The organism is Sagittula marina, assembly GCF_014196795.1.
Lineage (GTDB): Bacteria > Pseudomonadota > Alphaproteobacteria > Rhodobacterales > Rhodobacteraceae > Sagittula > Sagittula marina.
This window is the reverse complement of record NZ_JACIEJ010000010.1, coordinates 55,550-111,308: the sequence shown is the minus strand read 5'-3', so window position 1 is coordinate 111,308 and position 55,759 is coordinate 55,550. Positions and strand designations below refer to the sequence as shown.

The 55,759-nt window shown below is 61.8% G+C and carries 58 protein-coding genes and 1 riboswitch (2 of these 59 cut by a window edge); of the genes, 19 read left to right on the top strand and 39 right to left on the bottom strand.

The features are described from left to right. Positions 1–707: the 3' portion of a LysR substrate-binding domain-containing protein gene (locus GGQ68_RS18290; protein WP_183968548.1), read on the top strand. Its footprint begins 181 nt before the window's first position; only the last 707 of its 888 coding nucleotides appear in the window; the start codon falls outside the window, past its left edge; the stop codon is at positions 705–707. A 56-nt stretch (positions 708–763) separates the two neighbouring features. On the opposite strand, the gene GGQ68_RS18285 is transcribed toward GGQ68_RS18290, so the two are convergent. Next, positions 764–1,936 carry a muconate/chloromuconate family cycloisomerase gene (locus GGQ68_RS18285; RefSeq protein ID WP_183968546.1) on the bottom strand — a complete coding sequence of 391 codons (1,173 nt, stop codon included), beginning with the start codon at positions 1,934–1,936 and terminating at the stop codon, positions 764–766. Between the two features lie 87 nt (positions 1,937–2,023). Then, the gene (locus GGQ68_RS18280; protein ID WP_183968544.1) at positions 2,024–2,893 is read right to left on the bottom strand and encodes an intradiol ring-cleavage dioxygenase; all 870 of its coding nucleotides are present in this window, start codon (positions 2,891–2,893) and stop codon (positions 2,024–2,026) included. 232 nt (positions 2,894–3,125) lie between these two features. On the opposite strand from GGQ68_RS18280, the gene GGQ68_RS18275 reads away from it, so the two are divergent. Beyond that, positions 3,126–3,500: a hypothetical protein gene (locus GGQ68_RS18275; protein ID WP_183968543.1), complete on the top strand. Its 375-nt coding sequence runs from the start codon at positions 3,126–3,128 to the stop codon at positions 3,498–3,500. Beyond that, on the top strand, positions 3,497–4,354 hold the full coding sequence (locus GGQ68_RS18270) for an alpha/beta fold hydrolase (RefSeq protein ID WP_183968541.1): 858 nt from the start codon (positions 3,497–3,499) through the stop codon (positions 4,352–4,354). The genes GGQ68_RS18275 and GGQ68_RS18270 overlap by 4 nt, the downstream gene beginning before the upstream one ends. A 153-nt stretch (positions 4,355–4,507) precedes the next feature. On the opposite strand, the gene GGQ68_RS18265 is transcribed toward GGQ68_RS18270, so the two are convergent. The 4 genes from GGQ68_RS18265 to GGQ68_RS18250 are packed head-to-tail and all read right to left on the bottom strand — an operon-like array spanning position 4,508 to position 7,275. Further along, on the bottom strand, positions 4,508–5,308 hold the full coding sequence (locus GGQ68_RS18265; RefSeq protein ID WP_183968539.1) for a quinoprotein dehydrogenase-associated SoxYZ-like carrier: 801 nt from the start codon (positions 5,306–5,308) through the stop codon (positions 4,508–4,510). Next, complete coding sequence (locus GGQ68_RS18260) at positions 5,305–6,240, bottom strand: YVTN family beta-propeller repeat protein (protein WP_183968537.1); 936 nt, start codon at positions 6,238–6,240, stop codon at positions 5,305–5,307. Before GGQ68_RS18260 ends, GGQ68_RS18265 begins: the two co-directional genes overlap by 4 nt. After that, the gene (locus GGQ68_RS18255; protein ID WP_183968535.1) at positions 6,227–6,775 is read right to left on the bottom strand and encodes an SRPBCC family protein; all 549 of its coding nucleotides are present in this window, start codon (positions 6,773–6,775) and stop codon (positions 6,227–6,229) included. Before GGQ68_RS18255 ends, GGQ68_RS18260 begins: the two co-directional genes overlap by 14 nt. Beyond that, positions 6,772–7,275: a DUF3280 domain-containing protein gene (locus tag GGQ68_RS18250; protein ID WP_183968533.1), complete on the bottom strand. Its 504-nt coding sequence runs from the start codon at positions 7,273–7,275 to the stop codon at positions 6,772–6,774. The genes GGQ68_RS18255 and GGQ68_RS18250 overlap by 4 nt, the downstream gene beginning before the upstream one ends. 211 nt (positions 7,276–7,486) lie before the next feature. Here GGQ68_RS18250 and GGQ68_RS18245 point away from each other — a divergent pair, with 211 nt between their 5' ends. From GGQ68_RS18245 to GGQ68_RS18215, 7 genes are all read left to right on the top strand, one after another. After that, entirely contained in the window at positions 7,487–8,629 is a 1,143-nt protein-coding gene (locus GGQ68_RS18245; RefSeq protein ID WP_246429424.1) for an ABC transporter substrate-binding protein, read from the top strand. A gap of 7 nt (positions 8,630–8,636) precedes the next feature. Then, positions 8,637–9,605 carry a YVTN family beta-propeller repeat protein gene (locus tag GGQ68_RS18240; RefSeq protein WP_183968531.1) on the top strand — a complete coding sequence of 323 codons (969 nt, stop codon included), beginning with the start codon at positions 8,637–8,639 and terminating at the stop codon, positions 9,603–9,605. 20 nt (positions 9,606–9,625) lie between these two features. Beyond that, positions 9,626–10,066 carry a cupredoxin domain-containing protein gene (locus GGQ68_RS18235; protein WP_183968529.1) on the top strand — a complete coding sequence of 147 codons (441 nt, stop codon included), beginning with the start codon at positions 9,626–9,628 and terminating at the stop codon, positions 10,064–10,066. A 20-nt stretch (positions 10,067–10,086) separates the two neighbouring features. Further along, positions 10,087–10,350 (top strand): PepSY domain-containing protein, encoded by a 264-nt coding sequence (locus GGQ68_RS18230; RefSeq protein WP_183968527.1) that lies wholly within the window; start codon positions 10,087–10,089, stop codon positions 10,348–10,350. Positions 10,351–10,453: 103 nt separating this feature from the next. After that, on the top strand, positions 10,454–11,419 hold the full coding sequence (locus GGQ68_RS18225) for an ABC transporter substrate-binding protein (protein WP_183968525.1): 966 nt from the start codon (positions 10,454–10,456) through the stop codon (positions 11,417–11,419). 6 nt (positions 11,420–11,425) lie between these two features. Then, complete coding sequence (locus GGQ68_RS18220; protein ID WP_183968523.1) at positions 11,426–12,202, top strand: ABC transporter permease; 777 nt, start codon at positions 11,426–11,428, stop codon at positions 12,200–12,202. Then, positions 12,199–12,792 carry an ABC transporter ATP-binding protein gene (locus tag GGQ68_RS18215; protein WP_183968521.1) on the top strand — a complete coding sequence of 198 codons (594 nt, stop codon included), beginning with the start codon at positions 12,199–12,201 and terminating at the stop codon, positions 12,790–12,792. The genes GGQ68_RS18220 and GGQ68_RS18215 overlap by 4 nt, the downstream gene beginning before the upstream one ends. Before the next feature lie 7 nt (positions 12,793–12,799). Here GGQ68_RS18215 and htpX read toward each other — a convergent pair whose 3' ends face one another. Next, positions 12,800–13,711, bottom strand: a complete 912-nt coding sequence (gene htpX, locus GGQ68_RS18210; protein ID WP_183968520.1) for a zinc metalloprotease HtpX — start codon at positions 13,709–13,711, stop codon at positions 12,800–12,802. Between the two features lie 190 nt (positions 13,712–13,901). On the opposite strand from htpX, the gene GGQ68_RS18205 reads away from it, so the two are divergent. After that, entirely contained in the window at positions 13,902–16,202 is a 2,301-nt protein-coding gene (locus GGQ68_RS18205) for an arginine/lysine/ornithine decarboxylase (RefSeq protein ID WP_183968518.1), read from the top strand. Here the strand turns inward: GGQ68_RS18205 and GGQ68_RS18200 are convergent. The 9 genes from GGQ68_RS18200 to queC form a co-directional block, all read right to left on the bottom strand. Further along, positions 16,166–16,837: an aminotransferase class IV family protein gene (locus GGQ68_RS18200; RefSeq protein ID WP_343055987.1), complete on the bottom strand. Its 672-nt coding sequence runs from the start codon at positions 16,835–16,837 to the stop codon at positions 16,166–16,168. The two genes, GGQ68_RS18205 and GGQ68_RS18200, sit on opposite strands and share 37 nt — an antisense overlap. Beyond that, entirely contained in the window at positions 16,795–17,916 is a 1,122-nt protein-coding gene (locus GGQ68_RS18195; protein ID WP_183968516.1) for an aminodeoxychorismate synthase component I, read from the bottom strand. Before GGQ68_RS18195 ends, GGQ68_RS18200 begins: the two co-directional genes overlap by 43 nt. 151 nt (positions 17,917–18,067) lie before the next feature. Then, positions 18,068–18,913 (bottom strand): carboxylating nicotinate-nucleotide diphosphorylase, encoded by an 846-nt coding sequence (gene nadC / locus GGQ68_RS18190; RefSeq protein ID WP_183968513.1) that lies wholly within the window; start codon positions 18,911–18,913, stop codon positions 18,068–18,070. Then, positions 18,910–20,478: an L-aspartate oxidase gene (locus GGQ68_RS18185; RefSeq protein WP_183968511.1), complete on the bottom strand. Its 1,569-nt coding sequence runs from the start codon at positions 20,476–20,478 to the stop codon at positions 18,910–18,912. Before GGQ68_RS18185 ends, nadC begins: the two co-directional genes overlap by 4 nt. Beyond that, positions 20,478–21,530, bottom strand: a complete 1,053-nt coding sequence (gene nadA / locus GGQ68_RS18180) for a quinolinate synthase NadA (RefSeq protein ID WP_183968509.1) — start codon at positions 21,528–21,530, stop codon at positions 20,478–20,480. The genes GGQ68_RS18185 and nadA overlap by 1 nt, the downstream gene beginning before the upstream one ends. 17 nt (positions 21,531–21,547) lie before the next feature. Next, complete coding sequence (gene queF / locus GGQ68_RS18175; protein WP_183968507.1) at positions 21,548–22,009, bottom strand: preQ(1) synthase; 462 nt, start codon at positions 22,007–22,009, stop codon at positions 21,548–21,550. A gap of 11 nt (positions 22,010–22,020) precedes the next feature. Then, a complete protein-coding gene (gene queE / locus GGQ68_RS18170) occupies positions 22,021–22,737 on the bottom strand; it encodes a 7-carboxy-7-deazaguanine synthase QueE (protein WP_246429423.1) in 717 nt (238 codons plus the stop codon). After that, positions 22,734–23,087 carry a 6-carboxytetrahydropterin synthase QueD gene (gene queD / locus GGQ68_RS18165; RefSeq protein ID WP_183968736.1) on the bottom strand — a complete coding sequence of 118 codons (354 nt, stop codon included), beginning with the start codon at positions 23,085–23,087 and terminating at the stop codon, positions 22,734–22,736. Before queD ends, queE begins: the two co-directional genes overlap by 4 nt. Beyond that, positions 23,087–23,788 carry a 7-cyano-7-deazaguanine synthase QueC gene (gene queC / locus GGQ68_RS18160; protein ID WP_183968503.1) on the bottom strand — a complete coding sequence of 234 codons (702 nt, stop codon included), beginning with the start codon at positions 23,786–23,788 and terminating at the stop codon, positions 23,087–23,089. Before queC ends, queD begins: the two co-directional genes overlap by 1 nt. 310 nt (positions 23,789–24,098) lie before the next feature. Here queC and GGQ68_RS18155 point away from each other — a divergent pair, with 310 nt between their 5' ends. Continuing rightward, a complete protein-coding gene (locus tag GGQ68_RS18155; RefSeq protein ID WP_183968501.1) occupies positions 24,099–24,827 on the top strand; it encodes a 4'-phosphopantetheinyl transferase family protein in 729 nt (242 codons plus the stop codon). Here GGQ68_RS18155 and GGQ68_RS18150 read toward each other — a convergent pair. From GGQ68_RS18150 to GGQ68_RS18090, 13 genes are all read right to left on the bottom strand, one after another. Further along, positions 24,817–25,290 (bottom strand): 6,7-dimethyl-8-ribityllumazine synthase, encoded by a 474-nt coding sequence (locus tag GGQ68_RS18150; protein WP_183968499.1) that lies wholly within the window; start codon positions 25,288–25,290, stop codon positions 24,817–24,819. The genes GGQ68_RS18155 and GGQ68_RS18150 overlap by 11 nt on opposite strands. Before the next feature lie 71 nt (positions 25,291–25,361). Then, positions 25,362–25,500, bottom strand: a riboswitch (FMN riboswitch). A gap of 42 nt (positions 25,501–25,542) precedes the next feature. Further along, positions 25,543–26,526: an ABC transporter ATP-binding protein gene (locus tag GGQ68_RS18145; protein ID WP_183968497.1), complete on the bottom strand. Its 984-nt coding sequence runs from the start codon at positions 26,524–26,526 to the stop codon at positions 25,543–25,545. Further along, positions 26,523–27,485, bottom strand: coding sequence for an ABC transporter ATP-binding protein (locus tag GGQ68_RS18140; RefSeq protein WP_183968495.1), 963 nt, complete (start codon positions 27,483–27,485; stop codon positions 26,523–26,525). Before GGQ68_RS18140 ends, GGQ68_RS18145 begins: the two co-directional genes overlap by 4 nt. Beyond that, positions 27,486–28,460 (bottom strand): ABC transporter permease, encoded by a 975-nt coding sequence (locus GGQ68_RS18135; protein WP_246429422.1) that lies wholly within the window; start codon positions 28,458–28,460, stop codon positions 27,486–27,488. It lies immediately after the preceding gene. Beyond that, positions 28,457–29,389 (bottom strand): ABC transporter permease subunit, encoded by a 933-nt coding sequence (locus GGQ68_RS18130; protein ID WP_183968493.1) that lies wholly within the window; start codon positions 29,387–29,389, stop codon positions 28,457–28,459. Before GGQ68_RS18130 ends, GGQ68_RS18135 begins: the two co-directional genes overlap by 4 nt. A 60-nt stretch (positions 29,390–29,449) precedes the next feature. Continuing rightward, positions 29,450–31,072, bottom strand: coding sequence for a peptide ABC transporter substrate-binding protein (locus GGQ68_RS18125; protein ID WP_183968491.1), 1,623 nt, complete (start codon positions 31,070–31,072; stop codon positions 29,450–29,452). 3 nt (positions 31,073–31,075) lie between these two features. Then, positions 31,076–32,053, bottom strand: a complete 978-nt coding sequence (locus GGQ68_RS18120; protein WP_183968489.1) for a LysR family transcriptional regulator — start codon at positions 32,051–32,053, stop codon at positions 31,076–31,078. Between the two features lies 1 nt (position 32,054). Continuing rightward, a complete protein-coding gene (locus GGQ68_RS18115; RefSeq protein WP_183968487.1) occupies positions 32,055–33,113 on the bottom strand; it encodes an ABC transporter ATP-binding protein in 1,059 nt (352 codons plus the stop codon). Further along, positions 33,110–34,102 carry an ABC transporter ATP-binding protein gene (locus GGQ68_RS18110; RefSeq protein WP_183968485.1) on the bottom strand — a complete coding sequence of 331 codons (993 nt, stop codon included), beginning with the start codon at positions 34,100–34,102 and terminating at the stop codon, positions 33,110–33,112. The genes GGQ68_RS18115 and GGQ68_RS18110 overlap by 4 nt, the downstream gene beginning before the upstream one ends. Before the next feature lie 4 nt (positions 34,103–34,106). Further along, positions 34,107–35,069 carry an ABC transporter permease gene (locus GGQ68_RS18105; RefSeq protein WP_183968483.1) on the bottom strand — a complete coding sequence of 321 codons (963 nt, stop codon included), beginning with the start codon at positions 35,067–35,069 and terminating at the stop codon, positions 34,107–34,109. Continuing rightward, on the bottom strand, positions 35,066–36,046 hold the full coding sequence (locus tag GGQ68_RS18100) for an ABC transporter permease (protein ID WP_183968482.1): 981 nt from the start codon (positions 36,044–36,046) through the stop codon (positions 35,066–35,068). The genes GGQ68_RS18105 and GGQ68_RS18100 overlap by 4 nt, the downstream gene beginning before the upstream one ends. 125 nt (positions 36,047–36,171) lie before the next feature. Then, on the bottom strand, positions 36,172–37,731 hold the full coding sequence (locus tag GGQ68_RS18095; protein ID WP_183968480.1) for an ABC transporter substrate-binding protein: 1,560 nt from the start codon (positions 37,729–37,731) through the stop codon (positions 36,172–36,174). Between the two features lie 246 nt (positions 37,732–37,977). Next, positions 37,978–38,616: an exonuclease domain-containing protein gene (locus GGQ68_RS18090; RefSeq protein ID WP_246429421.1), complete on the bottom strand. Its 639-nt coding sequence runs from the start codon at positions 38,614–38,616 to the stop codon at positions 37,978–37,980. A 114-nt stretch (positions 38,617–38,730) separates the two neighbouring features. Between GGQ68_RS18090 and GGQ68_RS18085 the strand changes: the two genes are divergently transcribed. Next, a complete protein-coding gene (locus GGQ68_RS18085) occupies positions 38,731–39,126 on the top strand; it encodes a response regulator (RefSeq protein ID WP_183968478.1) in 396 nt (131 codons plus the stop codon). Between the two features lie 2 nt (positions 39,127–39,128). Here the strand turns inward: GGQ68_RS18085 and GGQ68_RS18080 are convergent, their stop codons facing one another. From GGQ68_RS18080 to GGQ68_RS18050, 7 genes are all read right to left on the bottom strand, one after another. Continuing rightward, a complete protein-coding gene (locus tag GGQ68_RS18080) occupies positions 39,129–42,533 on the bottom strand; it encodes a CheR family methyltransferase (protein WP_183968476.1) in 3,405 nt (1,134 codons plus the stop codon). Between the two features lie 4 nt (positions 42,534–42,537). Then, complete coding sequence (locus GGQ68_RS18075; protein ID WP_183968474.1) at positions 42,538–42,996, bottom strand: PAS domain-containing protein; 459 nt, start codon at positions 42,994–42,996, stop codon at positions 42,538–42,540. 204 nt (positions 42,997–43,200) lie between these two features. Then, a complete protein-coding gene (locus GGQ68_RS18070) occupies positions 43,201–43,518 on the bottom strand; it encodes a 2Fe-2S iron-sulfur cluster-binding protein (protein ID WP_183968472.1) in 318 nt (105 codons plus the stop codon). Positions 43,519–43,521: 3 nt separating this feature from the next. After that, on the bottom strand, positions 43,522–44,304 hold the full coding sequence (locus GGQ68_RS18065) for an MBL fold metallo-hydrolase (RefSeq protein ID WP_183968470.1): 783 nt from the start codon (positions 44,302–44,304) through the stop codon (positions 43,522–43,524). Further along, a complete protein-coding gene (locus tag GGQ68_RS18060; RefSeq protein ID WP_183968468.1) occupies positions 44,297–45,817 on the bottom strand; it encodes an AMP-binding protein in 1,521 nt (506 codons plus the stop codon). The genes GGQ68_RS18065 and GGQ68_RS18060 overlap by 8 nt, the downstream gene beginning before the upstream one ends. Continuing rightward, positions 45,810–46,532: a class-II aminoacyl-tRNA synthetase family protein gene (locus GGQ68_RS18055; protein ID WP_183968466.1), complete on the bottom strand. Its 723-nt coding sequence runs from the start codon at positions 46,530–46,532 to the stop codon at positions 45,810–45,812. Before GGQ68_RS18055 ends, GGQ68_RS18060 begins: the two co-directional genes overlap by 8 nt. 17 nt (positions 46,533–46,549) lie before the next feature. Next, complete coding sequence (locus GGQ68_RS18050; RefSeq protein WP_183968464.1) at positions 46,550–46,783, bottom strand: phosphopantetheine-binding protein; 234 nt, start codon at positions 46,781–46,783, stop codon at positions 46,550–46,552. Between the two features lie 232 nt (positions 46,784–47,015). On the opposite strand from GGQ68_RS18050, the gene GGQ68_RS18045 reads away from it, so the two are divergent. Further along, positions 47,016–47,576, top strand: a complete 561-nt coding sequence (locus GGQ68_RS18045) for a pyridoxamine 5'-phosphate oxidase family protein (protein ID WP_183968462.1) — start codon at positions 47,016–47,018, stop codon at positions 47,574–47,576. Positions 47,577–47,589: 13 nt separating this feature from the next. Then, complete coding sequence (locus GGQ68_RS18040) at positions 47,590–48,579, top strand: cytochrome P450 family protein (protein ID WP_183968460.1); 990 nt, start codon at positions 47,590–47,592, stop codon at positions 48,577–48,579. Positions 48,580–48,637: 58 nt separating this feature from the next. On the opposite strand, the gene GGQ68_RS18035 is transcribed toward GGQ68_RS18040, so the two are convergent. Beyond that, positions 48,638–49,351 carry a TetR/AcrR family transcriptional regulator gene (locus tag GGQ68_RS18035; protein WP_183968458.1) on the bottom strand — a complete coding sequence of 238 codons (714 nt, stop codon included), beginning with the start codon at positions 49,349–49,351 and terminating at the stop codon, positions 48,638–48,640. Between the two features lie 313 nt (positions 49,352–49,664). On the opposite strand from GGQ68_RS18035, the gene GGQ68_RS18030 reads away from it, so the two are divergent. The 4 genes from GGQ68_RS18030 to GGQ68_RS18015 are packed head-to-tail and all read left to right on the top strand — an operon-like array spanning position 49,665 to position 54,381. Further along, the gene (locus GGQ68_RS18030) at positions 49,665–51,233 is read left to right on the top strand and encodes a glucan biosynthesis protein (RefSeq protein WP_183968731.1); all 1,569 of its coding nucleotides are present in this window, start codon (positions 49,665–49,667) and stop codon (positions 51,231–51,233) included. Next, positions 51,230–51,403: a hypothetical protein gene (locus GGQ68_RS18025; protein ID WP_183968456.1), complete on the top strand. Its 174-nt coding sequence runs from the start codon at positions 51,230–51,232 to the stop codon at positions 51,401–51,403. Before GGQ68_RS18030 ends, GGQ68_RS18025 begins: the two co-directional genes overlap by 4 nt. 14 nt (positions 51,404–51,417) lie before the next feature. Then, the gene (gene mdoH, locus GGQ68_RS18020; RefSeq protein WP_183968454.1) at positions 51,418–53,196 is read left to right on the top strand and encodes a glucans biosynthesis glucosyltransferase MdoH; all 1,779 of its coding nucleotides are present in this window, start codon (positions 51,418–51,420) and stop codon (positions 53,194–53,196) included. A gap of 3 nt (positions 53,197–53,199) precedes the next feature. Beyond that, entirely contained in the window at positions 53,200–54,381 is a 1,182-nt protein-coding gene (locus GGQ68_RS18015) for an OpgC family protein (protein WP_183968452.1), read from the top strand. A gap of 386 nt (positions 54,382–54,767) precedes the next feature. On the opposite strand, the gene GGQ68_RS18010 is transcribed toward GGQ68_RS18015, so the two are convergent. Then, positions 54,768–55,583, bottom strand: a complete 816-nt coding sequence (locus GGQ68_RS18010) for a PaaX family transcriptional regulator C-terminal domain-containing protein (RefSeq protein WP_183968450.1) — start codon at positions 55,581–55,583, stop codon at positions 54,768–54,770. Positions 55,584–55,602: 19 nt separating this feature from the next. Next, a protein-coding gene (locus GGQ68_RS18005; RefSeq protein ID WP_183968449.1) for a Zn-dependent alcohol dehydrogenase crosses the window boundary here: on the bottom strand, positions 55,603–55,759 show its final stretch. It continues 935 nt past the right edge of the window; 157 of the gene's 1,092 nt are visible here — the last part of the coding sequence; the start codon falls outside the window, past its right edge; the stop codon is at positions 55,603–55,605.

The following is a 55,759-nucleotide window of genomic DNA, read 5'->3' as shown; positions in this document are numbered from 1 at the left end:
GGACAGTGCTGGAACGGCATGCGCGCGTGCTCGTTGACCGATTGGAAGCCGCGTATAAAGAGACGCGGCTGGTGGGCGACGGCGGGGCAGGGCGGTTGCGTGTGGCTTTTGTCGGATCCGCGTCGCACGGCGTATTGCCGAACCTGATAAAGTCGTATCGCTCGCACTTTCCGAAGGTGGAACTGGCGCTGTCTGCTATGAACAATGCAGAACTGCACTCTGCCTTGGTGCAGCGCGAAATTGACTTGGCCGTTGCGCGCCCGTCCCTGAAGGACGATGAGTTGCGCGCGGAAGTTTTGGTGCATGAGGAGCTGATACTTGCGCTACCGGACAATTCGGATGTGGCGTCACGTGACCCGATTGCGTTGAAAGACCTCAGCGACCAGACCTTTGTTCTGTATCCACGCAGGCCGCGCCCATCTTACGCTGACTCCGTATTGGATATTTGCCGAAAGGAAGGGTTTGAGCCCGCGGCGTTGGAATTGGCGCAGGATTTTCAGACGGCGATCAGTCTTGTGTCCGTGGGGGTGGGGGTTTCCGTGGTGCCGGAAAGCGTATCGCAGACCTCGCGTCCCGGCGTGGTGTTTCGCCGGTACGAAGGGTTCAATCCGGGCACGGGGCTTACCATTCACGCAAGACGGGACAACCAGTCGGCGCAGGTCTCACAGTTCATGGACGTGACACGGAAATTTGTACGCAAGCGCTGAGAAAGGCGCTTGCGACGTTTGAGTATGCCCAAAGCAAAGAAACTGGCGCGGGGCGGTCAGGCCTTGCGCGTCGCGTCGTCGAGTGCGTCGCGGTCTATTTCGATGCCAAGGCCGGGGCCGGCGGGGAGGTGGATGTGGAAGTCCTGAAAATGCAGGCCGCTTTTGGCCAGATCATTCTTCAGGATGCGCGGCCCGAAGTGTTCACAGCCCCATTCAAGCTGTGGCAGAGTGGCGAAGACCGCCAGATGCGCGGCGGCCCCGATGCCGGATTCGAGCAGGCAACCGCCGTATAGCTCCATTCCGAAGGCGCTTGCCACGGCTGCGGCGCGTTTCATTTCCATCAGTCCGCCGGATTTGACCAGTTTGAGGGAGTAGACCGAGCCTGTGGCGGCGGTTGCATTTTGCACAAGCTCTTGCGTGGAAAAAGCGGCCTCGTCGGTCATAATCGGAATCGGCGAGCGCTGTGCGACGCGCGCGGTGGCGTCGAGCAAGCCTGGTCTTAACGGCTGTTCGATCAGAGCGATGCCCATGTCCGCCAGTTCGGGCGCGTAGCGGATAAAGGTGGCCTCGGTCCATCCCTGGTTGATATCCACGACCATCTCCGTGCCATCAGGCATGGAGGTCATGATCTTGCGCAGACGGATCATGTCCTGCTTGGGCTCGTAGAAGCCCAGCTTGATCTTGAACCGGCGATGCTCACGGGCGGCCAGTTTGGCGCGGGCTTCTTCGATTTCCTGATCGGCATCGCCCGAAGCCAAGGCCCACAGGACCTCTATCTTGTCGCGGACCGGGCCACCGAGGAATGTTGTCGCCGGCAGGCCCATGGACTTTCCGGCGGCGTCATAAAGCGCGCTTTCGATGGCGGCGCGGGCGGAGGTGTTGCGGCTGACGGCCTTTTTCATCCGCAGAGCGTTCGCCTCGAATGCCTGTGCAGGTTGCCCAATCAGCGTGGGGGCGAGGTAGGTGTCGATGTTGGCCTTGATCGCTTCGACGCTTTCCTCTGACCAGCGGGGGCCGCCGAGGGTGCTTGCCTCGCCCCAGCCTGTCGTACCGTCGGCCAATGTGGCTTCGACGATCACGAAGGACTGGTGGGTGATTTCCGTGTTGGAGAGCTTGTGTCGCCGGGTCGTGATACAGTCGACGATGCGCGTTTCGAGGGATGTGATCGCCGTCTTTTGCGCGGCGATGCCGTCGATGTCTAACACCTCTGCGGTGCGGGGTGCGCTCATGTCCGGCTCCTGTCGGTTGGTCTGATGGCCCGTTGTATGGGCAGGTGTCCGCGCGCCGCCGGTGAGACTGCGCGCGGGTCTGTAGATTTACTCGGCCGCCATGGCAAGCGACTGTTCGGCAAGGACAAAATCGAACTTCACATAGAGATCTGTGCCGTGATCTGCGCCAGTTTTCTGGAACTCACCGATGAGGTTTTCCTTCACCGCGAAGACGGAATCGTTGTCGAGGTAGTCCGAGGACGAGTCGTAGAGCTGCGAGATAAGCGTGCGGTAGCCGTCCTTTGCGATCATCACGTGGATGTGGCCCGGGCGCATGGTGTGGTGACCCATGTAGGAAATCATCTCGCCCGCGGTCCAGTCGGATGGGATGGGGTAGGGCACCGGGCGGATGGCGCGGCAGGCGTAGTATCCGTTTTCATCGGTCTCGAAGCGACCGCGCAGATTGTAATCGGGCTGTTCGGGGTCGTGGTTTTCATACAGGCCATTGGGCGCATCTTCCCAGATGTCGATAACGGCCTGCTTTACCGGGTTGCCCTGAGCGTCTTTTACGTAACCCTCCATAAAGACGGTTTCTTCGGTGTCGAAGCTCTTTTGCACGATTGACGCGCCATGCGGCAGGACGGGTGCGTTTTCGCGGAAAAACGGACCAAGCACCGTGCCGGTGGTTTCCCCGTTGGGTGTCGGGTTCGATAGCATGTCGCACAGCACCTCGACGCCCAGGATGTCCCCCAGCAGGATGAACTCCTGGCGTTTGTCCGAGCAGACCGCCCCGGCGCGGGCGAGGAAATCACAGGCTTGCATGAACTCCGCGTGGGTGAGGTTCACGTCCTTGCAGAAGCCGTGCAGATGCTTGACCAATGCGGTCATGATGTCCTTCTGGCGGTCGGGAATGTCTTGGCTGGCACCGATCGCCTCGACGACGACATCGGTCACGTTCTCTACGGTCACGTTACGCATTGGGTTCCTCCTCCTAAGCGTCAAACACAGGCCAGCCTTCAAACGCCGGTCTTGTTTTGATAGGCAGACTGTGCACGTCAGACGGGTATCTGGGAAGAGACGCCGGAGGTATGGTGCGATATCGAAAAGGTCTCAGACGTGACGCCTTGGCGGGTATGATGAGGTATTGTTTCATACCTTGCAGAGCCTGTCGCAGACGTCATGTTCTGCACGGACGAAACGGAGGCGCCTCATGCACGACACGCTCAAAGAGATTCAGGCAGGGTTGGACCGCAGTCCGCATCTGCATCGGATTGGGGCGCTGTTCTCGGAAACAGTGTTGCTGAAGGTGGATGGGCAGGAGTTCTACCTGGTGTTCGAAAAGGGGCGGATTGACCGCATCGTCGAAGGCCCGTCCAAGAAGACGCCTTACCGCTTTGGTTTTGTGACGGACGCCGAAGCACTGCGGGCCTTTTGGCAGTCACTGCCTGCGCCGGGCTTTCACGACATCTTTGCCATGGTAAAGATCGGCCGCGCCGAGATCGTGGGTGACATGCTGCTGCTGGTGAAAAACCTGCGGTTTTTCAAAGAGGTTCTCGCCTTGGGACGTGAAGGAGTTGCCGCATGATCGAGCAAATTTGCGGGCGCTATGTCACGGTAGAGATCGCCGGTCGTCAGCAGCGCATCTATTTCGAAGAAGCGGGGCAGGGCCGTCCGGTGCTGTGTCTGCACACCGCCGGATCGGACACGCGCCAGTGGCGGCATATCCTGAACGATGCCGAGATCACGGCCACCAACCGTGTCATTGCCTTTGACATGCCATGGCACGGCAAGAGCCTGCCGCCCGAAGGGTTCCAGACCGAGGAATATCTGCTGTCCACGGAAGTCTACATGGAAACCGTGCTGGCCGTGGCGCGCGCGCTGGACTTGGACCAGCCGGTCCTGGCGGGTGTGTCCATGGGCGGGCGCATTGCGCTGCAACTGGCGGTGCATCATCCGGATGCCTTCAGCGGGTTCCTTGCGATCGAAGCCAGCGACTTTCAGCCCGCCTGGTACGACATCGACTGGTTCCACCGGCCTGATGCTCATGGCGGCGAGATGGGCGCGGCGCTGGTCAGCACCAATATCTCTCCACATGCGCCGCTGACCGAGCGTTGGAACACGTTGTGGATGTTCCAGCAAAGCGGGCCGGGCGTGTTCAGGGGGGATCTGTCCTTCTATACGCAGGACGATAGCCTTGTGGGCCAATTGCACCGGATCGACACGGCCAAGACGCCAGTGCACTTCATCGTCGGCGCATATGATTTCACCTGCACCCCGGAGGACGCAAAACGTACCGCCGATCAGATCGACGGGGCGACCCTGTCAATCATGGAAGAAGTCGGCCATTTTCCGATGAGCGAACATCCGGACGGGTTCCGTCCGTTCTTTGTCGACGGATTGGCGCGGATGCCGCAACCACAGGCGCAAATCGCAGGGTAAGTCAGACCCCATAAGGGGGCAGGCTGGTACATTTCGCCTGCCTCGTTAAATGCGGTCCTCGGCAATCGCATTGAGTGTTGCCGCCAATAGCAAAGTCATCACCGTCAGCAGCCCGCTGGCGGCGCTGATCGGCTATGCAGTCCAACCTTTGGACTAAAACCCGGCAACGTCCTTATGCGCTTTGCTCACCGTGCCGTCAGTGTCGGTCATGGTGACATCGACGGACCGTGTGCGGCCCGGCACGGACAGGCCGAGCGAGGGGTTTTCTGAAAGGGATATCGAACCGGTCACATCCACATATCCCGCGCCGTCGATGTCGATCTGCACATCTTCGACATAGCGCATGGGGATATAAAGAAGGCTGATCTGGTCCATCTGCATTCCGGAATGAGAGGGGTGTTGGATGTCCAGATCCAGCCGCTTGTTCCGCGAGGCCAGCATAGCCAGTCGGTCTGTCGGGCCTCCGGGCAGCAGGTCCCCCACGTTCAGGTCCATGTTGCCCAATGTGGCCAGCGCCTCTGCCGGGTCGGTGCCCGGAGGCGCGGCGCAGGCCCCGGTGCCAGAGGTTTTTACGAAACCTTCAACCATCCAAAGCCTGCCGTCGGTGGTTTCTGCCACCACATGCAGCGGCGTGGGTCCGTTCACGCGCATGGTCACGTCAAAGAAGAACGATCCCTGCGGCTGAGCCATGGTGAACACGGCTGAGACCGGCATGGGATTTTCGTCCAGAACAAGTGTGACCTCGCCAAGGGTCAGCCCTTCGGGCGCGCGGATCATGGCGGCGATCTGGGTTCGGGCGTCGTCTGGCGTGCGGTACGGCGCGTCGAGCGCGATCATATCGGAACCGTCCAGCAAAGCCCTCTCGCCCCAGACTTGAGGCGCGAGATCATCCCATGTGTCGGCCCAGGCGGGCAGGGCGGTTATCGCGACCAGAGCAATCGGCAACAGTTTCATTCCGTATCCTCCCTGATGAACACGCCAAAGGCACGCGGTCCGTCGGCGGTGTCGATCTGATCCACCACCTCCAGCGTTTGCGCGTCGATCACGCTGACCGAATTTTCGAACCAGTTTGCCACGACGAGGCGCGCGCCATCGGATGTAGTGTCGATTCCTTCCGGGTACTCTCCCACAGCAATCTTGCGCAGGTGTTGAAGCGTGTCGAGCGCGATGACGCTGACGGAATCTTCGTATTGGTTGGTGACAAAGGCGCGTCCCTTGGCAAACGCCACGCCATAGGGCCGGGTGCCCACGGGCACTGTGGCCAGTGTCATGCCGCTGTCGGGGTCCAAAACAGTGACGTCGTTGGAGCCGACATTGCCGACAAACAGCCGGCCCTCCGGGCCAAAGCGCAAGCCAAAGGGGCGGGAGCCGACCTTGACCGTCCGGTGCAATTTCAGGCTGTCGGCGTCGAACACCGACACCTGATCGGCATCCTTGTCCGCCGAAGCCAGCCAGCGGCCATCGGGGGACAGGGCAAGCCCGGCAGGGGCGGTGCCGGTGGTGAGTTCGGTGACGGGGACAAGGTCGGTGGTCAAAACCCAGATGCGGGCGTTGTACCAATCGGTGACGAACAGCCGGGCGCGCGGCGCGTCCAGAACGATGCCAATCGGGCCGCCGTCCAGCACGATGTCCGCCTGCACCACGCCGTCGGGACCATATCGGCGCACCGTTGCGTCATCGGGAGAAACGGTAAAGACCGAGCCGTCGGATGCCACGGCCACGCCTGCGGGTTTTCCCGGCACGTCCCAGGTGGCGCGCGTCTCTCCCGTGTCGAGGTCCAACACGCTGAGCGCGTTGCCGTTCTGACAGGTGACATAGGCAAGATCCCCCGCCGCCACGGAGGTGGCCGCGAGGGTCAGGATCAGGGCAAGATCAGCTCGCCGCACCGAACCGCTCAACCAAAGCGTCGAGACCAAGTTGGTAAACAGCAGTCACCGCAGCCAGCGCGGCCTCGTCGTTGAGGTCTTCGGGGGGCTCGTTGTTGGGATAGCCGCGATAGAAGGCGCCGCGCCATTCAAAGATCGACCCGCCGCCGTCGCGGGGTTTCACCGTCACGTGGGACGAATAGTTGGTGACCGGCAGCACCGCTACGTCGTCCTCGCGAATGCGGTAGGAGTAGCTCATCTTCTCGTCGGAGAACTTGTAGAGCACCTCTTTGAGCATCGGCCCATCCGCGCCCTGATCGGACAGGTACAAATCACGCGTGGCGTCGATCTCGTTGCCGTTCTCTCCGGTCGAGGAAACCACAGCCGGGTGCCAGGACATGTCCTGGAAATCGCCAACGGCGGCCCAGACCTCTGCCGGATCGGCGGCCAGTTCGGTGGTCATCGTCACCTTTTGGCGCGACGGGCCGTGGGCCAGCGCCACGGCGGGCATAGCTGTGACCGCCGCTGCGGTCATCAGGAAATGGCGTCTTTTCATTGTTCCTCCCCATTGAAAAAAGCCGTTTTTAGGATGTAGCGCATCCCACGCATCCATGAGGCATCGGTGTTGCCGCGGATGTCCACCACGCGGCCCTTCACCGTCTCGCCGCTCGACGCGTCCCGCAGTTGCAGGTTCACCGTCAAGATCAGGTTTGAGATCTTCTGCACCTCGCCCACCAGCGCGTAATCCGCGCCAAGGTCGGTGGCCATGCGGGCGTCGCAGCCATAGCATTTCGCCGGATTGGCCACGCGATCCAGCCTGTCCTGTACCGGCGCAAGATCAAGCAGTTCCCAGCCCTCTGCGGTGAACCTTTCGCGGACCAGCTCTTCGAGCATATCCCGGCGGGCGAGTTCGGCAGGGTCCTGTCCAGCAGCTTCTGTCTGGATCGAATTGTCCAATAGATGGATCCCGAAAAACGCAACTTTTTCCCCGGCGGTGCAGGGCACTGCAAGGGTCAGCAGCGGGACAAGCAAAAGAGTGGTCAGCAGGCGGGCCATAGGCTCCTTCTCAGAAAATCTCTTAGAAATTAAGAGTCGTATACAATGGTGTCCCGGCTAGGCTGAGTGAACAACCCGACCAAAAGTATCGGTTGTAACGGTGTCTGTTTTTGTCAGGTTTCGAGGAGGGAGCCTGACATGCCAACAGCAGGCCGGGGAGGATGATTTGATACGAATGTGCGCACCGCTTTTGGCGGCCGGTCTATATTGTATGAGTGCGCTTCAGGCCGCCGCTGTGGAGGTCGAGGCCGCCGTTCTGCGGATTGACTACCAGCGGCTTTTGCCGATTTCTCGATATGACCTGAAAGCCGAGGATCTTGGCTTTGCCGGGGCGGCGCTGGCCGATGAGGACAACAACACGACCGGATCGTTCCTCGGGCATACGTTCGAGACGCAAACCGTGGCCACCGCGCCGGACGGCGCTGATGCCGCAATGGATGCGCTGCTGGCCGATGGGGTCAAGCTTATCGTCGTGATGGCCGAGGCAGAGGATCTGTTGCGTCTGACCAAAAAGGCTGCGGCGCAGGATGCCATTGTGTTCAACGCCACGGCGCCCGACACGTCGCTGCGGGATCAGGGCTGCAACGCCAATCTGCTGCACATCGCGCCGTCCAATCAAATGAAAACCGACGCCGTGGCGCAATTCGCCAAGTGGAAGCAATGGGACCGCTGGTTCCTGATTTACGGCTCCAACCCGGCGGACCTTGCGCTGGCGGAAAGCTATCGGCGGTCGGCGCGCAAGTTTGGCGCTGACATCGCCGAGGACCGCATGTTCGAGGATCCCGGCGGCGCACGCCGCACGGATTCCGGGCATGTGATGGTGCAGCGACAGTTGCCGTTGGACACCCAGGGCGCATCGCGGCACGACGTGGTGATCGCCGCCGATGCGACGGATTATTTCGCGCGCTACCTCAGCTATAACCTGTGGGACCCGCGTCCGGTGATGGGCTCCGGCGGGTTGCGGCCCGTCAGCTTTCATGGCGCGCATGAGGCCTGGGGCGCGACGCAGTTTCAAACCCGGTTCGAGGCGCTGACCCGGCGCTACGTGCAGCCGGAGGATTACAACGTCTGGCTTGCCCTGCGCGTGGTGGGGGAGGCGGTCACGCGCGCCTCGACCAACGATCCGCAAGCGCTCCGTGACTATGTGCTGTCAGACGCCTTTGAACTGGCGGCCTTCAAGGGGCAGGCGGTCACGTTTCGCCCGTGGAACGGACAGCTCCGCCAACCGATCATCCTGTACGACGGCATGATTACTGTCTCCGTCAGCCCACAGGACGGGTTTCTGCATCAGGTCACCAGCCTCGACACGCTGGGACTGGATGAACCGGAATCCGCCTGCACCGCATTTCAGTGAGGACATCATGAAACAGTTTCTGCTTGCCACCGCTCTTGCGACCCTTGCCGTGCCAGCCTTGGCCGGGAAAGCCTTTGTCACCAACGAGCGGGGCAACACTGTCACCGTCGTGGACACCGAAACATGGGAGGTTCTGGAAGAGTTTTCTGCCGGCAACCGCCCGCGCGGGATCACCGTGTCGCCTGATGGCAAACATTTGTATGTCTGCGCCTCCGACGACAACCTTGTGCGGGTGTTCGATACCGAAACCTACGAGGAGTTGCCGAGCCTGCCCTCCGGTCCCGACCCGGAACTGTTCATCATCGAGCCCTCGGGCAAGCGGCTGTACATCGCCAACGAGGACGACAACCTGGTGACGGTGACGGACACCGAAAGCCGCACCATTCTGGCGGAGGTGCCCGTGGGCGTCGAACCAGAAGGCATGGGCATGTCGCCGGATGCCAAATGGGTGGTGAACACGTCGGAAACGACGAACATGGCGCACTTCATCTCCACCGAGGATTACAAGATCAAGCACAACGTGCTGGTCGATCAGCGCCCGCGCTACGCGCAATACACCGACGACGGCACCCGGTTGTTCGTCAGCTCGGAAATCGGCGGGACGGTATCGGTCATGGACATCGCCGAGGACGGCGCACCTACGCTGATCAAGAAGATCGGCTTTGAAGTGCCGGGCGTTCTGCCTGAGTGGTTGCAGCCCGTTGGAGTGAAGGTCACGCCGGATGGCTCTCGTATTTTCGTCGCACTTGGCCCGGCCAACCGGGTTGCGGTTGTTGATGGAGAGACGCTGGAAGTCGACAAATACATCATGACCGGGCAGCGGGTCTGGCAGCTCGATTTCACGCCGGACAACAAATACCTGCTGACGACCAACGGCAACTCCAACGACATTACCGTCATCGACGTGGACCAGGAAAAGGCGATCAAATCCGTGCAGGTGGGCCAACAGCCCTGGGGCGTGGTGACGATCGAATGAAACAAGTTTTGGGAGGATATATGTTCAAGAGATGTGCCGCCGCCGCGGTGGCTTTGATGCTGGGGGGGCCTGTGATGGCCGCGCCGCTGTGTGATGAGATGGGCTTTGCCGGGCTGCTGGCGTCCTGCAACCGTGGAGAGGACATCATGCTCACGCTGTCCTCCGGCAAACCGCTGGGCGAGGACACGGTGCTGCAGTCGGGTGCGTATTACACGCTGGTGATCGAGGCGGACGGCTCCGCCGAGCTGGCCGTGGAAGGGCCGTCGTTTTTCCGCGCGATCTGGATGAATGAAATCGTCATCAACAAGATCGAAATCCGCCCCATGGCCATCGATTCCATCGAGTTCGACAAGGCGGGCGTGGCAGAGCTGTCCTTTGTCGCGATCAAGCCGGGGCGTCACACGCTGCGGATTCCCGGCTCCACCGGCGAGACACAGCAGATCACACTGTCCATTCAATAACTTTTACGGGAGGAACACATATGAAACGTTTTGCAACCGCAGCCCTGATCCTGGGCCTTGCTTCGCCGGTCTTCGCAGACAGTCACGAAGAGATGGAGATTCCGCAGGAAACGGTCGATGCAATCATGTCGATGCTGACGGATATGGAATGCCAGATGGCTCCGGACGATATCGAAATGGAAGACGGCGGCTACGAGCTGGACGACGTGATCTGCAAGGGCGGCGATCAGTTCGACATTGAACTCGACGCCGACCTGAACGAGGTTGGCCGTCGCGCCGAATAAGACCAAAGCATCGGGTGCAGTGCGCTGCACCACCGCTAAGTTGAAGCTGGGGGAGGGCGACCTCTCCCAGCTTTTTTCAGAGGATGTCCAAGGGGAGGAAGACATGTTCGACTTTATCAAAGGCGCGGCCGCCGCGCTGGTGCTGGCCACGCCCGCGATGGCGCAGGACATGCCGACCATCCGAGCTGCCGTGCTAAAGATCGGGACCGTGAACTGGGAGCTCAAGACCATCGTCGATCAGGGGTTCGACGAAAAACACGGCTTCACCTTGGACATTGCGCCCTACGCCGACAATGGCGCGACCCGTGTGGCGGTCGAGGGCGGCGAAGCCGACATGGCTGTTGCGGACTGGATCTGGGTCGCGCGTCAGCGTGCTGCGGGCAAGGATTACGTCTTTATCCCCTATTCAAAAGCAGTCGGCGGGTTGGTGACCCCGGCCGATTCAGGCGTGACGTCGCTCCAGGATCTGGCCGGGTCCAAGGTCGGCATCGCAGGTGGACCGCTCGACAAAAGCTGGCTGATCCTGCGCGCCTATGCTCAGCAGGAATATGGCATGGACCTGAAGGCCGAGACCGAACAGGTTTTTGGTGCGCCGCCGCTGATCTTCAAGGCCGGGCTTTCCGGAGAAACGCAAGGCGCGATCAACTTCTGGCATTTTCTGGCCAAGATGAAGGCCGCCGGCATGAAGGAGGTGATCTCTGTCGCGACAGCGGGCGAAGCGCTGGGTCTGAACCCCGATACGCCGTTGCTGGGATACTATCTCAAACAGAGCTTCTTGGACGAGAACCCCGATCTGGCGCAGGCCCTGTATGACGCATCGCGCGATGCAAAGGATCTGTTGGCCAGCGATGATGCTGCCTGGGACGCAATTCGCCCGATCATGAACGCCAAGACCGATGCGCAGTTCGATACGCTCAAGGCCGATTGGATCGCGGGCATTCCCGCCGCCGGTCCGGTCGACATGGACGGCGTGAACAAGATGCTGGCGCTGATGAACGACCTTGGCGGAGAGGATCTTGTGGGCCAAGCGACCGAGGTGCCCGAGGGCCTCTTTGCGGACCTCGACTGATCGCTGATGCAAGGCACGCCGGAGGCCAGACAGACCATTTCGACAGGCGCGACCACGGGCCTGTCTATCGCTGCGTTGCTGTTGCTCTGGATCGTCGCCGCAGCCCTGACAGATGACGCGCAGGTTTTGCCGCAACCTTGGGCTTTGATACAACCGTTTCTCCGCGAACTCACATCCGGCGAGCTTCTGTATCATCTTGGCGCGACACTGCTGCGGGTCATCTGGGCCTTTTCGCTTGCGATGCTGGCGGGCTGCGCGCTGGGGCTGGTGATGGGCCGGTATCCAAGGGTGAACCAATGGCTCGACCCGTGGTTGGTGATCTTTCTCAACCTGCCGGCGCTGGTGCTGATCGTGCTGTGCTACCTCTGGATCGGGCTGAACGAAACGGCAGCGATACTTGCCGTGGTGTTCAACAAGATCCCCAATGTCGCCACGGTGATCCGCGAAGGCGCGCGCGCGCTCGACCCTCAGATCGACGCGATGGCAAAGGTCTATCGCATGTCCGGATGGGCACGGTTGCGACACGTCACCGTGCCTCAGCTTGCGCCGTTCATCACCGCCGCCGCGCGGTCAGGGATCGCTGTGATCTGGAAGATCGTGTTGGTGGTGGAGTTCCTCGGTCGATCCTCCGGTGTCGGATTCCAGATCCATCTGTATTTCCAACTGTTCGATGTGGCGATGGTGCTGGTCTACGCCTTCAGCTTCATCGTGGTGATGCTGATGGTGGAATGGCTGGTTCTGCAACCGTGGGAACGGCATGTGCGCCGATGGAGGGCGGAATGATCCGGGTCGACATCCGCGCGAAACATTTCGGGCCGACGCAAGTTCTGGGCACCGTTCGGTTTGACATCGCGCCGGGGGAAACCGTCGCGCTGGTGGGGCCGTCCGGGATCGGCAAGTCCACCGTGCTGCGTATCGTCGCCGGGATCGACAATCGGTTCGAAGGCAACGTGACGCGCCCTGACGCCATGGCCATCGTGTTTCAGGAACCGACGCTGCTGCCTTGGCGCTCGGCGCGGGACAATCTGTTGCTGACCCAGCCGGGTCTCAGCCGTGACGGGGCCGAGCGCGCCTTGACCCGCGTGGGACTGGAGGGGCGCGGCGATGCCTTCCCCGGTCATCTGTCACTTGGACAGCAAAGACGCCTTTCACTGGCGCGGGCCTTTGCCGGATCGCCGGAACTGTTGATCATGGACGAACCATTTGTATCCCTGGACCCGGATATGGCGGATCAGATGATCGGCCTGTCTGAGGCGTTGATCGCCGAGCATCGTCCTGCCACCTTGTTCGTGACCCACGCCAGATCCGAGGCCGACAGGCTGGCCGACCGCGTTCTGGAGCTTTCGGGAACCCCGGCGAGTCTGACCAACTGACGTTTCCTTACCCCCACGGACCGGCGTCGCGCTTGCGCGTGGGCTGGGGGCGCGGCTTCAGGGCGCGTTGCGGACGGGTGGCTGTCGGCCCGGCCAGTTGGCGCAAGGCCGCAATACGGTTTTCCGTGGCCGGGTGCGTGGCGAACAGGTTGTCGCGCGCGCCGCCATGCAGAGGGTTGATGATGAACATATGCGCCGTGGCGGGGTTGCGCTCTGCTGTGGCGTTGTCGATCTGCGCGGCCCCTTCTGCGATGCGTTCCAACGCCGTCGCCAGCCACATCGGATTGCCACAGATCTCTGCGCCAGCCTTGTCTGCTGCATATTCGCGGGTACGTGAAATCGCCATCTGCACCAGCATTGCGGCCATGGGCGCTAGGAACATCATCGCCAGCGTGCCTATGATCCCGGCCCCACCTTCGCGGCGCCCGCCAAAGAACATGCCGAAATTCGCCAGCATGGTGATCGCACCGGCAAAGGTCGCCGTCATGGTCATGATAAGCGTGTCGTGGTTGCGAATGTGGGCCAGCTCGTGCGCCACGACCCCGGCCAATTCCTCGCGGCTGAGAGATTGCATCAGTCCGGTGGTCACGGCGACGGCGGCGTTTTGCGGATTGCGCCCGGTGGCAAAGGCATTGGGCTGCGGCTGGTTGATGATATAGGTGGCCGGCGTCGGGAGCCCCGCGTTGCGCGACAGCTCCTCGACCATTGCGGTCAGGCCGTACCGGTCGCCGCGCGTGACCAACTGCGCATTATGCATTTTCAGCACCATGCGGTCGGAATTCCACCAGGTCATGACGTTCATGCCTGCGGCGATGACCAGCGCAATCAGCGCGCCGCCGGTGCCGCCAAGGAAATAGCCCAGGCCCATGAACAGGGCCGTCATCGCGGCCATCAACAAAGCTGTCTTTGCGTAACCCATATTGCAGGTCCTCCTGTCTCACATATGGGCGCGTCGCGCGTCGTGCCAAGAGGGCGCAGGCCACATGAGCAATGAAGTGCTTTGCATGTGTGGTGGCTTGACGCAATGGTTCGCACGCAATGCCTTGACGCGCTGAGTGTAGAACGAAAGAACGAGTGTCAGACACCGCGCGTCCCCCAAGGAGACAGCCATGAAATTCCGCTTTCCCATCGTCATCATCGACGAGGATTTCCGTTCCGAGAACACCTCCGGCCTTGGCATCCGTGCGCTTGCGCAGGCCATTGAAGCCGAAGGCTTTGAGGTGCTCGGGGCGACCTCCTACGGCGATCTGTCGCAATTCGCCCAACAGCAAAGCCGCGCCTCGGCCTTTGTTCTGTCGATCGACGACGAGGAATTCTCGCAAGGTCCCGACCTGGACCCGGCCGTCGTCAACCTGCGCAACTTCATCGAGGAACTGCGTTGGAAGAACGCCGATGTGCCGATCTTTCTGCATGGCGAGACAAAGACATCGCGGCATCTGCCCAATGATATCTTGAGGGAGCTGCACGGCTTTATCCATATGTTCGAGGATACGCCGGAATTTGTCGCCAAGCACATCATCCGAGAGGCGAAAAGCTATCTGGAATACATCCAGCCGCCGTTCTTCAAGGCGCTGTTGGATTATGCCGAGGACGGATCGTATTCGTGGCACTGTCCGGGCCACTCTGGCGGCGTTGCCTTTCTGAAATCGCCCATCGGGCAGATGTACCACCAGTTCTACGGTGAAAACATGCTGCGCGCCGACGTGTGCAACGCGGTCGAGGAACTGGGCCAGCTGCTCGACCACAACGGCGCGATTGGCGAATCTGAAAAGAACGCCGCGCGCATTTTCAACGCCGACCATTGTTTCTTTGTGACCAACGGCACCAGCACCTCGAACAAGATGGTCTGGCACCACACCGTCGCCCCCGGTGACGTGGTTGTGGTTGATCGCAACTGTCACAAATCAATCCTGCATTCGATCATCATGTGCGGGGCGATCCCGGTTTTCCTAAAACCCACGCGCAACCATTGGGGCATAATCGGCCCGATTCAGCGGTCCGAATTCGAGCCGGAATCGATCAAGGCGAAAATCGCCGCCAACCCGCTGCTCAAGGATTATGACCACGACAAGGTGCAGCCGCGCATCATGACGGTGACGCAATCCACCTATGACGGCGTGCTCTACAACACCGAAGCGATCAAGGGGGCGCTCGACGGCTGGATCGAGAACCTGCATTTCGATGAGGCATGGCTGCCGCACGCGGCCTTCCACCCCTTCTACGGCACCTATCACGCCATGGGTCGCAAGCGTGGGCGGACCAAGAAGTCCGTGACCTATGTGACGCAATCGGTGCACAAGTTGCTGGCCGGGATCTCTCAGGCAAGCCACGTTCTGGTGCAGGATTCCGAGGAAACCAAACTCGACCGGCATCTGTTCAACGAAGCTTATCTGATGCACACCTCCACCTCGCCGCAGTATTCCATCATCGCGTCGTGCGATGTGGCGGCGGCGATGATGGAGCCTCCGGGCGGCACGGCGCTGGTCGAGGAAAGCATCGTCGAAAGCCTCGAATTCCGCCGCGCCATGAAGAAGGTCGGCAAGGAGTACGATCAGGACTGGTGGTTCAAGGTCTGGGGCCCGGAAGATTTCGACGAGACAGAGGACGGCATGGGCGCGGCCAAGGACTGGCAGCTCAAGCGGACCGACAGCGACGGCATGGAGCCCGGCGGCAAGGACAGCTGGCACGGGTTCGGCGACATGGCCCGTGATTTCAACATGCTGGACCCGATCAAGGCGACGATCATCACGCCGGGGCTGGACATCGAGGGGCATTTTGACGACAGCGGCATTCCTGCTTCCATCGTGTCGAAATATCTCGCTGAACATGGCGTCGTGGTGGAAAAAACCGGGCTGTACAGCTTCTTCATCATGTTCACCATCGGCATCACCAAGGGGCGGTGGAACACGCTTCTGGCGGCGTTGCAGCAGTTCAAGGACGATTACGACCGCAACAACCCGCTGTGGCGCGTCATGCCGGAATTCTGCGCGGCACAAGCGCGGTATGAAACAATGGGGCTGAAGGATCTCTGCCAGCACGTGCATGAGATGTATGCCAAATACGACGTCGCGCGGTTGTCCACCGAGATCTACCTGAGCGACCACCACCCTGCGATGACGCCTTCGGATGCCTACGCTCAGATCGCGCGGCGCAAGACGGAGCGGGTGGCCATTGACGATCTCGAAGGGCGCATCACCACCTCGTTGGTCACGCCCTACCCACCGGGCATTCCGCTCTTGGTTCCGGGAGAGGTGTTCAACGCCAAGATCGTGGAATACTTGCGCTTCAACCGTGATTTCGCGCGGGAATGTCCGGGGTTCGAGACCGACATTCATGGTCTGGTGGTCGAAAAACGCCCGAATGGTGAGACGCTTTATTTCGCCGACTGCGTGGCGTCCTCGGAGACATAAGGCACCAGTCGCGCTTCGATCTGGCCGCGCAATGCATTGCACAGGCGCAGGCGGGGCGCGGCGGTCAACTGCTTCAGCGTGACGCTGGCGACGCGGACCTCGCCGCGCGCCAGCAACTCCGCCCGCATGACACCGGGCAACGCGCCGTCCGTCAGGGGCGGTGTGACCCATCCGTCGTCACGCTCTACCAGAACGTTGCAGATGGTGCCCTCGGCCAGATGGCCGTCTTCGTTTAGGAATATCAGCTCATCCACCCCGTCTGGCAGATCCGCGCGCGCGGCATCATAGATCGCACGCCGGGTGGATTTCACCCTCAGCCATGGATCATCCGACGCCAGCCGGTGCGGTGCAACCGCCACGCGCCACAGCATTGCCGGGGAGGGCGCAGGCGCACAGCTCATATCCACCACGCCCGACGCATCCAGCGTCAGCCGCAACCGTCGTGGAGCATCGCCAGAAACCTCGTTTAAGGCACGATAAAACGTTGACGGATCAAAGTCAAAGCCCAGCCGCCGCGCCGACAGGCACAGCCGATCACGGTGCCGCGCCGCCAAGGCCACGCCACCCCCCGGCTGCCAGAGCATGGTCTCAATCAGGCGCGTTCCGTCTGGAACGTGGCGAAACGGCTTTTCCACAGGGCTTCCTCATATTCACTATCTGCGCCGCTGTCCCACACAAGACCGCCGCCCACATTCAACACGGCCTCGTCAGCCTCCACAATCAGCGTGCGGATCGCCACGTTGAACTGCGCCCGCCCGTCCGGCGCGGCCCAGCCGATGGCCCCGCAATAGGCGTCGCGGGGCCGCTGCTCCAGCGCGCGAATGACCTCCATCGCGCGGATCTTGGGCGCGCCGGTGATCGACCCGCAGGGGAACAGCGCGGCAAAGATCTGCGCCAAAGTGGTGCCCGGTGCCAGCCGTGCCTCGATCTGGCTGACCAGCTGGTGCAGGGTCTCGTAGGTTTCGACCTTGAACAATTCGGGCACCCGTACCGATCCGGGCATTGCCAGTCGGGACAGATCGTTGCGCAGCAAATCGACGATCATCAGGTTTTCGGCGAGGGTCTTCTCATCCTGCGTCAGCGCATCGCGCAGCGCCGCATCCTGAAGTGCCGTGCTGCCACGCGGCGCGGTGCCTTTCATCGGGCGGGTGGCGATGCGGCCCCCGGCATCCACGGAAAAGAACACCTCGGGGGAGCGTGACAGCACAACCGGCCCTGTCTCCGGCAGGATCAGGGCACCTTGGCTGACGGGCTGACGTGCGGTCAGCGCGGCGTATAGCCCCCGCGGATCACCTTCAAAAGACGCCCGCAACGGCATGGTCAGATTGGCCTGGTAGATGTCGCCCGCGCCGATCCGCTCGTGCACCTCTTCAAAGGCCTGCCCATAGCGCGCCGCGTCCCAGTCGGGTTCAAACGCGCCAAGCTCAAACGCCCCGCCGGACAAAGCGTCGGCCTCGCGCGGACCTGCGTAGACGCCAAAAGACACCAGGGGCTGCCGCCGCCCCTCTGGCATCAGAGCCAAAAGCCGGGGTTCCAGCGCATAGCCCAGCTCATAGCTTGCATACCCTGCCAGCCAGAACCCATCGGCCTGCGCCTGATCCAAAGCCGCAAAAGCCGCCGGAACCTCGTCAGCCGTCCAAGCCTCGATGAGGTGGCGCGGCAAGTCAAAGCAGGCTGCGCGCCCCTCCGGGCCAGTGTCAAAGCGGATGTACATGGCCAGTGTCCGTTGCCTGTCTCAAAGCCTGTTCTTGCCAAAGTTCGACCCGGCGCAGAGGGCAGAATGCGCCCCATCCCGTCCCAAGGCGACAGGCGGCTACCTGGTGCAGCCCTTGCCGTGGATCGGCGGGAACTTCAATCGCCGAGGCTCAGAAATCCAGCCCGAAATCCACAGTCTGCGCCGAATGGGTCAGCGCCCCGGCAGAGATATAATTTACGCCGGTCGCGGCGATAGAGGCCACGCGGTCGAGATGGACATTGCCGCTGGCCTCGGTGGTGATGCGGCCGTCGACCATCGCCACAGCCTCGCGCAGCATATCGTTGTCCATATTGTCCAGCAAAACAACCGACGCGCCGCCGACCGACAACACCTCGGCCAGCTGATCCAGCGTATCGACCTCGATTTCCACCGCCATCATGTGGCTGGCCTGCGCCTTTACAGCTTCCAGCACGGCCCGCACGCCCCCGGCGGCGGCGATGTGGTTGTCCTTGATCAGGATCGCGTCCGACAGCGAATAGCGGTGGTTGAACCCTCCTCCGTGCAGCACGGCGAGCTTTTCGACAATGCGCAGGCCCGGCGTGGTCTTTCGCGTGCAGGTGATGCGGGCCTGGGTGCCACGGGTCTGCGCGACAAAACTGGCGGTCTTGGTCGCGATGCCCGCAAGCCTGCCTGCAAAGTTCAGCGCCACACGTTCGCCGGTCAGGATCGACTGGGCGGCGCCCGTGATGGTCATCAGCGTGTCACCGGGGGCGCAGCGCGTGCCGTCGGGCGCGTTGACCTGCACATCGAGCGCCGGGTCCACCAGATGAAACGCCAGCCGGGCCACCTGCATCCCGGAGACAACCGCCTCTGCCCGTGCGTTCAGCCTTGCGGTGTACGTCACGCCAGCCGGGACGACGGTGCGCGTGGTGATGTCGCCATAGCTGCCGAGGTCTTCGAGCAGGGCATTTTTCACCATGGGTTCAAGGATCAGATCAGGAAGGGTGGCGGTCATTCTGGGGTCTCGCAAATACGGGCGCGCAAAGTCAGGGCACCGTCCAAAGTCAGGAAAGAACGTTCGCCCGGACCCGCGTGCGGGGTCGGGAAGTCCGAGCGCTCATGCGCGCCGCGACTTTCTTCACGCAGGAGGGCTGCGGCAGCGATCAGCGTGGCGGTGGCACACATGTTGAGGAAAGAGGGGCTGTCGCCATGCGCCTGCTCCAACGCGGCGATGGTGCGCAGCGCGCGGGACAGACCGGTGGCATCGCGCACAACTCCGACACCGGTGGTCATGGTCTCGCGAAGCTGGCGCACGGCCTCTGCATCGGGCGGGACGCCGGACCCGAAAAGGTCCAGCACGACTGGCGGCGCGTCGGCCTCCGGGACCTCGGCTGCGATGCCTTGGGCGCAGATGCGGGCAAACACAAGCGCCTCCAACAGCCCGTTTGACGCCAGACGGTTCGCGCCGTGCAGGCCGGTGGAGGACGCCTCGCCACAGACCCAGAGGCCTTTCAACGACGCGCGCCCCTCGGTGTTCGTGGCGATGCCACCCATGTGATAATGCGCGGCGGCGGCCACGGGGATCGGCTGGGTCGCCGGGTCGATGCCGTTGCGGGTGCAGGCTGAGGCAACCGCCGGATATTGCGTCAGGATCCGCGCCCCGAGAACGTCGCGCGTGTCCAGCACGGGGCGATTGCCCGCCTGTGTCTGCGCATAGATCGCCCGGGCCACCACGTCGCGCGGTGCCAGCTCTGCATCGGGGTGAACTTGGGTCATGAATCGCTGGCCCTGACGGTTCAACAGGATCGAGCCTTCTCCGCGCAAGGCTTCGGTGGCGAGCGGTGCGGGGTCTTCGCCCACGTCAATGGCGGTGGGGTGGAACTGGACGAATTCCGCATCGGCGATCACTGCCCCCGCCCGCGCAGCCAACCCGATCACCTGCCCGCGAATGCGCGGCGGGTTCGTTGTCACGGCATACAGCCCACCCGACCCGCCGCCCGCCAGCAGCACCGCAGCGCCGCGCAGCATGACCGGATCGGACCCGGTGTCGGAGGCGGACTGGACCACCAGACCTTCGACCCGCCCATCGGAGGAGGTCTCCAACCCGATGGCCATGACCCCTTCGAGCACCTGGATTGAGGGCGTCTTCCGCGCCACGTCGATCAGCGTGGCCATGATCTGCGCACCGGCCTGATCGCCCTTCACCCGCACCACACGGGCAAAGCTGTGCGCCGCCTCACGCGACAGCACATAGCCGCCGTCGGCACCGCGATCAAAGGGCGTGCCCTTGGCCGTCAGGTCGAGGATGAAGTCCCGCGCATCCCGTGTCACCAGATCTGCGACCTCGGCGTCCACCGTGCCTGCCCCGGCCTTTACCGTGTCACGGGCGTGGGCGGCGGCAGTGTCGCTGGCATCCATCGCGGCGGCGACACCGCCCTGCGCCCATGCAGAACTCGCGCCTTCGCCCAACGGCTCGGGAGAGATCAGAACCACCGGACGCGGTGCCAATTCCAGCGCGGCATACAGCGCGCCCAGTCCCGCGCCGACGATCACCACGCGGGAGGTGGTGACCTCCTGCATCACAGACCCAGCTTTTTGGACAGGTCGATCATGCGCTGCACCGACAGGCGCGCCTTTGCCGCGATCTCTTCGTCGACCTCAACCTGGTTTTCCATCGAATGCAGCACCCAAAGGATGTTCTCCAGCGTGATCTTGCGCATGTAGGGGCACATGTTGCACGGCCCGACAAACTCGACTTCCGGCAACTGGTCAGAGATGTTCGACGCCATGGAGCATTCGGTGATCAGCAGCGCTTTTTCCGGTTTTTCATCGGTGACGTATTTCAGGATGCCGCTGGTAGAGCCGCTGAAATCCGCCTCTGCCACCACGTCCGGCGGGCATTCCGGGTGCGCGATCAGCCGCACGCCGGGATTGTAGGCGCGATAATCGCGCAGATCCTGTGGCGTGAACTGCTCGTGCACGATGCAGGAGCCGGGCCAGTAAACGATGTTCTTGTGACTTTCATTCGCCACGTTCTGCGCAAGGTACTGGTCCGGCGTCATGATCACCGTGTCCTGCTCCATCGCATTCACGATGCGGAGCGCGTTCGACGAGGTGCAGCAGATATCCGATGCGGCCTTCACCTCGGCGGTGGTGTTCACATAGCTGACGACCGGCGCGCCGGGATATTTTGCGCGCATCTCCTCGATGCCCTCGGCAGTGATGGATTCGGCCAGCGAACACCCGGCCTGCATATCAGGCATCAACACGATCTTGTCGGGGCTGAGGATTTTCGACGTCTCCGCCATGAAGTGCACGCCCGCCTGCACGATCACGTCGGCCTCCACCTCGGCGGCCTTGATCGCCAGTTGCAGGCTATCGCCGACGAAATCGGACACGCCGTGGTAAATGTCCGGCGTCATGTAGTTGTGCCCAAGGATCACGGCGTTGCGCTTGGCCTTCAGCTCGTTGATCGCCTTCACGTAGGGGGCATGCATCGCCCAGTCGGCGGGGGAGACGACGCGCGCCATACGGGCGTAGGTGTCTTTCATCTCTTCGGCCAGCGCGAGATTTGGGGAGAGATCGTAATGCTCGGCCAATGTCTGGGTGATGGTAGAGGCATGGATATTCATGTCGGTATTCCTTTAACTCAGCCGCGGCCGCGGTAGGGAGGGACACCCTGATCGGGAATCCAGACGCTCTCGGGCAGTGGCCCGGTCTGCCAGAAGACATCGATGGGGATGCCACCGCGCGGATACCAGTAGCCGCCGATCCGCAGCCAGCGCGGGTCGAGGAAGTCGACCAGCCGCCGTCCGATCGACACGGTGCAATCCTCATGAAACGCGCCATGATTGCGAAAAGATCCCAGAAACAGCTTCAGCGACTTCGACTCCACCAGCCATTCGCCGGGCACATAGTCAATCACGATATGGGCAAAGTCGGGCTGTCCGGTCATCGGGCACAGCGAGGTGAACTCCGGCGCGGTAAAGCGGACGTTATAGTCCACGTCCGCCTGTGGGTTTTGCACGCGCTCCAGCTCTGCCGCTTCGGGCGAGGCGGGCAGGGCGGTCGCACCGCCGAGCTGCGTAAGATCCTTGTAGATATCCGACATGAAAGTTCCTTTCAGACGCCGCGCAAGTTGCCCCACAGGAGCACGTGAAGCTGTGGCAGGATACGGGGAGCGAACCAGCGGTCGGCGGTGGCCTTGTCCACCAGCCAGCGCAGCCGCGCGGTCGTGGCCTCCAGGCTGACGGCCACGTCCGGATCGACCTCCGGGTTGCCCGGTTGCAGATACAGCGGCAGGTCAGGGTGACGGGCGGCAGCCTCCTGCGCCCAAGCGTAGTCGGCGTTGTCGAAAATCACGATCTTCATCACGGTCTTGGCCGGTGCGCCCGCCCTGACGCAGTCGGCAAAACGCTCCCAATCCACCGTCTCTCCGCTTGACGGCGGCTTGGGGCTGAGCACCAGGGTGTCGAGGCGCGCGAACCAGTCCTGCGGCACCGATCCTTGCGTCTCGCAGGCAAAGCGATAGCCCTCGGCGCGGCCCATCTCGATCACGGGGCCAAAGTCCTGGATGGCCGGATTGCCGCCAGAGATCGACACCGTCAGCGGCTGGCCACCGGACAGGTGACGCACCTCGTCCATGATCTGCGCGGCCTCCATCGAGGCCCATGCGTGGCGATGGGCGCTGTCGACCGCGTGCATGGAATCGCACCAGACGCAGCGATAGTCACACCCGCCTGCGCGGACAAAGACCGTGGGCTCGCCGATTAACGCACCTTCGCCCTGAATGGTGGGGCCAAAGATCTCGGCGATGCGCAAGGGGCGGTCCCGTGTCATGGCCGATACTCCGCCCATGTTTTTGGCGTCTCCGAGATTTTCACCGCCATGACCTCGGGCCAGCGGGCGCGGCACCAGTCAAAGAAGTGTTTCGCCATGTTCTCGGCGGTGGAAGGCACGTCCATCACGTCGTTCAGATGCCGGTGGTCGAAGTGGCCGTCGATGTAATCCTTCAGCGGCTTCAGCGCGTGGTAATCGCGGACGAAACCGTCGCTGTTGAGAGTTTTTGACGCAAGCTCCACCACGACGACATAGTTGTGGCCATGCAGACGGGCGCATTGGTGATCGTGGGGAAGATGCTCCAGCCGGTGCGAGGCGGAGAAGTGAAACTCCTTGGAAATGCGAAACATCATGACGCTCCGTGCTGTGCGACGGCGGCGCGCCAGAAATCCGGGTCGGCGTAGATGGTCGGGTCTTCGACGCCCGCAAGGTCGAATGCCTCACGGCGTTCGACGCAGGTACCACAGCGTCCACAGTGTTGCGCGCCGCCCTTGTAGCAGGACCATGTGCGGTCGAACGGCGTGCCGTGGGCTGCGCCGTCGGTGACGATATCGGCCTTGGACCGACGCACGAAAGGTGTCCAAAGCGAGACATCGGCATAGCCGTCCAGCGCCGCTTTTTGCATGGTGTCAAAGGCTTCGGTGAACGCTGGGCGGCAGTCGGGGTAAATAAAGTGATCGCCGCCATGCACGGCCGTCGCCACCGCCTGATCGCCCTTTGCGGCCGCGATGCCATAGGCGACGCTCAGCATGATGGCGTTGCGGTTTGGAACGACCGTGATCTTCATCGTGTCCTCGGCGTAGTGTCCGTCGGGAACGTCGATGTCATCGGTCAAGGCAGATCCTGTGAGCGCCGCGCCAACGGGGCGCAGGTCAATGATGTGATGTGGCACACCCAGACGGGCGGCGGCCTCCGCGGCGAAGTCCAGTTCTTTCAGATGCCGCTGGCCGTAGTTGAATGACACCAGCCGGGTCAAGGCGCGGGTCTTTGCGGTAATATGTGCCAGCGAGACAGAGTCCAATCCGCCGGAGCAGATAACGAGCGTTTTCATGTGTATCCCTTGTTTTGTTGACCGGGTGGGCTGCGACCGGTTGCGCGCGGGCTTACAGGATGCGAACCGGCGGCGCAATCGGAGGTTGGTCGCAAGCTGGCGCAGCCCCATGTCCGCAGTGCGCAATCCGTGTACGACCCCGCACGTTTCGCCCCGCGGATGCCTCGTGATCGGAACTGAGGGCAGGGCTTGGGGCGCTTGGAGGTGCCTCATGGGTGCGTATAACCTTGAGCGCCACGCTGCGTCTTGGGGCAGCCCCTGTCAGGCGGGCCGGCTTGCGCGCGGCTCTCTCCGGGTTCTAATATGCGTCATGGATATTTCGTCTGACACAGCAGAGGCCAGTTGCCGCGTCGGGCCGATCCGCGCCAGTTTTGCCCCGGACATGGACCGCTACGAGGTCTCGGGCGTGGAAAAGCGGCGCCACGAATTTCTGACCGGGCGCAGTCTGGCCGAAAATGCGCTGTGTCATATGGGCTGCGCTGACCCGTTTGTGGGGCGTCACCCCGACAGATCTCCGATCTGGCCCGCGGGTTTCTGCGGGTCAATCAGCCACAGCGACCAGCTTTGCGCGGTGATGGTCGGCAAGACGTCCGCCCTGCGTTCAATCGGCGTTGATATCGAGCCGCAAGGTGCGGTGCCGGATGGCCTGCGAGACACGATCTATGGCCCAGGCGATGATCCGGTCGGCAGCGACACCACACTTATCTTCGCGGCGAAAGAAGCGTTCTACAAGATGTGGTACCCGTTGACGGGCGTCTTTCTCGATTTCCCGGAGGTCGGAATTTCCGTGCTTGGGGCCCAAGTGACAGCGCGGCTGCTCACAAGCACCGCGCCTCTGCCGCCGTTGCAGCAAATCCACGGCTGCGTGTCGCACTGCCAAGGACACATCATGGTGGTGTTCGCGCTGGAACAAGCGCCCGGCGCGCAAATCCGTCTCTACGATCAGGTCAGCGCGTTGTGCAAAACCGCAAACGCGCCACCCCGGGACGGGAAAGACAAGCCCCCAGCGGCACCGGGGGCCCATTGGATCACCCGTTGACCACGGCGAGGTCGGGACCGGGCAGGGCAATGTCAAAGACGCCGCGCACGGCATTGGCTGCCTCGGCCCCTTTGGTCACGAAATGCTCGCGGTAGAAATTGGTGAGCAGTTCAGTTTCCTGATAGTTGTGCGGCGTCAGCGAGACTGAAAAGACCGGCACATCGGTGGTCATCTGCGCGTCCATCAGACCTTTGACCACGGCATCGGAGACGAAATCGTGACGGTAGATCCCGCCATCGACGACAAAGGCGGCGGCGACCACGGCGTCATACTTGCCGGTCTGGGCGAGGCGCTTGGCCAGCAGGGGCATTTCAAACGCGCCGGGCACGTCGTAGGCGTCCACTTTCGCGCCGGGCAGCTTGGTCTTCGCCTCGGCGAGGAAACCGTCGTGCGCGCGGTGAACGATATCGGCGTGCCAGCTGGCACGGATGAAGGCGATGCGTTTGGTGCTGTAGTCGGTCATGTCGGAACCCTCCGTTGGATACAAAAGGTCCCAAGGCTTCCGGCCGCACGACAGGGGTAAACCCGCCGTCCGTCGCGTCTCTTCCATCCGGACTTTAACCGTCGGCCCCGGAGTTCCACCGGATCTGCTTGACCCCCGATCCTGTGTGGATCGAAGCGCTCGCGGGCTATCACCGCCGGTGGGGAATTTCACCCCGCCCTGAGAACAGCCTGAACATACATATCCAAAATCGAAAATCCAGCCCTGAAATGATTAGTTTGCAACGACTTCTTCAGCACGGATGCACGCCACCTGCGCGCCGTTTATGTCGCGAAGCGCCGGGCGGGCGTCGGCACAGGCCGCGACGGCGTGCGGACAGCGCCCCTGAAAGAAGCAGCCCTTCGGCAGATTCAGCGGAGAGGGCAGATCGCCGGTGAGAATCTGGGGAATCACCTTAACGTCCGGGTCGGGCACAGGCACCGCCGACAGCAGCGCCTGCGTGTACGGATGCTGGGCGTTGCGGACAACATCGCGGGCGCGTCCCAGCTCCATCATGCCGCCAAGGTACATCACCAGCACGTCGTCGGAGATATGGCGCACGATGCCGATGTCATGCGCGACAAAGATCAGCGTCAGGTTCATTTCGCGTTGCAGGTCGCGCAAGAGGTTCATCACCTGCGCCTGGATGGAGACATCAAGCGCGGAGACAGGTTCGTCACACAGCAGCAGGCGCGGCTCCGCAGCCAGCGCACGGGCGATGCCGATCCGCTGGCATTGCCCGCCGGAGAACTCGTGCGGGTAGCGGTTGGCATTGCGCTGCGGGATGCCGACGCGATCCAGCAGTTCGGTCACGCGGGCCTTGCGATCGGCGGCAGAGCGTTTCGGAAAGAACTGGCGGATCGGCTCTTCGATGGTTTGCTGCACGGTCATGCGCGGGTTGAGCGAGGCCACCGGGTCCTGAAAGATCATCTGCACATTGCGCCGCAGATCGAGCACATTGCGGCGGTCGAGGTAATTCACCTGCTTGCCGTCCAGATGCACGGTGCCGCCGGTCGGCGTGGCCAGACCGGCGATAGCGCGGATGAGGGTGGATTTGCCACAGCCGGATTCCCCGACGATGCCAAGAGTCTTGCCCGCCGCCAGATCAAAGGTGACACCGTTGACGGCGCGCACCTTGTCCGGGGTCTGCCACGGCCAGGGCGCGGAGTTGGTGATGGTGAAATCGACGTGCAGATCACGCACAGAGAGCAAGGTCATGTCAGCTCCTCCACCGGGCGGATGCAGGCGCGTTGACGCGTCTCGCCGGTCAGCTCAGGGACGGTGGCAAAACAGGCGTCCACCGCATCGACGCAGCGCGGCGCAAAGGGACAGCCCGTCAGCGCGCGCATGGTATTGGGCGGCTGGCCGGGAATGGCGTGCAGCTCGCCGTCGTCGTCATGGATGTTGGGCACGGCGCGCAGCAGGCCGCGCGTGTAAGGGTGTTGCGGTTCAGCGAACAGCGCGCGGGTTCCTGCGCGCTCCATCACCTTTCCGGAATACAGCACCAGCGTGTCTTCGCAGGCCCCGGCCACCACGCCCAGATCATGGGTGATCAACAGGATGGACGTGTCGAAATCGCGCCGGATGTCTTCGAGCAGCCGCATGATCTGCGCCTGCACCGTCACGTCAAGCGCGGTCGTCGGCTCATCCGCAAGGATCAGCTTGGGGTTGCACAGCAGCGCCATGGCGATCACGATCCGCTGGCGCATCCCGCCGGAAAACTCGTGCGGATAGCTGCGCAGCCGGTTCTTTGCGTCGGGGATCTGGACGGCATCCATGACCTCGATGACGCGCTGGCGGGCGGCGTCGCCTTTCAGTCCTTCGTGCAGCTCGAGGCTTTCGTTCAGCTGCCGTTCAATGGTCATGTAGGGGTTGAGAGAGCTCATCGGGTCCTGAAAGATCATGGCGATCTCCTTGGCCCGGATCTTGTTCAGCTCGCGCGTCGACATGGCCAGCAGGTCGCGCCCGTTGTACAGGATCTTGCCCGAGGTGCGGGCGTTCTTTGCCAGCAGCCCAAGGATTGACAGCGCGATCTGTGACTTGCCGGAGCCGGACTCGCCCACCAGCGCCTGCGTCTCGCCCCGGCCAATCTGAAACGACACGTCGTTGACAGCATGGACCAGACCATCGGGTGTCTCGAACTGGATCGAGAGGTTTTCAACGGAGAGTAGGGTCATTTAGCGTTCCTTCGGGTCCAGCGCGTCGCGCAGCCCGTCCCCGATGTAGTAAAGCGAAATCTGGTTCACCGCGAAAAACAGCGCCGGGAACAAAAGCTGCCAGAGCGTGCCGTAGGTCATGGTCGAGGCACCTTCGGAAATCAGCGCGCCCCATGAGGTCTGCGGTTCCTGAATGCCCACGCCGAGGAAGCTCACCAGGCTTTCCATCATGATCGCGTCGGGGATGGTGATGGAGGTATAGATCACGATCACCCACAGCATGTTGGGCAGGATATGGCGGGCGATGATCTTGAAATCCGACAGCCCCATCATGCGGGCGGCATCGACAAATTCACGGTTTTTCAGGGTCATGACCTGACCCCGCGTGATCAGCAGCCCGGCGGTCCAGTTGATGAGGATCATCACGAGGATCATCTGCGTGACCGACCGGCCAAAGAACGCCTGCCAGACCACGAAGAAGATGATGTAGGGGATCGACAGGGTGATGTTGTAGGCCGCCATGATGATCTGGTCGGTGCGTCCGCCGTAATACCCGGCGATGGCGCCGAAACACGATCCGATCAGCACCGCCGCCACACCGGCGAGGAACCCCACCATAAGCGAAACGCGCGTGCCCTGCACAACGCGGGCGTAAAGGTCGCGGCCGAGTTCGTCGACGCCGAACCAGTGTCCGTTGTCCAGACGCGGGCCGCCTTCGGTTTCGACGTTGCCCAGCAGGCTCCAGTCGATTTCCTCGATGTTGTACTGCGCGAACAGCCCGCCAAAGATCGCGAACAGAAAGATCGCCAGCAGGAAGACGCAGCCGATCATGGCCATGCGGTTCTTGAAGAATCGCCGCCGCGCATCCGCCCAGAACGATCGGTTTGTGATCATCTCTTCGGCGGCGGCAAGCTCGGCCTGTTCAAACTGGCGGCGCGCGCCAAAGGCGGTGCGCGGATGGTTTTCGGGGCTGTCTGTGGTCTGTGTGTTGGTCATTTCAGGCCACTCCGGACTTTGGGGTCAATGGCGGCGTAGGCCAGATCCACCGCGAGGTTGAGCACGAAGGTCAGCACGGAATACAGGATCGCAAGGCCAAGGATGACCGAGTAATCGCGGGTATAGGCCGCGTCGATAAAGCTTTGCCCGATGCCGCCGGTGCTGAAAAACACGTCGATGAAGACTGATCCCGTGATCATGTAGACGAACACAGGCGACATGTAGGAAATCACCGGCAGCAGCGTGGGCTTCAACGCGTGACGGATCATGATGGTGCGTTCCGGCAGGCCTTTCGCCCGCGCGGTGCGGATGTAGGGCGAGCCCAGCACCTCGAGCAGCGAGGACCGCGTGATGCGGGCGACGTTGGCCAGATACGAGGTGCCAAGCGCCACGGCGGGCATCACGACGTATTCCCATTGACCGCCGTTCCAGCCTCCGCCGGGCAGCAGCCCAAGCGCCAGCGTGAAGGTCAGCACCATCAGCGGCGCAAGCACAAAGTTCGGGAAGATCTGGCTGAAGATGGCAAAGCCGGTCATCACGTAGTCCCAGAAACTGTTCTGGCGCAGCGCGGCGATGACACCCAGTGGAATCCCCAGCACGAGGACGAACACCGCAGACCAGAAGCCGTAAGTCAGCGTCACCGGGAAGCCCGCGGCGATGATATCGTTCACATCGCGGTCCCGCTGCGCAAAGCTGGGGCCAAAATCAAAATTGAAGAAGATGTTCTTCAGATACGTGAAAAGCTGCACATACAGCGGCTGATCAAGGCCGTAGCGTTCCAGCACATTGGCCATGATCGCCGGGGGCAGGGGCCGTTCGGAGGTGAACGGACCGCCCGGCGCCAGCCGCATCAAGAAGAAACAGATGACGATCAGACACAGGATCGTCGGCAGCACCGCAATGGTGCGGCGGAACGTGTATTGCAGCATGACGGGAACCTATCGGTCAGGGAGGAGCCGCCCCCGCGCATCAGGGGGCGGCAACCGGTATCACTCGGCGACTTTGTAGAAGTCCTTCGAGTACATTTTTTGCATCACGTTCTCCATCGGCCAACCCTTCAGGTCGTCCTTCAGCAACATGTTGACAGAGTAGTGGTAGACCGGGATCACCGGCATGTCCTCGGCGAGGATCTGTTCGATCTCGGTATAAAGCGGCGTGGTGTCATGCGAGGATTTCGCCTCGGTCAGCAGCTCATCGACGCGGTCGTTGGAGTACTTCGCATCGTTGTAACCGGAGCTCGACGCGAGCAGATCAAGGAAGGTGGAGGCTTCGTTGTAGTCGCCACACCATGCGCCGCGCGCCATGTCATAGTTCTGGTTGCCCCGGTTTTCGAGGAAGACCTTCCATTCCTGGTTGTCCAGCGTCACCTGCGCGCCCAGCTTCTGCTTCCACATCTGGGTGGCGACGATGGCGATCTGCTTGTGGCTTTCCGACGTGTTGTACAGGTAGGAGAATTCCAGCGGCTCTCCGCCCTTGCCGTAGCCCGCCTCGTTCATCAGATCCATCGCCATCTGGTCACGCTCTGCCTGCGTCATGTCGGCGTAATCGATGTCCGGCATCTCAAAGCCATTGGTGGCGGCGGGGGTGAAGTTGTAGGCGGGGAACTGGCCGCCCTTCAGGACCGCATCCACGATCACATCGCGGTCGATGGCCAGCGCAAGCGCCTTGCGCACGCGCTCGTCCTTGAAGGCCTCGGGCCCCTGATCGGACAGGTTGAAGCTGAAGTAGTAGTTGCACAGACGCGGCACGGCGTAGGCTTCGTCTGGCAGCTCTTCTTTCAGATTTGGGTACTGACCGGCGGGGATGTCGGTCTTGTCCAGTTCGCCGGCCTTGTAGCGGGTCAGGGCCTGGTTCTCATCCCCGATGACCAGCGCAACGACCTTTTCGATCACCGTGTTGTCATTGTCCCAGTAGGTGTCGCTGCGCTCACGTACGAGGCGTTCCTTCTGGACGTGTTCGGTCAGGACATAGGCGCCATTGCTGACCATGTTGCCGGGACGGGTCCAGTCCTGGCCGTGCTCCTCGATCGCCCACTTCGGCGCGGGAAACACGGTGGTGTGGGCCACCATGTCGGCAAAATACGGCAGCGGCTTGGACAGGGTGACCTCAAGCGTGGTGTCATCCAGCGCCTTGACCGCGAGCGTGTCGGGATCCGCCTCGCCTGCGATGATGTCAGCCGCGCCGTCGATGGACATGAGTTCCATGTACCACGCATAGGGGGAGGCCGTTTCCGGCGCCACTGCCCGCTTCCACGCATAGACGAAGTCGCCGGCGGTGACGGGCTTGCCGTCGGACCATTTGGCATCGTCGCGCAGGGTGAAGGTGTAGGTGAGGTTGTCGTCGGAGACCTCATGGCTCAGCGCGACGCCCGGTACGATGTCGCCTTTGGCATCCAGGTTGTAGAGCCCCTCGAACAGGTCGCGCGCCACGGTGGAGCTGTCGACGCCTTCCAGCAGCTGGGGGTCGAGGCTGTCGTATTCGTCCAGCACCCGGTAGGTGTAGGTCTGGTCGTCGGCCAGCGTCGTGCCCTCGGGCACATCGGCGGCAAAGACCGCGGTGGTCAACATGGTGGAGCCGATAAGCGCGGCCAGTGTGAGACGTGTTGTCTTCATTCTTTAACTCCCTGTTTTCGTAGCGTGTAGCGGCGTCACATTCGCATGTGACGTGGCGCCAGAAGCCGGTCCATTGCCTGACGCACGTAGGGCGTTCCAGACGTGGTCCAGTTTTGGTTTGTGATTGTCTCGGCGGCGGTAGACGCGGATTTCCATGTCGGCCTCGAACCGCGCATCCCCGGCGGGCACCAGCGCGCCGGCCTCCAACTCTGCGGCGCAAAACCGGCGCGGCAACCAGCCAAGGCCAAACCCTTCGGAAATCAATGCCTTGACCGAAGAGGACAGCGCGTTCTGGCTGACAAGCAGCGTGTTGGCTATGCCTTCGTGACGTTGCAGGATGTCATCCACGATGGGCCGCAGCACAGAGGCCGAGCCGTAGGAAATCAACGGCGCGCGGGTCTTGTCCCCCGGCAGGCGGAACTGTGGTTGCCCCGCCTCATCCGGTTTCGACACCGGGCTGAAGCGGTCCTTTGCCAGCGTGATGTGTTCAAACCCGCCCTGATCGAGCGGCCGCAGAAATTGCAGCGCCGGGTGCCAGTAGACCATCACCAGATCGACGCTGCCGGACACCAGCGAGGCTGCGAATTTTTCGGCGGGCCAGTCCACCGCGCCAAGGTCCACGGACAGCGCGCCGGTGTCGGCGTGCGGCTGAATGTGTCGGCCATGGTAGGTGGTGTACAGCGACTGGGACGCGGCAAGGCGGATCAGGTTCTCGTCCTCCACCTCTGCCGCCTGACAGCGCTCGATGGTTTCTTCCAACCGGCCAAGCATCGCCACGGCCTGATCGTGAAAAATCTCACCGGCGGGGGTCAGTGACAGGGGCAGCGTTTCGCGGTTGATAAGCGTCGCGCCAATAGCCGCCTCCAACGCGCGGATCCGGCGTGAGAAGGCAGGCTGGCTGACATGGCGCTCTTCGGCTGCGCGAGAGAAACTCTGCGTGGCGGTGAGTGCGATAAAATCCCTGAGCCAGTTGAACTCCACCTTAGACGGCCTCCTTTACACCCGACTCAATCCCTGGTTCCGTTCGACCCTCTTCGACCGCGTGGCAGGCCACAAGGCTTCCGTCGGGTTGGGTGACGCTTGCGGGCTTTTCGACGCGGCATCTTTCGTTGGCCATGGGGCAGCGCGTCTGGAACGGGCACCCTGAGGGCAGGTTGATCGGCGTCGGGATCTCACCCTTGAGGCGAATGTGATTCGGCTTGTCATCCTTGAGCTGCGGCACGGCGGAGAGCAGCGCCTTGGTGTAGGGATGCTTTGGCGCGGCGAACAGCGTGCGGGTGTCAGCCACTTCGCAGATGGAGCCGAGATACAGCACGACGACCTTTGTGCCGAAATGTTCCACCACGGACAGGTCGTGGGTAATGAACAGATAGGTGATGTCGTGCTTTTCCTGCATCTCCAGCATCAGGTTCAGAACCTGCGCCTGAATCGACACGTCCAGCGCCGAGATCGGCTCGTCCGCCACGATGAACTCCGGGTCCACGGTCAGGGCGCGGGCAATGGCGATGCGCTGACGCTGGCCGCCGGACAACTCATGCGAATAGCGCGCCGCCCAGTTGGGATCGACGCCCACGGATTTCATCACGGCGGCGACCTTGTCGCGCACCTCTCCTGCATTGGCGTCCGGGTTATGATACTTCGTCGGCTCTTCCAGCGTCTGCCCGATGGTCATGCGGGGGTTGAGCGAGGCGTAAGGGTTCTGGAACACCATCTGGATCTTCTTGCGAATGGGCAGCAGGTCGCGCCCTTTCAGCGTATCGATCCGCTGGCCGTCATAGGTGATGGAGCCGCCAGACGGTTGCAGCAGGTTGGCCACCATGCGTGCGACGGTGGATTTGCCACAGCCGGATTCCCCCACGACGCAGACGGCCTCCCCCCGACCGATGTCAAAGGAGATGTCGTTGACCGCATGCACGGAGGTCGTGTCGCGCACGATTTTGCCGCCACGAAACTTCAGGCTTTCGAGAAATCCGCTGTCCACGTCGAACCGCTTTTCCAGATTGCGGATTTGCAGCAAGGCGCCGGTGTCTTTGGGGGTCATTGGGCCGCCTCCGATGTAAGGTCCGATTGCAGGCGTTGCACCTCGTGGCAGGCGACTTCCACGTCGGCGTACTGCACCACTTTGGGCATGGTCGTGCGACACAGGTCGTTGGCCAGCGGGCAGCGCGGGTGGAATGGACAACCCGATGGCATGGCGTTGAGCGACGGCATCGAGCCGGGGATCTGTTTCAGGCGCGATCCCGGCGGGGTCTGTTGCGGCAGCGCGTTGATCAGCCCTTGGGTATAGGGGTGCTGCGGGTCATTGATGATCGACCGGGTCTTGCCCGCCTCGATGATGCGGCCCGCGTACATGACCAGCGTGCGTTCCGTCACCTGTGACACGACGCCAAGGTCATGGGTGATCAGCATCAGCCCCACCATGTTCGACCGGCACATCTCCAGCAGCAGTTCCATGATGTCGGCCTGGATCGTCACGTCAAGCGCGGTGGTCGGCTCGTCCGCGATGATAAGCTGCGGGTCGAGCAGCAGCGCCATGGCGATCACGATCCGCTGGCGCATCCCGCCGGACAATTCGTGCGGATACTGGTCCAGCCGCGCCTCGGGTGAGGGGATGTAGACCTCCTTGAGCTTGACCGTGGCGATCTGGCGGGCCTCTTCGTGGGACAGCTTGCGGTGGGCGCGGAGCGTTTCCACCATCTGCTGACCGATGGTCAGCACGGGGTTCAGCGTGACCATCGGATCCTGAAAGATCATCGCCATCCGGTTGCCGCGCAACGATCGTTGCTCTCGGGCGGACATCTTCAGAACGTCCTTGCCTTCGAACAGGACTTGCCCGCCGTCGATGTAGCCGGGGCGGGACAGCAGGTTCATCATGGCAAAGCCGGTGATCGACTTGCCCGCGCCGGATTCACCCACCACGCCCACGCGTTCGCCGCGCGCAATGTCGAAGGAGATGCCGTTCAGCGCGGTGACAGACTGGCCGCGGTTCGAGAATTTGACGGTAAGGTCACGGACGGAAAGCAGGCTCATGTCATCACCCCTTGTAGAGTTTCGGGTTGAGCACATCACGCACCCAGTCGCCCAGCAGGTTGATGACCAGCACCAGCACCACCAGCACCACGCCGGGGATCACGGTGATCCACCACGAACCAGACAGGATGTAGTCGAAGCCTGCGGAAATCAGCGATCCAAGCGAGGGCTGCGACGGTGGCATCCCAAGGCCAAGGAACGACAGAGAGGCTTCGGAGATAATCGCGTTGGCCACCTGCACCGTGGAGATCACAAAAATCGGCGACAGCGAATTCGGCAGGATGTGGCGCACCATGATGCGACCGGGGCCAAAGCCAAGGACACGCACGGAATCGACGTATTCCTTTTTCTTTTCCGCCAGAACGGTGGCGCGCACGGTGCGGGCGTATTGCGGCCACTCCGCCACGCCGATCACCGCGATCAAAAAGAAGACGGCGTATTGCGCAAACACCTCGGACCCGAACAGCGCCTGCGTCAGTGCCAGGAAGATGATGGCCACCATAAGCGTCGAAAACGACAACTGAATGTCTGCGAGGCGCATCAGGATGCTGTCCGTGCGCCCGCCCACGTAGCCAGAGATCAGGCCGATGGAAATGCCGAGGAACGCTTGCACCACCACGGCGCACAGGCCGATCATCAGCGACAGGCGCGTGCCGTAGAGGATCGTGGACCACAAATCGCGGCCCTGGTCATCGGTGCCCAGCCAGAACCCCGGCAGCGATCCGTCCACCCACGCGGGCGGGTATTCGCTGTTCATGATGTCGATGGAGGCCGGATCATAGGGGTCAAACGGGGCCAGCACCGGGGCCAGCAGCGCCAGCGCCGTGATGATCACAAAGACCGCCAGCGACACGATGGCCACCGGGTTGCGGCGAAAGCTGTAGCCAATGTTGCCCTGCCAGATCTCCTTGAGGCGGGACGGGCGGCGCGCGATCAGCACGGGATTTTCAGCGGATTGGTCGGTCATGCGCCCAGCCTCGCGAGTTTGACGGTGGGATTGACCAACCCGTAGATCAGGTCGACGATTGTGTTTGTCACCACGAAGATAAAGCCGACGACGATCAGGTAAGCCACGATCAGGGGCGTATCGACGCGGTTCACGGCCTCAAGGAACATGGACCCCATGCCCGGCCAGCTGAACACGGTTTCGGTCAGGATGGTGTAGGCAACCATGGTGCCGATCTGCACGCCGCCCACGGTGATGACGGGCAGCAGCGTGTTTTTCAAAGCGTGGACAAAGTAGATGCGCCATGGTGCGATGCCCTTGGCCTTGGCAAAGCGGACGTATTCCGATTGCAGCACTTCCATCATCTCGGCCCGGATCAGCCGGATGAACATGGGCAGCATGATGGACGACAGCGCGATCGACGGCATGATGATATGCGCCCAGCCGTCCACGGTCAGGAAATTCGTGTCCCAGTAGCCGATCACATGCACCGTTTCGCCGCGGCCGAACGACGGGGCCCAGCCCAATTCGACCGAAAACAGGTAGATCATCAGGATGGCGGTCAGGAACACCGGGATGGAAATGCCGATGATGGAAATCGCCATGATGGCGCGGCTGATCCATGAATTCGGCTTGATCGCTGTATAGACGCCAAGCGGCACGGACAGCCCGACAATGATCAGCGTCGCGCCAAACACCAGCTCCAGCGTGGCGGGCAGCTTTTTCAGGATCACGTCGACGGCGGGCTCCTTGAAGAAATACGAGGTGCCGAGGTCGCCCTGCAGCGCGTTGCCGAGGAACCGCCAGTATTGCACCAGAAAGGGATCGTTCAGCCCCAGATCGTCGCGCAGCTCCTGGCGGACTTCCTCTGACACGGACTGGCCCACCAGTTCGCGGAGGGGATCACCGAGATTGCCCTGAATGGCAAAGCCGATCAGGGAAATCACCAGCATCACGGCGATGGCCTGAAAGACTCGTTTGACGAGGTAGGCGAACATGAATGGCGGTCCTCTTGGAGTTCTTGGCCGGAATGTCCCGGCAGATGTGCACGCGGGCCATGGTTCAGTCACTCAAACCATGGCCCGCGGCAGTCATCGAGGGGCAGTACCCCCGCGAAAGTCGATTACTCGGAGACGACCAGATCGCCGAAGTAAGGGAAGTTCAGCGCGTTCACGATTTCATCCGCGTTCATGCCGTCCTTCGCGCCCCAGGCAAGGTCCTGCCAATGCAGCGGGATAAAGGCCGCTTCGTCGAACAGCAGCTGCTCCAGCTCTTGCAGGAGGGCGGCGCGCGCTTCCGGGTCGGTTTCGTTGTTGGCCTTGACCATCAGTGCGTCGGCTTCTTCGTTGCAGAAGTTGCCGGAGTTGTACTGGCCGTTGCCGGTCTCTTCGTCCGGGCAGGCGGTCAGGAACTGGTGGAAGTTGGCCGAATCCTCGGTGTCCGAGTGCCAGCCGATCATCATGATGTCCGCAGCGCGTGCATCGAATTCCGGCCAGTATTGCGCTTTCGGCAGGGTCTGAAGGTCGACCGTGATGCCGATCTGGCTCAGCATCGAGGACACCGCCTGCGCGATCTTGTCGTCGTTCACATAGCGGTTGTTCGGCGCCATCATGGTGATGGAAAAGCCATCCTCGTAGCCTGCTTCGGCCATCAGTTCCTTGGCCTTCGCCACGTCATAGCGCGGTTCCATGCCCTCGACGTGGCCTGCGTAGCCCACCGGGGAAGCCTGCGCCGCCACGGTGCCGAAGCCGCGCATGATGCGGTCCACGATGCCCGCGTTGTTCACGGCATAGTCGACGGCCATGCGAACTTTGGGGTCCTTGAAGGCTTCGACACGCTCCTGGTTCATCTGAAGGGTGATGATGCGCGTGCCGGGCATGGTGATCAGGTTCACGCCGTCGGCATCTTCGAGACGCTTGAGGTCGGTCGGCGGCACCGGCGCGATGAAGTCCACGTCGCCGGACAGCAGGGCCGCCACGCGCGTCGGGTCTTCCTTGATCGGGGTCAGGACGATCTCGTCAACGTTGCCCTCGGATTCAGTGTCCCAGTAGCCGTCAAAACGGTCGAAAGTGACCTTCACGCCCTGCTCACGTTCGGACACTGTAAACGGGCCGGTGCCGGAGATGTTGCGCGAGGCAAAGCTGTCGCCGTGCTTGACCACTTCGGCCTTGTCGGCACCGTCTTCGGTCTCGCCGGTATAGAACTCGGAATCCATCGCGAAGAGATAGGTCGCGGTGTGCAGAACGAGCGGGTAGGGCTCGGCTGTCTTCAGATCAACGGTGTAATCGTCCACCACCTCGATACCGGTGAAGGGGGCGAAAATGCCCTTGAAATCGGGGGATTGCTTGATGCGGTCAAAGGTCCATTCGATGTCCTTGGCGGTCATCTCGTTGCCGGAGTGGAACTTGACGCCTTCGCGCAGATTGAAGCGCATGGTGGTGTCGTCGATCTGTTCCCAGCTGTCCGCCAGACGGCCTTCGAATTGCAGGTCCTGCGTCCAGCGCACCAGCGGGTCAAAAACCATGTGGTTGAGCTGCAGCGTACCACCGGAAAGCTGCTCATACGGGTCGAGCGATACCGGGTCCGCGTCATAGGCAACATTGACACTGATTTCGGCGTGGGCGGTTCCTGCAAAGGCGGTCGCCAGCGCCGTGGCTGCAACGCAAGATTTTAGAAATGACATGAAGGGCTCCCTGATTTTTTGATGGTCGGAGCGTAAGGAGCAGCGTTGACGATATGCAAATGCCGATGCTGCATGAGGTGATGCGTGGTGGGCATGAGCGAAATGCATACCCGAAATAAGACGTTTTATCAGTCTGTTACCAGAAGTCCTCACGGCAACGGATGAACCATTAAACGCCTGGTGACGCATCGTCACAGCCAGTTTGATCAAAAAACAGGCGACGCAGTCATGATCCTTGGCAAGGACTCAGCCAGCAAATACCGTCTCGGCGCGCAGGACCACCTCTGCAGCAGCACGCGCATCTTCGCCGGCGTCATGGTGGCGGAAGGACAAACCGAGGTGCTGTTTCAGGGACGCCAGCCCGTGCCCGCCGTTTCCCTTCAGCTCTGGCCAGGCCTTGCGCGCCACCTGTACGCTGTCGCGCCATTGCCAGTCCGGGGCGTCGCGCTGATGGGTTTTGCAGGCGGCGGCGATGGCCGCGCGGTCAAATCCGGAATGCTGGTAAATCACGTGGTCGCTCAACGGATCTTCAAGCAGGTCGATCACATCGCAGATCAGTGGCGCGCCGAGAACATGGCTGCCGGTGATGCCATGGATCCGGGTGCAGGACCAATCGTCGGTTTGAGGATCAACAAAACATGTCCATGTTTCGATCTGGCCGGAATGTCGCACCCCTGCGAGGCCCATCTGGCAGATACTCCCGCGTTGATTGTTCGCTGTCTCGACGTCGAGCGCAAAGAATCGAAAGGGCCCGCTCGGCAGCGGTGGCAGGACGGAACGCATTGAAGGCATGGTGAAATCCTCGGAGTGGACGGCACGCGTATAAAGCAATTCCAGCGGCGCTCCAAGGTCACGGCTGGCAGAGACCCCTTCAATATCAATCATATGGTAAGGGTTGTGTATTTTAGTCACTTGCAAATAATGTCTCTGGTTTTTGCGGGAACCAAATGTGCTGTATCCCGTTTCACACCCACTATTCGCCATGACAGGAGCCAGCAGGTGACGTTTGAAACGCCGAAAGTGAATACAGGTACGGTCCTTGTGCTGGACGATGAGGCACTGATTGCGATGGATCTCGCCGCCACGGTCGAGGATTGCGGCCTGAATGTGCTTGGTCCGGCGTTCAGCATGCAGCAGGCGTTTGAATTGATCGAAGGCTCGACACCCGAACTTGCCCTTCTCGACATCAACATCGGCAAGGAACAAGTCTGGCCTTTGGCGCGCGAATTGCGCGACCGTGGCGTTGGCCTTGTGTTTATCAGCGGCGACCTGAGCCCGGCGAACCTGCAGGCAGAATTTCACGACGCGCCCCGTCTGCACAAACCGGCCCTGCCGCAGCAAGTCTGCGAAGCGCTTGACAGCTACGAAGTCAAGACACCGACCGCCGCCGAGTAACCTCAGGTTGCTGTGTAGGGAATCGTCAGCGTCCGTTCAAAGCCGTTTTCCGTCGCAGCGCCTGACACCGACCCCTGCAACTGATGCGCGGTCGCCTCCACAAGGGAGGTGCCAAAACCGGGTCTTTCGGTCATCTGATCCGTGCGTCCAGTTTCGATCCACCGAATATGCGCAGTTGCGGCTTGGACACTGACCGTGATGCTCAGCTTGCCATCGGGCAAGGACAAAGCGCCATATTTCGTGGAATTTGTACCCCACTCATGCAGGATCAGCGCCAGCGATGTGATCTGATCGACTTGAATCTCCAGATCAGGTCCCGACAGCTTGATCGTCTGCGACGACAGCGACGGTCGCAGGACAGTTTGCACGAGCTCGTGCAGCATGGCGTGCTGCACATCGGCCCCGTTGTTGGTCAGGCCGTGGCTTTCGGCCAGCGCGCGGATGCGGGAACGCAGGCTGATCGCAAAGGCTGACACGTCTTCTGCCTCGCGCGATGAAATCGAAATCAGCGCAGAGATGATGGCGAAAAGGTTCTTCACCCGGTGGTTCATCTCGCGGATCATCAGTTCCCGCTGGTCCAGCAGGTCTCGTTCGGCGGTGACATCATAGGTCACGCCGACGAATTTGTTGCTGTTGTCACGCTCGAACCGGCGACCCATGCCGTGCAGCCAACGAACGCGGCCATCGGCCAGTTCAATAGAGAACGTCTCGTTGAAATCACGCGTGCCGTTCATGGATTGGCGGAGCGCCTGGTTCACGCGATCACGGTCTTCCGAGCGCAGCCGGGCAAGGAGCGGCTCCATCCGGTCGTCGAAATCTGCACCCAGATCGAGCAGTTTGCGCTCGGTTTCGTCGATGCGGATGACGTCGGTTTCAGGCTCGTATTCCCAAATACCGATGCGCGCCACTTCGAGCGCCAGCCGCAAGCGTTGACGTTCCTCTTCGAGGCTTTGCTCCAGACGCAGCGCTTCGGTGACGTCTGCCAACACCAGCGTTGCACCGTCATATTCACCATCCTGGCGCCGGTAGGGCAGAGTGCGCGCGACGAAATCCCGCTGCATTGCCTTGGAGGAAATACGGAATTCGCTGGTTTCCGCCTTACCCACGGCCTTGTTCAACGGCGAGATCAGATTGGTGTCATCCAGTTCGCCGGACACGTCCGAGAAAAGGCGCCCCACGTGCTGGCTTTTGAGATTGAACAGTTCGGCGGCTGCTTCGGTAAAGCTGCGGATGCGGACCTCGGCGTCGACCACCACAACCACGAGCTCGGTGGAATTGAAGAAGTTCGACAGGTCGGAGTTGGCCATCATCAACTGGTCGACCTTGTTCTTCAGTTCGTCGTTGACCGTCGTCAACTCTTCGTTCGTCGACTGAAGCTCCTCGTTCATCGACATCATTTCTTCGTTCGAGCTTTTGAGTTCCTCGTTGGTGGTCTCAAGCTCTTCGACGGTGGTGTTCAGCCGATGACGGGTCGCTTGCAGCTCCTGCTCAAGGTAGCGCAGGTGGCTCTCATCAGGGGCAACTTCCTCGAAACCATCGGGCACGCCGGGAACCATGTCGCCGGTTTCACGGATCACCACCAGCAGCGCGCCTTCTTCGCGCAACGGTTCGCACATCACATCGCAAGGAAGCGTGCCAAAGCCGGTCTGCACCTCGACGCCCCGCGAAATCAGGCGTCGCTGATTGGTGTTGGCGTCGCGGACAAGGCCGCCGATGACTTCGCGCAGGCCAAGCTTGGCCAGGCTGGGCACATGCACCTGACGGTCCGTCCGATCCGGAAAATCCAGGAATTTCGAAAGGTTACCGTAGCGTTGAATGAGGTTCCCACTGGGGTCGAGCAACATGCTGACAGGTGCGTAGGCCTCTGCAAGGCGGCGCAACGCCTGTTGTTCGAAACTATCCTCGGGCAGGCTCTGAGGCACCTGACCATGACGTTCGCGGCTGGCCGTTTGACGGGTCCCGCGCCGTTTCGGAAGGCGCAGATTATAGCGACCTATCGCAGGTTTGCGCTTGAACAGACGGTGCGTCTGGTCCTCGGTCTGGAACAGATCCTCAAAACGGCCAATCGCTTCCGAGGAGCCAAGGAACAGGTATCCCTCTTCGCTCAGCGCGAAATGCAGCAGCGGCACGACCTCGCGCTGCAGATCCTCATCGAAATAGATCAAAAGGTTGCGGCAGGACACAAGGTCCATCTTGGGGAAGGGCGGGTCCTTGATAAGGCTGTGCAGGCTGAACCGGACCATATCCCGAACGGACTGGGTCACCGAAAAGCTGGAATTGTTGTTCACGGTGTAGCGGTTGCGCAGGTGTTCGGGGATGTCCGGCAGCGCGGCCAGCGGATACGTCCCGCCGCGCGCAATATCGAGCATCTTGGCGTCGATGTCCGTGGCAAACACTTGCGCGCGCACGGACTTGCCACTTTTCATTATGTTGTGATGCAGCAGCATCGCGATGGAGTAGGCCTCCTCGCCACTGGAACATCCCGCGACCCAGACGCGAATGCTGCCTTCAGGCTCACAGCTGTCGATCAGCGGTTGGATGACCTTGGTTTCCAGCCGTTCAAATTCGCCGGGATCGCGGAAAAATCGGGTGACGTTGATCAGCAGGTCGGAAAACAGGGCCGAGCGTTCCTCGCTGTCGCGGCGCACTCTGTCGAGGTAATCCTTGGGCGATTCCAGTCCCAACACCTGCATCCGGCGGGCAATGCGCCGCGACAGGGTGGACCGTTTGTACATCGAGAAATCATGCCCCAACGTGTCCGAAATCGTATCGCAGATATCGGTGATATGGTCGAAAATCTCGTTCGAATTTTCGTCGTCGGGCAGGTCTTTTCCGTATTTGAAGAAGCGTCCAAGCACGCTCAGGATATCGCTGGGATGCGTCACGAAGTCTGCCAGACCCGTACCAATCGCCGACGTCGGCATCCCGTCGTAGCTGGCGCTTTCGGGGGTCTGCACCACGCACAGCCCGCCGTGCTCCTTGATGGCCCGCAGGCCGCGCGTGCCGTCCGCACCGGTGCCAGACAGGATGACACAGGCCGACTGAGGTCCGATGTCAATGGCGAGCGCCTCAAAGAAATCGTCGATGGGACGGCGCAATCCGCGCGGATCAGTGAATTCGGTCAGTTGCAGGGTGCCGTCATGGACAGACAGACCATGTCCGGGCGGGATGACATAGATGTGGTTCTCTTCGAGGTCCTCGCCGCCACAGGCCTGCGTCACCGTCATGTTGGTGTAGCGCTCAATCAACTGCGCCATGAGCGATTCATGGTTCGGATCGAGGTGCTGGATCACCACGAAGGCCATCCCCGGCATGCCATCGCCGGACTTTCCAGAGAACAACTCCCGCAACGCTTCCAAGCCACCGGCGGAGGCGCCAACGCCAATCACAGGGAAAGTGTTTTTCATCTTCTCAGTAATCCAGTCGGACCCGTGCGATCAAAGCAGTTGTATTGGCCATAATAGGATAACTGGCCATGATATCGTATTGCGACGGGTTCAGAACATCGTGAAGCGTACGCACGTCGCGGGTCAGCAATTCGGCATACTTTGTGGCCGAGGCCGCGGTGGCGCGGCTGATATCGAACTGCGATGCCAGCACAAACGACGTCTCGCCGTCTTTCACCAGCTTGGACATGTAGACAAGGTTAACGAATTCAGTGCCATCCTTACGCACGTTCGGCACGATGAACTGCTCGTCCTTGGGTCCTTCGGAATACAGGAAGGTGTGCATTCTTTTGCGCACCGGGCCTGCGCCCTCCTTTGGCTGAAGAAATCGGCAATTGCGCCCGATGATTTCGTCGCGATCGTAACCGGTGATGGACAGGAACCTGTCGTTCGCAGCAACCAGCGGGCAATCCTCTTCCCCCATGTCTCCGACACATATGGCAATGGAACTTCTCGCCAACAAGTCGGCAATGGGGTCAGGAAGAGACATCAGGCATGGATCCGAAAGCTGGCAGAAGGCTTGATTGCGGGCAGACGCCATTTTGCCGTGTTCTGCCGCGGGTGCAAGTCGCACCTTGCGTAAACTGGCTTAAATTTGCCCGCCACCGGGGTGGCAGGACAAGTCTTGTCAGACCTGATTGTCAGGCACTTCGACAACCAGTCCATCCATCTCTTCTGTAAGGACGATCTGGCAGGACAGGCGGCTGGTCTCACGCGGGTCGACGCCGAATTCGATCATCATCTGTTCGTTGTCATCAGGTGCCCCGACGCGCGCGAACCAGTCCGCGTCGAGATGCACCATGCACGTCGCGCAGGAGCAGCCGCCACCGCAAGCCGCCACAACACCGGCGATGCCGTTGCGTGTCGCCGCCTCCATCAGAGAAATTCCGGCCGGGGCCTGCACCACCGTCCGGGTGTCGGCTTCGAGAAAGGTCACTGTGGGCATACGTCAGCCTGCTTGTTTCATGGAGTGATCTTGGGTGGGCACGGAGTGGTCGTGTATCCTGGCGACCATATCCGGAACGGTGCCCACCATCGGAGGTTTCAGGCCCCGACGGGGCCGGTTGCAAAAGGCGGTGAAGTTCTCTTCGGTTTCCAGCCGCAGGTAGAAGTTGGTCGCTTTCACGGCATCGAAACGCATCCCCACGGGGCGGGCGTATTCATGGCCGGGAAAGACCCGCGCGGCATCGGGAACAGAGCGCTTCAGCCGGGCGCAACTGCGGAACAGATCGCCGGCATCGCCGTTTGGCGTGGCCACCAGCCCGCAGCCTTCGATGAACAGCGTGTCACCGGGGAACAGGCAGTCGCCAACGATATATGAGACGGAGCAGGCCGTATGCCCCGGCGTCAAAAGCGCTGTGATGGCCAGTGCCCCGACGCGCAGCCGCTGATCAGTTGTCAGAACCCGCTCGCGGTGTGCGGGCAGGTCAAGCGTGTCGAGGCAGGGGCGCGTGCCCCAGACCGGCAGATCCGCTTGCGCGCTGAGCGTTTCGACCGCCTCGGTGTGATCGCGATGGCCGTGGGTCACAAGGATTGCGCGCAGGGTCAGGCCACGTTCCTTGGCCGCATCGACAATGGTCTCGGACGCCCAACCGGGATCTATCACCACCGCGTCGCCGCTGGCGCGGTCATAGGCGATGTAGATCAGGTTGGGGAAACAGGCCCGTCCGGCGGTCAGCTGAACGACGCCGGTTTCGGCGCCGTCCATGTCGTGGGTGCGTGAGTTAGGCAACGAGATCACCTGCAAAGAGATCCGCATAGGTTTCGCGCAGGGCGGCTTTTTGCACCTTGCCCATGGCATTGCGCGGCAGCGCGTCCACGGTCAGATATTTCTCCGGCACCTTGTGCGCGGGCAGGGCGTCGCGCAGGGCGCTCTGGACAGCAGAGGTGTTCACCGCGTCGCCAACGATCACCGCAACCGGGACATTGCCCTTTTCGGGATGCTTCACGCTTATGACGGCGCTTTCGGCCACGCCGGGCTGGGCGTCGACCAGCTCTTCGACCTCCTTGGGCATCACGACGCCCGCCTCGGCAAAGATCGCGTCCTTAACCCGGCCCAGCACGTACAGGTAGCCATCCGCGTCATAGCGCCCGAAATCACCGGAGATAAAGAACCCGTCGTCGCGCATGTCCTCGGCTGTCTTCTCCGGCTTGTTGTAGTAGCCGTCGAACAGGTTCGGCCCGCGAATTTCGATCATGCCGGTGTCGCCCTGGGGCAGGGTGTCACCCGTTTTCATGTCGGTGATGCGGATTTCCGTGCCGTCGAGCGGGAAGCCCACGCTGTTGGGGCGGCGTTCGGCGTCGTAGGGGTTGGACGCGATCATCGAACATTCGGTCATGCCATAGCGTTCGAGGATCATCTTGCCGGTCGCCTGTTTCCACGCATCGTGCGTCTGCGGCAGCATCGGCGCGGAGCCGGAAATGCACACCCGCATGTTACGCGTTGCCTCTGTCAGGTTGGGTGCGTCGAGCAGGCTCATGTAGAACGGGGGCACGCCCATCATCACGGTGGCCTGCGGCATCAGCGACAGCACGCGGTCGCGGTCGAACTTTGGCAGGAACACGCAGGAGGCGCCAACCGACAGGATCACGTTCATCGCGGTGAACAGCCCGTGCAGGTGGAAGATCGGCAAGGCGTGGATCAGCACGTCGCTTTCCGAGAAATCCCATGTGCGGACCAGAACCTCGGCGTTGGAGGCCAGCGAAGCATGGCTGTGCACCACGCCCTTTGGCCGCCCGGTGGTGCCGGAGGTGTAAAGGATCGCCGCCGGATCACTTGCTGCGCGCGGGCAGGCGTCAAAGCCGGTGGGCAGGCTGTCGCGGCGGTCGATGAAGCTTCCGCTGTCGTTTTCGTTGATGGTCAGCACGGGGATGCCGGCGGCTTCCCCCTCGCAGGCGGCGCGGCGGCTTTCGTCGCTGACGATCAGCGCGGGTTTGGCGTCGCCCACAAAATAGGCAATATCGTCCATCGGAATGGCCGGGTTGATCGGCGTGTAGACCGCGCCCGCCAGCAGGCAGCCGAAATACAGCTCCAGCGAGGCCACGGATTTCGGCGCATAGACCAGAACGGTGTCGCCCGCGGTCACGCCCAGCTCTGTCAGCAGGGCCGCGCTGCGTTCGGCGTTGCCAAAGAACTGCCCGTAGGTGGTGGTGGTGCCGGTGTCGTCGCGGGTGATGAGGGTCTTTTCCGCGCGGGAGCCGCCGGCAGTGGCCAGTTTCGAGGCCAGGACATTCGCATCATACATGTTCGAGAGCTCCTTTTGCGTCAGCGGCCGCGCGGGCCAGATCATATTGGTGCTGCACCCGGTCGTAACCAAGGCCAAAGCACGCGCTGTAATAGTCGTGCCCTTCATGAGACGTGATGTTGCACGAGCGCGAGAACGCCTTCAGGTGCAGGTTCACGGACCCGCAGGCAACGCCGCCGATTACGAACTCATGCTTCAGCTTCTGGTCGCGCTGAAACGCCTGCTTGTAATCGTTGCTGTTGAAAAACGGGTCGGTGGCGACCTCCAGCTCGGCTTTCAGGCCAAGGTCCGACAGCGCATCCACCACCTGCAATTTCACGGCGTCGATCCACGCGGTCACGGTGTCGAGCGTGTCCGACATCAGGATGTATTCACGCATGGTATAGGCGATCTGACGGCGGCCTTCGGCATAGAATTCTTCGCAGCGAAAGCACAGGTTCTTGTGGGTGATCAGAAAGCTCTCGCCGTGCTGGCTGTCCTTGAGGTCATAGAAGACCGGATAGCAGCAAGTGGGGGACAGCAAATACTGTTCATCGGAGTTGATGGAATTGTCGACGCTGAATGCGTGCTGTGGAAAGCTCTTGATATAGTTGCCCGCCAGAACGAAGTCGCGCGGCAATAGCGGCGCCAGTCGCTTTTCCTCTGCGCCGGAAAAGCAGGTCAGTCCGGCCAGCATGTCATCGAGCGTCCGCTCGAATTCCGCGGTGATTGCCATACGGTGCTCAGAGGCCATCACGCGCCCTCGTACTGCAGGAAGTTGCGCTGGATATCGTCGGGGGTGCCGAGTTTCATCAGGTCCAAATCGCCAATTGGCAGAGGTTTGCCCGTCTGAGTCTCGATGTAGGCGATCAGGGCCGCGATGTTCATGCTGTCCAGAATCCCGCTCATGATCAGTTCGGTCTGGGGACCGATGATTTCATGCTTTTGGGTCGTGATTTCGTTCAGCAATTTCAATAGGTCATCCATCTCGTGCTCTCCATGGACTATCAGCCAAGCCATGCCGGAGGACGCAATCATTGGACGACCGCGCGTGTCGGCAAAGCACTTAAAATCGACAAGTCCCCCAACCCGGTCGTGCCGATACGAAAAACTTGCTACCAACCGTTCGTAAGTTTAACAACCCCTTTGTGAGCCGGAATCAACCACGCTCGCAAGTGTGTAATTTGGTCGAATGGTGCGAAAGCGCAGGAGTGTGCCCATGGATACGTTCAAGGAATTTGATTCGCCGCTGCACGCCGGTGAACGCGAAATGGCGAGCCGTTACCCCAATCCCGTCTATCAATGGGGCGACGACAACATCGGGCAGATGATCCGCACGCGCATATCCCTTTCCATTGGCCAATACCTTGCCAGATTGCCGTTTTTCTTTATCGCCACCAGCAGCCCGGAAGGCTTTTGCGACGCCAGTTTCCGGGGTCGCGAATATGGTGCCGCGGGGCCGCAACCGCTCGTCTGGGTGCCCGATCCGCAAACAGTGATATTCCCGGATTTTCAGGGCAACGGCCTCTACCAAAGTCTAGGCAATATCCTGGGGAATCCGCAAATCGGAATGCTGTTCATGGATTTCGAACGTCAGTCGCGGATGCGCATCAATGGCCGGGCCGAGGTGCAGGACGCCGATGACGCGGTGCGCGAAAAATGGCCCTCTGCGCAGGCTTTCGTTAAGGTGACCATTCAACAAGCCTACGGAAATTGTCAGGCGCGCATTCCGCGTCTGGTTGTGGACCAAAGCAGCGTTGACCCGCTTTCCCATTCGTGACCGAGAGGACAACATGAAACAGACCGCCAATGTGACCGTGACCGATTACGCCACCGGGATGAAGATCTTTCGCAGCCCCGATTTCGGGGTCGACCATCCCTTTCGCGCAACGCGTCAGATTTTCGGGCCGTCTGTTCTGGATACGGAGGCCGCAACGCATGTGGAGCGCAAGCGCAGCTGGATGGCGCAATTCCTGCCTGCGCGCATCGCCAGCCCCGAGGTGCAGGGCATGATTGCCCGCGCGGTCGACGAAGGGTTCGCACATGCCGCCGAACAAGATGACCTGCTGGCGGCGGCGGTCTATATTCCGAACCGGGTGTTGTTGCTTTTGCTCGGGTTGGAGGACATCGACCCGATCGAGCACCACACCAAACTGCGCGCGATCACGGATTTCCTGGAAACCAACGCGCGCAACCCGGAGGTCATGGCCGCCCGGACCTACCTGCAAGAGGGGCCCTTTGCCGCGACCCATGCGCTTTTTGACGGGCTGGACGATGAACGTCAGCGCAACGAGTTGCTGCTGTTCTCCTATGCCGCGGGCGAAACGACCTTCGTGGCCATGAAATGCATGCTGTTGCTTTGGGCGCAGGATCCGGCGCAGTTCGCGGCGCGGATTGCCGAGGAGGGCGTGAAATCCTTCCTTGCGACCAATATGCGCAACGATCCCCCTCTGGGCATCGCCACACGGTACTGCAAGCAGGACACGGAAATCGACGGCCTGACCTTTGCCAAGGGTGATCTGGTGCACGTCGATATCGTCACGGCGAACAAGACCTGCCCCATGTCCGCAACCGGCGTTCCGATGGATTTCACCTTTGGCGCGGGAAAGCACAGCTGCCCCGGCCATTTGCTTGCCAAGGCGGAGCTGGAGGCGGTGATCGAACGGCTCAGCGCGTTGGACGGCGCGCGTTACCGGATCGAGGGGGATCTCGACGCGCCGCGTCCGCTGAACTTCCGCGATCCCGGAGATGTTCGGATCACCAGCGCGCTTGAATTGGCCTGACGGCCCGAATTTCTCATCGAACGGCTCGCCATGACAGCGGGCCGTTTCGCGTTTCGGCTCAGCGGAAGCAGGCTTCTGCCTCGGCCTGACCTGCCAATGCGCCACGCAGGCTGATCAGCTCGTCTTCGGCATCTATCAGCCGCTCCGCGAGGCATTTCTCCACCATGCTGGCCTGTTGCCAATCGCCGACCATCTTGGTCAGCAGGGCGCGGACCTTTTCGCACGGCGTATCGACGGCCAGGCTGTTGGCCCGGTCCAGCAAAGCAGTCCGCGCACGTTGGATGGGCTGGGTGTCACCGTGCAGTGCGAGCCAAAGCGTCGCCCCTTCGACGGCTGTCAGCGTGTCCACGGACAGCGTATGGGCCTGCGGATCAGGCACCCCTTGGCGGATCAGGTCGTGAAACAGCCCGCTGATCGCCCCGAAGAACTCTGCCACGGCGTCGTGCAGCACAGGGGCCGAATCATCCAGACCATAGGCGAGGTGCATGCCGACGCAGCGCCGGTTGGATGTCAGCACGTTTATCAACCTGTTCAGCGTGCGCTCATAATCCGCACGCCAGTTTCCGGTTGCCTTGATATCGCCGAAAATTTCGCTGAACGTCAGGGTCAGAACTTCGGGCACCAGCGCATCTTTGCCGGGGAAGTGGCTGTAAAGACTGCCTTTCTTCAGGCCGACCACGTTGGCGACATCCTGCATCGACGTACCGGTGTATCCTTTGTCCCGCATCAGGTCGCGCGCCGCGATCACAATCTTGTTCTTGCTCGTCTTCATCTGTGCTTCCCTGAATTTACTAACGAACGGTCGCTAGTATTTAACGAATTAATTTCCAGACGGCAAGCATCCTTGCGTTGCCACGTCGAGAGGCCGGGGAAAGCGGCGCGACCTCCCCCTCAAGCACCGTCTGCCATGCGCGTTAAACGGGTGAACAAGCCGGTTTTCGCTCAAAACGTGTCGGAATACGGTCGATACCTGCCGGTGATGCGTTTGTTCGCAGATGCAGAATTGAATTTCCCGCAAACAGGTCGGATAGATGGCAAAAATGCTTGGGGACAGATACTTGCCGCCGATTCGACACTCGCTGCCAATGCAGCAAACCCGCCGCACCTTCATGGCTGCCCTTCTGTGCAGCGCCGCCAGCTTGCCGATGGCACGGTCTGCCCGCGCTCAGCAGGACGCCCCGGACGACTCGTCTCAGGCGGGTGTGCCCTTTTCCTTCGACGCTCTGACCGACCAGATGCGCGACGCCGCCGCGCATTCGCCAAAGTCACCGGAGCCGGTCGACGACTTCCTCTCGGGGCTGAACTATGATTCTTACAACCGGATCCGGTTTGACGATCGCCGCAACAGATGGAGCGGCCTGCCCAATTTTCGCATGAACGCCTTTCACATGGGCTGGCTCTTCAATGAACCTGTGCATGTGTACGAGGTCAGCGAAGGCCGTGCGCTGCCCATGGGCTTCAGCGCCAGCGATTTCGTGTACGACGATAAAATCGAGGTGCCGGAGGATTTCGAGATGCCGGGCGTCGCGGGCATCCGTCTGATGGCGCCGCTCAACAGCGCGGACCGCTTCGACGAACTCGGCGCTTTTCTGGGCGCGAGCTATTTCCGCTTGCTGGGCGAGGGCAACCGCTATGGCCTGTCCGCGCGGGGCTTGGCCGTCAACACCGGCTTGCCTCAGGGCGAGGAATTCCCCCGCTTCTCCGACCTTTGGCTCGAACGGCCCACGGCGGACGATGATCGGCTGACGGTCTATGCCGCGCTGCAAAGCCAGTCGTTGACCGGGGCGTACCGCTTTGTCATCACGCCGGGTGCGACGACCTCGATGCATGTCACGGCGCGTCTGTTCCTGCGGGAGGACGTGGCGCAGCTTGGCATTGCGCCACTGACGTCGATGTATCTGTTTGGCGCGTCCGATCCGGGCGATTTCGGTGATTTCCGCGCCGGCGTTCACGACAGCGAAGCACTGGTGATCAACACGGCCGGCGGTGACACGCTGATGCGACCGCTCAACAATCCCGCGCGACTGGCCAATTCCTACCTCGGGATGGACAGCCCGAAGTCGTTTGGCCTTGTGCAGCGCACGCGGGATTTCAACGCCTATCTCGACGCCGAAGCGCATTATGAACTGCGCCCCTCTGTCATGGTCGAACCCGTCGGTGACTGGGGCAAGGGGACCGTGCGGCTGATGGAAATTCCCACCGATCTCGAGGTCAACGACAACATCGTCGCCTTCTGGGTTCCCGATGGGGACATGACCGCCGGCACCGAGCTGGAGCTGTCCTATCGCCTGCGCTGGGGGCTTGAGCCGCGCGGCGACCGGTCTTCTGATCGTGCACATGTTTTGCGCACACGTGTCGGCAAAGGCGGCGTTGCAGGCGTTGAAGAGGGCCGCGACACGACAAAATTCGTCATTGATTTCGAAGGTGGACCTTTGACGGAACCTTTGGGCCCTGAAGAGGTTGTAGCCGACGTGAGCATTACACGTGGTGAGATAACAGAAGCCATCGCATCGCGTATCGATCAAAGCGACAGCTGGCGTCTCGTAATCGAGGCGCGTTCCGAAGAGGGCGGCGTGGCCGAACTCAAGGCGCGGCTGGTGAGCGGCGACACCGTGCTGACGGAGACTTGGCTTTTTCAATGGGTGACGGAATGACGGAACTGAACGAGACTTTGGGTTTGACGCAACACGAAGCGCAGGCTTTGGACACATGGCAGCCCCCCCAGGCCCCGCTGTCCATGCCGCCGCAGGCTCTCACCCGTGAGCCTTCCGAAAACTCCCTCCTCACCTGGGCGCGCGGCTTCTGGCTGCGGGCTTCTGACTGACGCGCATCGCCATCATGCCGCTGCCGCCCTCCACCGCCACCCGCCTGACCCGGTCCATCGCGTTGGTCTTTGCCATGACCGCCGCATTGAGTGCGGGCGGTCTTTTGCTGACCGTCGGGGCCGAAGACGGGTTCGACACGCTGGACGTCGTGCGCACGGTGCTGATCATGGTGACCACCGCGTGGCTGGCATGGGGCGCCTCGCTGGCGTTGGCGGGGCTCTGGCCGTCGCGCGCGGTGTCGGTTCCACCGTCGACTGGCCCCGCGCCCCGCACTGTCATGCTGGTCCCGATCTGCAACGAGGATCCGGTCAGCACCTTTGCCCGCATTGCGGCCATTGACCGGTCCCTGGCCGCCAGCGGTGCCTCGGTAGACATCGCCATCCTGTCCGACACCCGTGACCCGCACGCCTCCGCCAAGGAGCGCGCGGCCTTTGTGCGTCTGCGCAAGGCCGTGACGGGGCAAGGCGAGCTGTTCTATCGCATCCGCGAAAACGGGGCGGGCCGAAAGGCCGGCAATGTCGGGGATTTCATGCGCAACTCTGGCCGGGCCTATGATCTGGCGGTGATCCTTGACGCGGACAGCCTCATGTCGGGAGAGGCGATCCGGATGATGATCGACCGCATGGTCGCGGACCCGCAGCTTGGGCTGCTGCAAACCCTGCCGCGTCTGGTCGAAGGCCATTCGCTGTTTGCCCGCGCGATGCAGTTTTCGGCGGCCTTTCACGGCCTCGTCTTCACCCGTGGCCTGATGCGGATGCAGGGCAACACCGGACCGTTCTGGGGGCACAATGCCATCGTTCGGGTCGAGGCCTTTGCCCAATCCTGTGGCCTGCCCGACCTGCCGGGCAAAGCACCCTTTGGCGGCCATATCCTGTCGCATGACTATGTAGAGGCCGCTTTGCTGGCCCGCGCCGGTTGGCGCGTTCAGGTGGACTCGGCGATCCCCGGCTCCTACGAGGAAGGGCCGGAAAACGTGCTGTCCTACGCGCGCCGCGACCGCCGGTGGTGTCAGGGCAACCTGCAACACGCGCGGCTTCTGGCGGCACCGGGCCTTGCGGGGTGGAGCCGTTTTGTCTTTCTCCAGGGGATCATGGCCTATGTGGCCGCGCCGCTGTGGGGGCTGTTCCTGCTGGCGACGCTTGCGTCGACCGTGATGGCCCCGCTGCCGGACTACTTCCCCGAAGCCTATCAGCTTTTCCCGACCTTCCCGTACGACAGCACACTGGAAATCACGACGCTGATTCTTGGCACCGCCAGCCTGCTGGTGCTGCCCAAGTTTCTCATCTGGATCGAGGCCATCGCCACCGGGCGCGCTCAGGCCTTTGGCGGGTCATGGCGGTCCTTTTTGTCGATGCTGGTGGAAATTGCGCTGACCTCCGTGCTGGCGCCGATCATGCTGGCCTTTCAGACCCGCGCCGTGGTGCAGGTGCTCTCCGGTCAGGACGGCGGCTGGCCGGCCAATGCCCGTGGCGAAGGCCGGCTGAGCGTGGCCCAGTCCCTGCGCGCCAGTGGCTGGATCGTGGGCGTCGGTCTCGGCGCTTGGGGGCTGGTCTATCTGCTCGCCCCGAACCTGATGCCGTGGCTGCTGCCCATCGGCATTCCCATGACGCTTGCGCCGGTCATCATCGCATGGTCCTCACGTCCCCTGACCCACAAGCTTTTTCGCACACCAGAGGAGCGTGACGCACCGCAGGTGTTGCAGGACTTTCGCCACATCATGGCGCAATGGCAGCCCGCCGCTGCGCCGCTTCCCGCTGACCGGATCGACCCGGTGGCCCCCGCACGAGCGTAATCCATGGCTCTTATTGCCCCCAACATTGCCCAGCCCGGCGGGCGTGATCCCCGGCTAGACGCCTTTCGCGGGCTGGCCTTGGCAATGATCTTTATCGACCATGTGCCCGGCAATCCCTACGAGCAGTTCACCCTGCGCAACATCGGATTTTCCGACGCGGCAGAGGCGTTCTTCTTCATGTCCGGCGTGGCGGCGGGGCTGGCCTATTCAGGTCGTTTCGGAGCCGAGCGGCGCGCCGCCAACGGATTGTGGAGCGCGGTGCGCCCCATGTGGATGCGGGCGTGGACGCTGTACAAAACCCATATCGCACTGACCTTTTCCGTCATTGCGATCTTTGCCTTTGCTGCGCTGGCCTTTGCCATGCCGGAAATGGCGAACAAGCATAACCTTGGCGCGGTCTTCACCGATCCGTGGCGCACGATCCCGGCGCTGTTCACCATGACGCACCAGATTGGCTACGTGAACATTCTGCCCGCCTATTGCGTCCTGCTGTTCGTGGCCCCCTTTGCCGTCATGGCCGGGCTCAAACATCCGGGCTGGCTGCTGACGGGCGCCGTGGCGCTGTGGATGGCGGCGGGCACGTGGAGGCTGAACATCCCCAACTGGCCCGGCGGGGGCGGATGGTTCTTCAACCCGTTTTCGTGGCAGTTGATCTTTGTACTTGGCCTTGTGGCTGGGATAAAATCGAAGGCGGGTCAACGCCTTGTCCCGGTCAGCGGCTGGCTGTTCACGGCGGCGTTGGGATTCCTTCTATTCGTCTACGCGTGGCGGCACGTGCCGGAGCTGGGCAAGTTCATGAACACCCAGATGTGGCGACTGGGAGAGGCCGGAGCCCCCTATCATTTTGTCGCGCACTCCAAGACTTTTCTGGCCTTGCCGCGTCTCCTGCATGTTCTGGCGATGGTCTATGTTCTGTCGTGCCTGCCGTGGGTCGTCGCCTTGTGCGCCAGCGCCGCTGCCGCGCCGCTGCGCCTGATGGGCCAACAGGGGCTGGAGGTCTTTGCCACCGGCACCGTGATCGCGATGGCGTTTCAGGCGCTGATGAATGTGAACGGCGATCCTGCAATTCTGGGAGTGGTCCTGCCGCCGCTCGGGTTGGTGCTGTTGTGGCTCATCGCCCTGCGCGCGCAGCGGCGAAAGGCAGGCGCAGTCATCCCCGCCAAGCCAAGCGCTGTTCAAGCCTGAACCACCCTGCACAGGGGCCGGCGATGACAGCTCCGGTGATCGTCAAACTGTCCGCCGGACGGCGCGTCAAACGGTGAGTCATCCAAGTCTGTCTGGCGGCTGACTGCCCGAGGCGCTTAGTGCCGCTTAAGTAAAAGCATGCAGATCACATCTAAATTGTCAGCTGACAACTTTTCTTTGTCCCGCCGCTTCACCGTTTAGTTTCGGACTGTCCAGAGCCGCTGGTTTGGCGGTGCGGAGGCTACCGCAGGTGGATGACCGGGCGACGCATGTCTGTGCCAAATGGGTCCACCCGCCCCCCCAAAAGCCGCTGAAACCCTTTCGAAAATTCACGTCGAAGAATGTGGCACATATGACTTGCCGTGGTCCGTGATGCTTCTTGGACCTCAGAGGGGCGCCAGGCCGTCGAACCGTGCTTTGGTCTCCGCCGTAGTTGCGGGCAGCGGTCCGGCTTGGGTTTCAAAGAGCGCGGTGATCTGGCGGTCAGCGGCGGGGGACAAGTGCCGGTAGAGGCGCGCGAAAAGGGCGCGGGCCTCAGGCTCTGGCCAATCCTCGGGCAGGGCGTCACGCGGCAGGCGCGGATCGGCGAGGGCCGCGCTCCGATAGTCATCCACCAGCCTCAAACGGAGGGCGAGCGCGTCGCTCGGCGCCGGTGTTTCAGGCAGTGCGGCGAAGCGGTCGATCACGCTGCGATAGGCCTGTGCGACCTCGGCCAGTGGCCAGTGCCGGGCGGCGAGGGGCTTCATGTCGCCCGCCTGTGGGGTGCCAGACAGGATCACCGCGCCCGGAATCGCAGCGGCGGTTGAGGGCGCGAGGGCTGCGCCCGTGCCGATCCGGACCCAGGGCGGATTTGGATCGTGCTCGGCCCCGAGCAGTGCGATCTGCCATTGCTCCGGCGCGGGCGGCGGGTCGAACAGCAGGCGGGAGGCGGCGCGGAACTCTGCCTGCGCTGTGTCGGTCAGGCGGTAATAGCTGCGTCGCCCCTGCCTGACCCCTTCGAGCCGCCCGGCGCTAACAAGGCGGGAGACCGCAGTGCGCACGAGGCTTTCGCTCAACCCATGGGCGGCGCAGGCGGTGATCAGCGACCCCATCCAGAGCGCCCCGCCCCGCGGCGCCACCACATCGCCATACAGCGTCACGATGAAATGCGGTGCGCGCGGCGGGGTGTCGATGCCAAGCGCGGCCAACGGCGAGACGGTCATGGCGTGACTGGAGGCGTCCTCAGCCATGGTCAAAGACGATGACGTTGCGACGTGCGGTGCCGGACATGGTGTCGGCCATCGCCTCGTTGATCTGATCCAGCGACCACCGGCCAGAGATCAACTCGTCCAATTTCAAACGCCCCTGTTGATACATGTCTATGATCCACGGAATGTCG

Bases quoted from the DNA above. Each gene is read 5' to 3' on its own strand.
- GGQ68_RS18285 (WP_183968546.1), bottom strand. From the start codon at position 1,936: ATGAGCGCACCCCGCACCGCAGAGGTGTTAGACATCGACGGCATCGCC.
- GGQ68_RS18280 (WP_183968544.1), bottom strand. From the start codon at position 2,893: ATGCGTAACGTGACCGTAGAGAACGTGACCGATGTCGTCGTCGAGGCG.
- GGQ68_RS18275 (WP_183968543.1), top strand. From the start codon at position 3,126: ATGCACGACACGCTCAAAGAGATTCAGGCAGGGTTGGACCGCAGTCCG.
- GGQ68_RS18270 (WP_183968541.1), top strand. From the start codon at position 3,497: ATGATCGAGCAAATTTGCGGGCGCTATGTCACGGTAGAGATCGCCGGT.
- GGQ68_RS18265 (WP_183968539.1), bottom strand. From the start codon at position 5,308: ATGAAACTGTTGCCGATTGCTCTGGTCGCGATAACCGCCCTGCCCGCC.
- GGQ68_RS18255 (WP_183968535.1), bottom strand. From the start codon at position 6,775: ATGAAAAGACGCCATTTCCTGATGACCGCAGCGGCGGTCACAGCTATG.
- GGQ68_RS18250 (WP_183968533.1), bottom strand. From the start codon at position 7,275: ATGGCCCGCCTGCTGACCACTCTTTTGCTTGTCCCGCTGCTGACCCTT.
- GGQ68_RS18245 (WP_246429424.1), top strand. From the start codon at position 7,487: ATGAGTGCGCTTCAGGCCGCCGCTGTGGAGGTCGAGGCCGCCGTTCTG.
- GGQ68_RS18240 (WP_183968531.1), top strand. From the start codon at position 8,637: ATGAAACAGTTTCTGCTTGCCACCGCTCTTGCGACCCTTGCCGTGCCA.
- GGQ68_RS18235 (WP_183968529.1), top strand. From the start codon at position 9,626: ATGTTCAAGAGATGTGCCGCCGCCGCGGTGGCTTTGATGCTGGGGGGG.
- GGQ68_RS18230 (WP_183968527.1), top strand. From the start codon at position 10,087: ATGAAACGTTTTGCAACCGCAGCCCTGATCCTGGGCCTTGCTTCGCCG.
- GGQ68_RS18225 (WP_183968525.1), top strand. From the start codon at position 10,454: ATGTTCGACTTTATCAAAGGCGCGGCCGCCGCGCTGGTGCTGGCCACG.
- GGQ68_RS18220 (WP_183968523.1), top strand. From the start codon at position 11,426: ATGCAAGGCACGCCGGAGGCCAGACAGACCATTTCGACAGGCGCGACC.
- GGQ68_RS18215 (WP_183968521.1), top strand. From the start codon at position 12,199: ATGATCCGGGTCGACATCCGCGCGAAACATTTCGGGCCGACGCAAGTT.
- htpX (WP_183968520.1), bottom strand. From the start codon at position 13,711: ATGGGTTACGCAAAGACAGCTTTGTTGATGGCCGCGATGACGGCCCTG.
- GGQ68_RS18205 (WP_183968518.1), top strand. From the start codon at position 13,902: ATGAAATTCCGCTTTCCCATCGTCATCATCGACGAGGATTTCCGTTCC.
- GGQ68_RS18195 (WP_183968516.1), bottom strand. From the start codon at position 17,916: ATGTACATCCGCTTTGACACTGGCCCGGAGGGGCGCGCAGCCTGCTTT.
- nadC (WP_183968513.1), bottom strand. From the start codon at position 18,913: ATGACCGCCACCCTTCCTGATCTGATCCTTGAACCCATGGTGAAAAAT.
- GGQ68_RS18185 (WP_183968511.1), bottom strand. From the start codon at position 20,478: ATGCAGGAGGTCACCACCTCCCGCGTGGTGATCGTCGGCGCGGGACTG.
- nadA (WP_183968509.1), bottom strand. From the start codon at position 21,530: ATGAATATCCATGCCTCTACCATCACCCAGACATTGGCCGAGCATTAC.
- queF (WP_183968507.1), bottom strand. From the start codon at position 22,009: ATGTCGGATATCTACAAGGATCTTACGCAGCTCGGCGGTGCGACCGCC.
- queE (WP_246429423.1), bottom strand. From the start codon at position 22,737: ATGACACGGGACCGCCCCTTGCGCATCGCCGAGATCTTTGGCCCCACC.
- queD (WP_183968736.1), bottom strand. From the start codon at position 23,087: ATGTTTCGCATTTCCAAGGAGTTTCACTTCTCCGCCTCGCACCGGCTG.
- queC (WP_183968503.1), bottom strand. From the start codon at position 23,788: ATGAAAACGCTCGTTATCTGCTCCGGCGGATTGGACTCTGTCTCGCTG.
- GGQ68_RS18155 (WP_183968501.1), top strand. From the start codon at position 24,099: ATGGATATTTCGTCTGACACAGCAGAGGCCAGTTGCCGCGTCGGGCCG.
- GGQ68_RS18150 (WP_183968499.1), bottom strand. From the start codon at position 25,290: ATGACCGACTACAGCACCAAACGCATCGCCTTCATCCGTGCCAGCTGG.
- GGQ68_RS18145 (WP_183968497.1), bottom strand. From the start codon at position 26,526: ATGACCTTGCTCTCTGTGCGTGATCTGCACGTCGATTTCACCATCACC.
- GGQ68_RS18140 (WP_183968495.1), bottom strand. From the start codon at position 27,485: ATGACCCTACTCTCCGTTGAAAACCTCTCGATCCAGTTCGAGACACCC.
- GGQ68_RS18135 (WP_246429422.1), bottom strand. From the start codon at position 28,460: ATGACCAACACACAGACCACAGACAGCCCCGAAAACCATCCGCGCACC.
- GGQ68_RS18130 (WP_183968493.1), bottom strand. From the start codon at position 29,389: ATGCTGCAATACACGTTCCGCCGCACCATTGCGGTGCTGCCGACGATC.
- GGQ68_RS18125 (WP_183968491.1), bottom strand. From the start codon at position 31,072: ATGAAGACAACACGTCTCACACTGGCCGCGCTTATCGGCTCCACCATG.
- GGQ68_RS18115 (WP_183968487.1), bottom strand. From the start codon at position 33,113: ATGACCCCCAAAGACACCGGCGCCTTGCTGCAAATCCGCAATCTGGAA.
- GGQ68_RS18110 (WP_183968485.1), bottom strand. From the start codon at position 34,102: ATGAGCCTGCTTTCCGTCCGTGACCTTACCGTCAAATTCTCGAACCGC.
- GGQ68_RS18105 (WP_183968483.1), bottom strand. From the start codon at position 35,069: ATGACCGACCAATCCGCTGAAAATCCCGTGCTGATCGCGCGCCGCCCG.
- GGQ68_RS18100 (WP_183968482.1), bottom strand. From the start codon at position 36,046: ATGTTCGCCTACCTCGTCAAACGAGTCTTTCAGGCCATCGCCGTGATG.
- GGQ68_RS18095 (WP_183968480.1), bottom strand. From the start codon at position 37,731: ATGTCATTTCTAAAATCTTGCGTTGCAGCCACGGCGCTGGCGACCGCC.
- GGQ68_RS18090 (WP_246429421.1), bottom strand. From the start codon at position 38,616: ATGATTGATATTGAAGGGGTCTCTGCCAGCCGTGACCTTGGAGCGCCG.
- GGQ68_RS18080 (WP_183968476.1), bottom strand. From the start codon at position 42,533: ATGAAAAACACTTTCCCTGTGATTGGCGTTGGCGCCTCCGCCGGTGGC.
- GGQ68_RS18075 (WP_183968474.1), bottom strand. From the start codon at position 42,996: ATGGGGGAAGAGGATTGCCCGCTGGTTGCTGCGAACGACAGGTTCCTG.
- GGQ68_RS18070 (WP_183968472.1), bottom strand. From the start codon at position 43,518: ATGCCCACAGTGACCTTTCTCGAAGCCGACACCCGGACGGTGGTGCAG.
- GGQ68_RS18060 (WP_183968468.1), bottom strand. From the start codon at position 45,817: ATGTATGATGCGAATGTCCTGGCCTCGAAACTGGCCACTGCCGGCGGC.
- GGQ68_RS18055 (WP_183968466.1), bottom strand. From the start codon at position 46,532: ATGGCAATCACCGCGGAATTCGAGCGGACGCTCGATGACATGCTGGCC.
- GGQ68_RS18050 (WP_183968464.1), bottom strand. From the start codon at position 46,783: ATGGATGACCTATTGAAATTGCTGAACGAAATCACGACCCAAAAGCAT.
- GGQ68_RS18045 (WP_183968462.1), top strand. From the start codon at position 47,016: ATGGATACGTTCAAGGAATTTGATTCGCCGCTGCACGCCGGTGAACGC.
- GGQ68_RS18040 (WP_183968460.1), top strand. From the start codon at position 47,590: ATGAAACAGACCGCCAATGTGACCGTGACCGATTACGCCACCGGGATG.
- GGQ68_RS18035 (WP_183968458.1), bottom strand. From the start codon at position 49,351: ATGAAGACGAGCAAGAACAAGATTGTGATCGCGGCGCGCGACCTGATG.
- GGQ68_RS18030 (WP_183968731.1), top strand. From the start codon at position 49,665: ATGCAGCAAACCCGCCGCACCTTCATGGCTGCCCTTCTGTGCAGCGCC.
- GGQ68_RS18025 (WP_183968456.1), top strand. From the start codon at position 51,230: ATGACGGAACTGAACGAGACTTTGGGTTTGACGCAACACGAAGCGCAG.
- mdoH (WP_183968454.1), top strand. From the start codon at position 51,418: ATGCCGCTGCCGCCCTCCACCGCCACCCGCCTGACCCGGTCCATCGCG.
- GGQ68_RS18015 (WP_183968452.1), top strand. From the start codon at position 53,200: ATGGCTCTTATTGCCCCCAACATTGCCCAGCCCGGCGGGCGTGATCCC.
- GGQ68_RS18010 (WP_183968450.1), bottom strand. From the start codon at position 55,583: ATGACCGTCTCGCCGTTGGCCGCGCTTGGCATCGACACCCCGCCGCGC.